Below are 56535 nucleotides of genomic sequence, written 5' to 3' on the forward strand. Positions count from 1 at the left end.
TCGCGTGATGCAGGAAGCGCCTGCCAAGTAATAACGAGGTAAGGATCGAACTTGGCTTAATGGTCAAGTTTTATCAAGCCATTGAACTCGATAGCTAGCTTGCTAGTTATCGGATTTGCAGTAATAAAAGCGTAATAAAAAAGCCGCGCACTGGTTAACAGTGAGCGGCTTTTTCATATAAGGGCCGAAGCCCTAGATCATCGTTGCAATCTAACGGCGGATTACAGGATGTTCAGCGGGTATTGCGCGATCAGACGCAGTTCGTCGATCGACGGCGAGCCGTAGTACACACCATCACCGGAACGGTAGGTGGCTTGACGCAAGCGCAGGCTCAAGTCTTTGGCCGGACCTTCCTGGATGACGTACTTGGCTTCCAGGTCGCGTTCCCATTCTTTACCGTTGTTGGTGGTGGCGGTATTGGCGCCGCTACCTGTGACATAACGAGCCATGAAGCTCAGGCCTGGAATGCCGAAGGTGGCCATGTTGATGTCGTAACGCGCCTGGTACGACTTCTCGCCTTCGGCGTTGAAGTCGGAACGGGCGATGGAGTTGGCCAGGAATACTGTGCCGCCGCCGTCTACGCCGTAGCCATAATCACCGTCACCGGTAACCTTTTGTGCGGCCAGGGTGAAGGTGTGCGCACCGATAGTGTAGGCACCCTGCAAGCTGAAGGCGCGGTTGTCGAGCTTGGTGCTGCCGTCCTTGTAGGCACGTTGCTTGCCTTCGCCATCGCTCTTGGTGTCGTAGATGTTGAAGTCGAGAGCAAAGGATTGATCCTCGCTCAACGCGTGGGTCCAGTTGATGTTGTTGTAGATCTTACGGAAGAAATCTTCTGTTTTTGCGTAGTAGAGGCTAGCGGTCAGCTCTGGGGTGAAGGAGTAGACGCCACCTGCAAAGTCGGTTTTCGTCAGGCCCAGGCTGTCATGGTAAGTCTGGCTTTGTGAAACGCTCGACGTGAAGTGACCGCCTTCTAGTTTCAGTCCCTTGATCTCGTTGCTGGTCAGCGAGATGCCTTGTGGTAGTTCAGGCAGCAGGCGGCTGTCATCGGAAGCGAATACAGGCGCAGTGGTGTACTGGTCGCCGACTTTCAAGACGGTATCGGAGATACGGAACTTGATGGCACCGCCGCCCTTGGAGTACTGGTCCTGGGAGCGACCATCCGAACCCTGAGGAAACAGGCCGGTCCCCGCACGGCCTTTGCCACTGTCGAGCTTGACGCCCAGCAGGCCGATCACGTCAAAACCAACACCAACGGTGCCCTGGGTGTAGCCCGACTCAAACAGGGCGTTGAAGCCCAGGCCGGTTTCTTCGGCGCGACTTTTACGTTTGCCGTTGACGGTCTCGTAGCCGTCCAGTGGCTCGTTGCGGAAGTCCCGGCTGAAGTACAGGGCGCGAGTGTTGACGCCGAAAGTGCTGTCTTCGATAAGTCCCTTGGACTCGTCCTGAGAGGACGCCATTGCGAACTGCGAGGTGCCTGCTGAAACAGCGAGGGCGATCATGCTCCACTTCATCACGCGCATCGTGATTTGCTCCTTTGGTTTTAGGAAGAGTACTGCCGTCCCACCTGTATTTTTGTCTGGGAGGCTCTTTCTTTTTTGTGACAGCGCAAACTTATAGCACGCTGGCAATAATTGGCGATACGTACACATCTATCCTTTCAGCTTCTTTACGAGGCTGTCGTAAATTGCTAGATCCGTGTCGCAAATCTACAGTCTGTTTGTCACCAGACTGACAACTTCAATACTGTTTTTAATACCCTAGACAAGGGTGGAAAGTACCCCTGTTCAAAGTTTTAAAACTTCCTTTTTTTGTATTGACTCACTGTTCTTTTTATCGTGAAACACTGCCTTCCTGGCAGGTGTCGTTGTCGACGTTATGGGAGTGAATGCAACAAGCGTGCACAAACTGCCAGGCGAATGTCATTTTTTCGTGAAAAATGTGGTGAGTCTGTGAAAACCGCATAACCACGGGGCTTTTTCGTAGTTTTTTTTGGAATTCATGGCTCGGGTTGTGCGGGATTTCGAACGAGTAAAAGTGTGTTCCTGTCAGAAATGTTACCGGTTCACCCTTCGGAGTGAGTAATTGGCGGATAGCCCTTGCCCGGTGTGGGGCATAAAAGACCCATTTTGGTGCGTTCGCGCCCGGCGGTGTGATTGCCTGTTGGTGTCGCGCCGATTGCCCCGTGAAGCAGCCGCCATTCGCAGGTATGCTGGGCGCCTGAAACTGACTAGCCGAACGGAGTGACTGCGGTGTTCGCCTTGGATCCACGTCTGCAAAACGACACTTTGCCTATCGGGGATTTCCCCCTGTGCCGGCTGCTGCTGTCCAACGACTCTAACTACCTCTGGCTTATCCTGGTGCCGCGCATTGCCGGCATCAGCGAAGTGTTCCAGCTTGATGCGGATGACCAGTCCCGGTTGTGGCGCGAAACCACCACGTTGGCGCAGTTGCTCAATGACGGGTTCGGCGCCGATAAAATGAACATTGGCGCCCTGGGCAACGTGGTCAGCCAGTTGCACGTGCACGTGATTGTGCGCAAGCGCGACGATGTGGCCTGGCCTGCTCCGGTCTGGGGCAAGCACCCGGCGTTGCCTTATACCGACGATCAGGTCGCGGTGATTCGTACCCGCCTGCGCGAACTGTTGCCGCCCGACTTCATTTTTACCCAGGACTGAACCATGGACTTGCAAGATCGTGTGACGGACCTTGAGAGCCGCCTGGCTTTCCAGGACGACACCATCGAGACATTAAATGACATTCTGGTCGCCCAGCAGCGGGCGGTAGAGCGCCTGCAATTGCAGATGACAGCCTTGCTCAAGCGTCAGGAAGAGATGGGTGGGCAGTTCGAATCCTCCGAGGAAGAAGCACCACCGCCTCATTATTGAGTGTGCTGTAAAGCGCCTGGCAATAAAAAACCGCGATGCAGTATCAACTGCATCGCGGTTTTTTTTGCACCTGATCGGGGGTCAGCGACGCGGCAGGGCCGCGATCACGTCTTCAGCTTGCAGGCCTTTGTCACGGTTCATGACGGAGAATTCCACGCGCTGGCCTTCTACCAGGACGCGATGGCCTTCGCCGCGAATGGCCCGGAAGTGGACGAAGATATCATCGCCCGAATCTCGGGAAATAAAGCCGAAGCCTTTGGAGGTATTGAACCACTTGACGGTCCCGGTATCCCGGTTGGTCATGTCGTAGTTTTGCGAGGTGGCCGGAGCAGACGAACGGTAGAAGCTGATAGCCAGGTGAAGAACAATAGCGACCAGGGCAATCACCAGGCTGAGCAGGATGGCCGGATGGCCGCCGACTTCAGGCATGGGGGCCAGGAGGGTGAGGGTTTGTACGACGACAGTCAGCACCAGCAATGCGCTGACCAGGTTTTGCAGTTGATGGCGTGTGCCTTTGTTCCAGTAAGGAATGACTGGCGCCAGCGTCAGGTTGAGAAGGCCGAACAGAGCCAGGTACAGCGCGTCGTGTTGTTGCAGGTACGGCAGGCTTTCTGGTTGCAGGCTCGGGATAAAGGACAGCAGCAAAGCTGCAGCGCCCGTTAGCAGGTGGACGATTTTCAACATTTTGATTAACTCACGTTAAGACGGATCACAAGGAAGAGCTGATTGGCACGGTTCGCTTCTGAACAATGGGAGGCGTTGGGCACGTGCGCGGGTATTCAGCCTATGCCGCTTGCCGCAGGAAATAGCGGTGGCGACACGCTGCCTATTTAACAGCAAAGCCTGTGCCTTCTCAAATCAAGCGTTTCAAGGCGTTGCGAAGATCATGGCATTTCTGCGCTAAACCCTTGTCCTAGACAGGTGCGGGTGTTTTTCGCCGCGCCAGGCCTTGTCGCGCGCGCTGCCAAGGGGCGATTTGCCGCAGGCCGCCTGTGGCGCCAGGGCTGCGCAAGGCGAGCACTCTTGCTAGAGTGGGTAAGCACCTGATCAATGAATTTTCATCAATTGAAGGGAATAAACATGGCAATCGATATCGGTATCAGCGAAGAAGATCGTAAATCCATTGTTGACGGACTTTCACGGCTGCTTTCAGATACCTATGTACTTTATCTGAAAACCCATAACTTTCATTGGAACGTCACGGGGCCGCAGTTTCGTACATTGCACTTGATGTTTGAAGAGCAATATAACGAACTGGCGCTGGCAGTTGACTCCATTGCCGAACGTATTCGAGCCCTGGGTTTTCCTGCCCCGGGTGCTTACTCTATCTATGCCCGTCTGTCTTCTATCAAGGAAGAGGAAGGCGTACCCAGTGCTGAAAACATGATCAAGCAACTTGTCGATGGGCAGGAAGCTGTTACCCGCACGGCACGCGGAATCTTCCCGTTGCTCGATAAAGTCAGTGATGAGCCGACGGCGGACTTGCTGACCCAGCGCATGCAAATTCACGAAAAAACTGCCTGGATGCTGCGCTCACTGCTCGAAGGCAAGTAAATGTCGTGAGCCAGTGACGCCAGGCAGGCGTCACTGGCTTCACCTGATTCCTTCCGGTTACATACGTTGGCTTGTCCTACGAACAGTGACTCTCTGTCTTCTGGCTGCACTTGCCTGCTTGCTGTTTTATAGGCCCAACGGCCAATAACAGCCGTTTGTTCAAGAGCCGTTTGGCAAGGGAGTGTCAAGTGTATGTCGCGTAGTATGGGTAAAGGTGCGCTGGAAACTTCCGGCTTCTACAAGATAAAGATCGATCCCTTCGTCAAAGGATTCGATATGGCGTTGGCGCGGCCATTGTCGCGTTCGGTCCGGTTGAATGGTTTTTCGACATGCCTGCGGCTTGAAGAAGTCTATTGGAACATTCTGGGTGAAATAGCCAGGATCAATACGTGTTCGGTCAGTGCACTGCTGTCTTACGTGGATCGCGAAGTGCATTTGCGTTATGGCGGGGTGAAGAATTTCAGCGGCCTGGTCAGGGTGGTGTGTGTGGTTCATGCGTTGAAAGGGCAGGCGGCAACGGCACATCAGGCCGGCCTTGTGTAGCCGGGGTGCCCTTGATTGGAGGGGCGCGGGTGTCTCTATAGAGTGCGCTGTACGTTGCCACGGCTGCACAGCCTCGATTTAACGGATATAATCTCGCCCTTTGCTGCGCATACCGGCTGGTACGGGGCGCAGCGCAGCAGTGACGTGATCGCCGAGACATCCCATGCCCATGTACGATTATCAATGCGCTTCCTGTGGTCATCAGTTGGAAGCCATTCAAAAGATCAGCGACGCGCCGTTGGTCGATTGCCCTGCTTGCCGGGCACCCGAGCTGAAAAAGATGTTGTCCATGCCGGGCTTTCGCCTGAGCGGTAGCGGCTGGTACGAGACCGACTTCAAGACCGGCTCGAAGAAGAACCTGGCCGGCGGCGACAAAGCAGACTGAGTTGAACTCTACGCGCGAGCTCCTGCATTATCCGTGGCCTGACTTACAAGGTGCGGTGATCGAGCAGGCACTCCACCGAATTTCGAATTACGAGAAGTGAAACCACTACCATGATGCGCAGCCACTATTGCGGCCAACTGAACGAGACCCTGGAAGGTCAGGAAATTACCCTTTGCGGATGGGTTCACCGTCGTCGCGACCATGGCGGGGTGATTTTCCTCGATATCCGTGATCGTGACGGTCTGGCCCAAGTGGTATTCGACCCGGATCGTGCCGAGAGCTTCGCCGCCGCCGATCGCGTGCGCAGCGAGTACGTGGTGAAAATCACCGGCAAGGTTCGCCTGCGTCCGGCCGGTGCCACCAACGCCAACATGGCGTCGGGCATGATCGAAGTCCTGGGCTACGAGCTGGAAGTGCTGAACGAGTCGGAAACCCCGCCGTTCCCACTCAACGAGTTCTCCGACGTTGGCGAAGAAACCCGCCTGCGTTATCGCTTCCTCGACCTGCGTCGCCCGGAAATGGCCGAGAAGCTGCGTCTGCGTTCGCGCATGACCACCAGCATCCGTCGTTTCCTCGACGAGAACGGCTTCCTCGACGTAGAAACGCCGATCCTGACCCGGGCCACCCCGGAAGGTGCGCGTGACTACCTGGTGCCAAGCCGTACCCACGCCGGTAGCTTCTTTGCCCTGCCGCAATCGCCGCAGCTGTTCAAGCAACTGCTGATGGTCGCCGGTTTTGACCGTTACTATCAGATCGCCAAGTGCTTCCGTGACGAAGACCTGCGCGCCGATCGCCAGCCGGAATTCACCCAGATCGACATCGAGACCAGCTTCCTCGATGAAAAAGAGATCATGGGCCTGACCGAAGAAATGATCCGCAACCTGTTCAAGGAAGTGCTGGGCCTGGAATTCGGCGAGTTCCCGCACATGACCTTCGAAGAGGCCATGCGCCGCTACGGTTCCGACAAGCCAGACCTGCGTAACCCGCTGGAACTGGTCGACGTTGCCGACCAGCTCACGGAAGTCGACTTCAAGGTGTTCAGCGGCCCGGCCAACGACCCGAAATGCCGCATCGCCGCACTGCGTGTGCCAGGCGGGGCGAGCATGCCGCGCAAGCAGATCGACGACTACACCAAGTTCGTCGGCATCTACGGCGCCAAGGGCCTGGCTTACATCAAGGTCAACGAGCGCGCGAATGGCGTTGATGGTCTGCAATCGCCGATCGTCAAGAACATCCCTGAGGACAAGCTCAATGTGATCCTCGATCGCGTGGGTGCAGTTGACGGCGATATCGTGTTCTTCGGTGCCGACAAGGCCAAGATCGTCAGTGAAGCCTTGGGTGCATTGCGCATCAAGCTCGGTCACGACTTGAAACTGCTGACGTGTGAGTGGGCACCGATGTGGGTCGTCGACTTCCCGATGTTCGAAGAGAACGACGACGGTAGCTTCAGCGCCTTGCACCACCCGTTCACCGCGCCCAAGTGCACACCGCAAGAGCTGGAAGCCAATCCGGCTGGCGCTCTGTCCCGCGCCTACGACATGGTGCTCAACGGCACTGAGCTGGGGGGCGGTTCGATCCGTATCCACCGCAAAGAAATGCAACAGTCGGTCTTCCGCCTGTTGGGTATCAACGAAGCGGAACAGGAAGAGAAGTTCGGCTTCCTGCTCGACGCCCTGAAATATGGCGCTCCACCCCACGGTGGCCTGGCCTTCGGCCTTGACCGCCTGGTGATGCTGATGACCGGCGCGCAGTCGATCCGTGAAGTGATTGCCTTCCCGAAAACCCAGAGTGCTGCGGACGTCATGACCCAGGCTCCAGGTGTGGTGGATGCCAAGGCACTGCGCGAGCTGCACATCCGTCTGCGCGAGGCGCCGAAGGCTGAGTAAGGCTGCGGCGTGAAAGCGCGATAAGGTTGTACGCAGTCAAAAAGGCGCATCTTCGGATGCGCCTTTGCGTTTAAAAGAGGGAAATCTCGCCTGGGGCGGGATTGAAAGGTTTCTAGAGAATTTCGGAGTTGTGTTATGGCTGGCCATTCCAAGTGGGCGAACATCAAGCACCGCAAAGAGCGTCAGGATGCCAAGAAAGGCAAGATCTTCACCAAGTGGATTCGCGAACTGACCGTCGCTGCCCGCCAGGGCGGCGGTGATCCAGGCTCCAACCCACGCCTGCGCCTGGCGCTGGACAAGGCCCTGGGCGCCAACATGAGCCGCGACATCATCGACCGCGCCGTGGCCCGTGGTGCCGGTGCGGCCGATACCGACGACATGGTCGAGCTGACCTACGAAGGCTACGGCCCGGGCGGCGTCGCGGTGATGGTCGAATGCATGACCGACAACCGCAACCGCACCGCGGCGGCTGTACGCCATGCGTTCAGCAAGTGCGGCGGCAACCTGGGCACGGATGGTTCGGTGGCCTATCTGTTCGAGCGCAAGGGGCAGATTACCTTTGCGCCGGGTACGGATGAAGACGCGCTGATGGAAGCCGCGATGGAGGCGGATGCCGACGACGTGGTGACCAACGAAGACGGTTCCATCGACGTATTCACCTCGTTCGCCGGCTTCTATGCGGTGCGTAACGCCTTGGAAGCCGCAGACTTCAAAGGCACCGATGCGGAAATCGTCATGCTGCCGACCACCAGCGCCGAGCTGGACCTGGATGGTGCGCAGAAAGTGCTGAAGATGCTGGATATGCTTGAAGACCTGGATGATGTGCAGAACGTCTACTCCAACGCCGACATCCCGGAATCCGTCGCCGAACAGCTAACTTAAGCGCGATGAAAATCTAATGTGGGAGCTGGCTTGCCTGCGATAGCGGTTTATCAGATACAGAATTTCTGACTGAAACACCGCTACCGCGGGCAAGCCCGCTCCCACATTGGATCTATATGTACCCATAAACCTGCAGGCGTTATGACTTTAATCCTAGGTATCGACCCCGGTTCGCGCATCACCGGCTTTGGCGTGGTGCAGCACACTCCGCGTGGCTGCATCTACGTTGCCTCGGGGTGTATCCGTACCGGTGCTGGCGAGTTGGCCGAGCGCTTGCAGATCGTCTATCGCGGTGTGCGTGAAGTGATCCAGACCTACGGGCCGGTGACCATGGGCATTGAAAAGGTCTTCATGGCCAAAAACGCCGACTCGGCCCTGAAGCTGGGCCAGGCCCGAGGCGCTGCAATTGTTGCCGGCGCGGAGGAGGGCATGGAAATAGCCGAATACACCGCAACCCAGGTCAAGCAGGCCGTGGTCGGCACCGGTGCGGCCAATAAGGAGCAGGTGCAGATGATGGTCATGCATATGCTCAAGCTCACCTCAAAGCCACAGATCGACGCCTCTGACGCCCTGGCTATCGCCATTTGCCATGCGCACACCCGTTCCAGCCTGTTGCCCCATGGCCTTGGCACGGCACGCAGTCGTGGCGGGCGCCTGCGTCTCTGATAGCATCAGCGCAATCGTTATTTCCGGTCAGGCCTCGATCTGACCTCAAGCTTTAAGGATCTGAACCGTGATTGGACGCTTGCGCGGCACCCTGGCTGAGAAACAGCCGCCGCACCTGATTCTGGATGTAAATGGGCTGGGGTATGAGCTGGAAGTGCCCATGACCACCCTGTACCGCCTACCGTCGGTCGGTGAGCCGATAACCCTGCACACCCATCTGGTGGTGCGCGAAGACGCGCAACTACTCTATGGTTTCATCGGCAAGCGCGATCGCGACTTCTTTCGCGAGCTGATCCGCCTTAATGGTGTCGGCCCGAAATTGGCCCTGGCATTGATGTCGAGCCTGGAAGTGGATGAGTTGGTACGTGCCGTTTCCGCCCAGGACACCTCCGCATTGACCAAGGTGCCGGGTGTGGGCAAGAAAACCGCCGAGCGCCTGCTGGTGGAACTCAAGGACCGCTTTAAAGCCTGGGAAGTGGTGCCGAGCATGTTTGCCCTGGTGCCAAACCAGCCGGATATGCCGGCGGCCCAGGTTGCCAGTGCTGAAAGCGACGCCGTCAATGCGCTGATCTCCCTGGGCTACAAGCCCCAGGAAGCCAGCAAGGCAGTGTCAGCCATCAAGGACAAGAACCTGAGTGCCGAAGACATGATCCGCCGAGCCCTGAAGGGAATGATTTAAGTGATTGAAGCTGATCGTCTGATTGCCGCCACTGGCCCTCGTGACCGTGAAGAAGTCCAGGACCGGGCCATCCGCCCCGTCAGCCTTGCCGACTATATTGGCCAGCCGACCGTGCGCGAGCAGATGGAGTTGTTCATCCAGGCCGCACGCGGGCGCAGCGAGTCCCTGGATCACACGCTGATCTTTGGTCCACCGGGCCTGGGTAAGACCACCCTGGCCATGATCATCGCCCAGGAAATGGGGGTGTCGATCAAGTCTACGTCTGGTCCTGTATTGGAGCGCCCGGGGGATTTGGCGGCACTGCTGACCAATCTTGAGCCTCATGATGTGCTGTTCATCGACGAAATCCACCGGTTATCGCCCATCGTCGAAGAAGTGTTGTACCCGGCCATGGAAGACTTCCAGCTGGATATCATGATTGGCGAAGGGCCGGCTGCGCGCTCGATCAAGCTCGACCTGCCGCCGTTTACCCTGGTGGGCGCTACTACGCGCGCTGGGATGCTGACTAACCCGTTGCGAGACCGTTTCGGCATTGTTCAACGTCTAGAGTTCTACAGCACTGTGGATCTGGCGACGATTGTCAGCCGTTCGGCCGGGATTCTCGGTTTGCCGCTGGACCCGGAAGGTGCCTATGAGATTGCCCGCCGGGCTCGTGGCACGCCACGTATTGCCAACCGCTTGCTGCGGCGGGTGCGTGACTTTGCGCAAGTACGCGCCAAGGGCCATATCACCAAGGCCGTGGCCGACCTGGCACTGAACCTGCTGGATGTCGATGAACATGGTTTCGACCATCAAGACCGGCGCCTGCTGCTGACCATGATCGAGAAGTTCGATGGTGGGCCGGTGGGCGTGGACAGCCTGGCTGCTGCCATCAGTGAAGAGCGTCATACCATCGAGGATGTGCTGGAGCCGTACCTGATTCAACAGGGTTACATCATGCGTACACCGAGGGGCCGTGTGGTCACGCGCCATGCGTATTTGCACTTCGGGTTAAACATTCCGTCACGATTGGGGGAGATGCCTGTGGTAGACGAATTCCTCGATGCAGTGGACGATTAAAAAGGCATGGCGAGTCGATTTATTCGACGTTTGTGCTGTCCTAGTGGCTGGCGTCGTCATTCTTTCGTTAGAAATGTTGCAGAGAATGAAAAACAGTTGCCTGGCCGGATTGGCAACCTGAGGAGTAAGCACTAGAGTATGCGCGCGCAAAACGGGGATCAGTCGTTCGCACATCGCTGTCGCGTTTATTACGAGGACACCGATGCGGGCGGCATCGTGTATTACGTCAACTACCTGAAATTCATGGAGCGGGCTCGAACCGAGCGGCTGCGGGAGCTGGGCTTTGCCCAATCCCAGCTTGCAGGGGAGGACCTGTTATTTGTCGTGCATTCCAGCGAGGCCCGTTACCACGCGCCGGCGCGACTGGACGATGAATTGCTGGTCAGCGCAGAAGTAATCGAATTGAACCGTGTCAGCCTGCGCTTTAAACAGCAGGTCAGGCGGGCAACGGATGCAACGCTGCTCTGTGAGGGGCAGTTCCTGGTGGCGTGTGTGCGCACCAATAGTTTGAAACCCCGGGCCATTCCCGAAGCTTTACGTGCGGCCTTTGCCGGCGTGAGCGGCGCCGGTAAACAATCAGAGCAGGAGATTTAGCGTGGAACCTACCGTCGTCGACCATTCCTCCATGTGGAGCCTGGTCAGCAATGCCAGTGTCGTGGTTCAACTGGTGATGCTGACCCTGGTAGCCGCATCGGTTACCTCATGGGTCATGATTTTTCAGCGCAGCAACCTGCTGCGCGCCGGTCGACGTGCCCTGGAGAGCTTCGAAGAGCGCTTCTGGTCGGGTATCGACCTGTCCAAACTATATCGCCAGGCAGGCAGCAACCCGGACCCGGATTCGGGCGTCGAGCAGATCTTCCGCGCCGGCTTCAAGGAGTTCTCCCGCCTGCGCCAGCAGTCCGGCGTTGACCCGGAAGCGGTCATGGAAGGTGTGGCCCGTGCGATGCGCGTAGCGATCTCCCGTGAGGAAGAAAAGCTCGAACAGAGCCTGCCGTTCCTCGCCACCGTCGGTTCGGTCAGCCCGTATATCGGCTTGTTCGGTACCGTCTGGGGCATCATGAACTCCTTCCGTGGCCTGGCAACGGCCCAGCAAGCGACCCTGGCCACCGTGGCCCCGGGTATCGCCGAAGCGCTGATCGCCACTGCCATCGGCCTGTTCGCTGCAATCCCCGCAGTAATTGCCTACAACCGTTTCGCTGCAACCAGCGAGACTTTGATCGGCCGTTACTACACCTTCGCCGATGAATTCCAGGCGATCCTGCACCGTAAAGTGCACACCAGCGAAGAATAAGCAGGTAATTCCCAATGGCTTTAATCGCTCGAGCTCGCAAAAAGCGCAAGCCGGTCGCCGAGATGAACGTAGTGCCTTACATCGACGTGATGTTGGTGCTGCTGGTGATCTTCATGGTGACCGCGCCGATGCTCAATCAGGGTGTGAAGGTTGATCTGCCCAAGGTTTCCAGCGAAGCCTTGCCGCAGGACAACAACACCCAGGTCCTGACCATTTCGATCAAGGCTGACAAGACCTACTACTGGAACCTTGGCAGCGAAGTCGACACCCAGAAGCAACAGGACAAGGCCATGACCTTGCCGCAGATGACTGACGCCGTGACCAAGATCATCCGCGCCGGCAACGAAGGCGGCAAGCACACCCAGGTGTTCATTCGTGGCGACAAGGTTGTCGATTACGGATCCGTCATGGGTGCCATGGGCGGGCTGCAGAAGGCCGGGGTCGGTAATGTTGGCTTGATTACCGAGGCGCCCTGATGCAGCAACAGCGAGAGCCGTCCGCCTCGGAAAGCTACTTCTGGCCTAGCGTCTGGGCAATTGCCCTGCACGTTCTGGTGTTTGGCATGCTGTTTGTCAGCTTTGCCATGACCCCTGAGCTGCCGCCAGCCAAGCCGATCGTGCAGGCGACCCTGTATCAGCTGAAATCGAAAAGTCAGGCCACCACCCAGACCAATCAGAAGATTGCGGGTGAGGCCCAGAAGTCGGCTGCGCGCCAGACTGAAGTCGAACAGATGGAACAGAAGAAGGTCGAGCAGGAAGCGGTGAAGGCTGCTGCGGAACAAAAGAAAGAAGAGGCGGCTCAAAAGGCCGAGGAATCGAAAAAGGCTGACGAAACCAAGAAGGCTGACGAGGCGAAAAAGGCTGATGAAGCCAAGAAAGCCGAGAAAGCTGCCGAAGCGAAAAAAGCCGAAGAGAAACAATTGGCTGATATAGCCAAGAAGAAGTCTGAAGAAGAAGCCAAGAAAGCAGCTGAAGAAGAGGCCAAGAAAAAGGCCGCTGAAGAAGCCAAGAAAAAGATAGTCGAAGACGCGAAGAAGAAAGCCGCCGAAGACGCCAAGAAAAAATCCGAAGCAGACGAGGCGAAGAAAAAAGTCGCCGACGACGCGAAGAAGAAAGCTGCCGCCGATGCCTCGAAGAAAAAGGCCCAGGAAGCAGCGCGCAAATCCGCCGAAGAGAAAAAGGCCCAGGCCCTGGCAGATTTGCTTTCCGACACGCCGCAACGTCAGCAGGCCCTGGCCGATGAACGTGGTGACGAAGTCGCGGGCAGTTTCGACGATCTGATTCGCGCGCGCGCAGCAGAAGGCTGGACTCGTCCACCTTCGGCACGCAAAGGCATGACAGTGGTACTGCAGATCGGCATGTTGCCGGACGGTACGGTGACTTCGGTCAGTGTGGCCAAGTCCAGTGGCGACGGTTCGTTCGACAGTTCAGCGGTTGCAGCGGTCAAGAACATTGGCCGGTTGACCGAGATGCAGGGAATGAAACCAAGCGACTTCGCTCCCTATCGTTCATTCAAGATGACATTCACACCTGAGGATCTAGCCTTGTGAGAAACCTTCTTCGAGGAATGCTTGTCGTTATTTGCTGCATGGCAGGGATAGCGGCGGCGGATGAAAAGAACATCCTGGTAACCAGCGGTAGCGATCGGGCCACCCCGATTGCAGTAGTACCGTTTGGCTGGCAGGGCGGCAGCGTGCTGCCGGACGATATGGCGGAAATCATCGGTAATGACCTGCGCAACTCGGGTTACTACGCGCCAATCCCGAAACAGAACATGATCAGCCAGCCGACCACCGGCAGCGAAGTGATCTACCGTGACTGGAAAGCCCTCGGCGCCCAGTACCTGATGGTAGGCAGCATCGTGCCAGCGGGCGGTCGCCTGCAGGTGCAATACGCCCTGTTCAACGTGGCCACCGAGCAGCAAGTGCTGACCGGCAGCGTGTCGGGCAGCGTCGACCAACTGCGAGACATGGCGCACTACATCGCCGACCAGTCGTTCGAAAAACTGGTGGGTATCAAAGGTGCGTTCTCTACCCGCATGCTGTACGTGACGGCTGAGCGTTTCTCGGTGAACAACACGCGCTACACCCTGCAACGTTCGGACTACGACGGTGCTCGTGCAGTGACCCTGTTGCAGTCGCGCGAGCCGATCCTGTCGCCGCGTTTTGCGCCCGATGGCAAGCGTATCGCCTACGTGTCGTTTGAGCAGAAGCGCCCGCGCATCTTCGTTCAGCACATCGATACCGGTCGCCGTGAGCAGATCACCAACTTCGAAGGCCTGAACGGTGCGCCTGCCTGGTCGCCGGATGGCAATCGCCTGGCATTTGTACTGTCCAAGGACGGTAACCCGGATATCTACGTGATGAACCTCGGTTCGCGCCAGATCACCCGTGTCACTTCCGGCCCTGGCATCAACACCGAACCGTTCTGGGGCAAGGATGGTTCGACCATCTACTTCACGTCAGACCGTGGCGGCAAACCGCAGATCTATAAGAGCAGTGTTGGCGGTGGTGGTGCAGAACGTGTGACCTTTATCGGCAACTACAACGCCAATCCGAAGCTTTCGGCCGATGAAAAGACCCTGGTAATGATCCATCGCCAGGATGGTTTCACTAATTTCAAGGTGGCGGCCCAGGATTTGCAGCGCGGAAGCGTAAAAATCCTCACAGATAGCACTCTTGATGAGTCGCCTACTGTTGCGCCCAACGGCACCATGGTAATCTACGCCACCCGCCAGCAGGGCCGGGGAGTCTTGATGCTCGTGTCCATTAATGGACGCGTAAGGCTCCCGCTTCCTACCGCACAAGGCGAAGTCAGAGAACCGTCCTGGTCCCCTTACCTGAACTGACGCGGCGCTACAAAAAGAAGTACTTAACACACTGGGGTTCATTAGGAGTTTCACGATGGAAATGCTGAAGTTTGGTAAGTTTGCTGCTCTGGCTCTGGCTCTGTCCGTAGCCGTTGGTTGCTCGTCTAAAGGCGGCGACAATGCCGGTGAAGGCGCAGCTGTTGATCCAAACGCTGGTTACGGCGCCAACACTGGTGCAGTTGACGGCTCCCTGAGCGAAGAAGCTGCTCTGCGCGCGATCACCACTTTCTACTTCGAATACGACAGTTCGGACCTGAAGCCAGAAGCCATGCGTGCTCTGGACGTTCACGCGAAAGACCTGAAAGGTAACGGCGCTCGCGTTGTACTGGAAGGCAACACCGACGAACGTGGTACTCGTGAGTACAACATGGCACTGGGCGAGCGTCGTGCGAAAGCCGTTCAGCGCTACCTGGTACTGCAAGGCGTTTCCCCAGCTCAGCTGGAACTGGTTTCCTACGGTGAAGAGCGTCCAGTTGCTACCGGCAACGACGAGCAATCCTGGGCTCAAAACCGTCGCGTCGAACTGCGTAAGTAATTCGTCATGCGAATGTGCCGTCGTGTTGTAACCGTATTGGCTCTCAGCCTCGCACCGCTTGTGGTGTGGGCTGCGGTTCCCGTGGAAGATAGCAACTCTGGCTATAACAATAGTGGGAGCAGCTATCCACCTGCAGGTTATGGCACGAACGGCGCCTATGCGGGAGGAGCGGCCACGGCCGCTCCTTCGGCACAGGGCGAACTGTTCAACCAACTGCAACGCATGCAGGATCAATTGGCGCAGCAACAAGGCACCATTGAAGTTCTGCAGAATGAGGTGCGTCAGCTCAAGCAAGAAGGCCTGGAGCGTTACCAGGATCTTGACCGACGTATAGGAGCCGGTGTTACACCTGCCGCTACTCCTGATAATTCTTCTGCCGGTGGCGCTGCAAGCGCCGCCGGTGGTGCAGCCGCGGCTCCGGCAGCGAGCAGCGAACCGGGTGATCCGGCGAAGGAAAAGCTGTATTACGATGCAGCCTTCGACCTGATCAAGGCCAAGGATTTCGACAAGGCCAGCAAGGCGTTCACCGCTTTCCTGGGTCGTTATCCAAACAGCCAGTACGCTGGGAATGCCCAGTACTGGCTGGGTGAGGTCAACCTGGCCAAGGGTGATGTGCAAGGTGCAGGCCAGGCATTTGCCAAGGTCAGCCAACTTTACCCCAAGCATGCCAAAGTGCCTGATTCGCTGTACAAGCTGGCTGATGTAGAGCGCCGCCTGGGTCATACCGACAAGGTCAAAGGCATTCTGCAGCAGGTAGTGGCCCAATATCCGGGTACATCTGCCGCCCAGTTGGCCCAGCGCGATTTGCAGCGTTTGTAAGCACTGCTGTCCCGCTTGGAAGAAACCCGCGCCTGTCGCGGGTTTTTTCGTTAGAATCCACGCCCTTTTATGAAATACGCTTCTTGGGGTTCACGCTTTGCCGGGATCCCATGAAGTGCCTGACGGAGGCGGACAGCCTGTTTAGCTGTTACGCCCGTGGCGACTATGCAAGACACATTACGCATCACCGAAGTTTTTTACTCGTTACAGGGTGAAACGCGCACTGCCGGCCTGCCCACAGTATTTGTGCGCCTCACCGGCTGCCCGTTGCGCTGCCAGTACTGTGACAGCGCCTACGCCTTCAGTGGCGGCACCATCCGCACCCTCGACGACATCCTGGAGCAGGTTGCAGGCTTTCGGCCGCGCTACGTCTGTGTGACGGGTGGCGAGCCCCTGGCCCAGCCCAATGCCATTCCTTTGCTCAAGCAGCTGTGTGATGCCGGTTACGAGGTGTCACTGGAAACCAGTGGTGCCCTGGACATTTCAGCGGTCGACCCTCGCGTCAGTCGAGTGGTTGACCTGAAGACCCCGGACTCCAAGGAAGCGCATCGCAACCGTTATGAAAACATCGACCTGCTGACCGCCAACGATCAGGTCAAGTTTGTCATTTGCTCGCGGGACGACTATGACTGGGCCAACTCCAAGCTGATCCAATACGGCCTGGACCGGCGCGCCGGCGAGGTGCTGTTTTCCCCCAGCCACCATGACTTGAACGCTCGCGACCTCGCTGATTGGGTGGTCGCCGACAACCTGCCGGTGCGCCTGCAATTGCAGCTGCATAAATACCTTTGGAACGACGAGCCAGGACGCTGAAATGACTGAACAAACCACTGATCAAAAACGTGCCGTAATCCTGCTGTCTGGCGGCCTCGACTCCGCCACCGTGGTCGCCATGGCCCGCGCCGAGGGTTACAGCTGCTACACCATGAGCTTCGATTACGGCCAGCGCTCCCATGCCGAGCTGGACGCCGCCGCCCGTGTTGCCCGCGACCTCGGTGTGGTGGAGCACAAGGTGATCGGCCTGAACCTCAATGGCATTGGCGGCTCGGCCTTGACCGACAGCACCATCGACGTGCCTGAGGCGCCGACTGAGGGCATCCCGGTCACTTATGTGCCGGCCCGTAACACCGTGTTCCTCTCGCTGGCCCTGGGCTGGGCAGAGGTGCTCGACGCCCGCGACATCTTTATCGGCGTCAACGCCGTGGACTACTCCGGCTACCCGGACTGTCGCCCAGAGTTCGTCGAGTCGTTCGAGCGCATGGCCAACCTGGCGACCAAGGCCGGCGTAGAAGGGCGTGGCTTCCGTATCCAGGCGCCCCTGCAAAACCTGAGCAAGGCCGATATCGTCAAGGCGGGTGTAAGGCTTGGTGTCGATTACTCGCTGACTGTGTCCTGCTACCAGGCAGACAATGACGGTCGTGCTTGTAGGAAATGTGACAGCTGCCGCCTGCGTGCAGAAGGCTTCCAAGCGGCCGGAATTACTGACCCAACGCGTTATTTCTGATTTATTTAAAATAAGGTGTTGAATAATCCTTAGAAATCAGTATTATACGCGCCACCACACAGCGGGTCGTTAGCTCAGTTGGTAGAGCAGTTGGCTTTTAACCAATTGGTCGTAGGTTCGAATCCCACACGACCCACCATTTTTGGCGGTTTAGAAAATCCGGAAGGCCCACGCAAGTGAGGATTTCCGGGTTTTTTTTTGCCTTGTGCCAAGACAAGCCAGGCGTTCATCGATTCAGGCCCCTGGCTCAGTTTCCTCGGCTGAGCCCTCTGCAAGCCTCTGAGTTCTATTGTTGCTCAGCCTTGGCGTGCCCATTCATCCACGGGCTGTAGTCCACAAACACATAGCCTGTCGGCAGGCCCTGAGGGTGGCTGTCAAACCCCGGCATTTGTCGCAGGTCCAGCAGTTTGCACTGCGTGACGAGACGTTGCTGCAGCGCGCTATCCACCTTGAAGCCTTGTAGTCGATACGGGCTTTGATTCAGGTTGACCATGCACTCACTGACTTTGCCTTGTGCATCGGCGATGAAGTGGAAGCTGGCTACGCCGATACTGTCGATGGCATGTCCGGCAAACAGTTGCTCACGGAAGAAGCGGATCTGCTTATAGAAATCGATGCGGGCCGTATGCTTTTGTTGCTCCTCCTCCGACATGCCGAGCAGAGGGGTGAATACCATGGGCGCGACAATCACCTGAGTGTCCTTGGCATCGGCGAAGACCTTGGGTGAGACCTCGGGAAACAGGGTGGTCCAACACAGGTCAGTCACCAGTTTGCCCAGCTTGGCCTGGCGCAGGTTGTTCAGGTCTTGGTTGGGTAGCAGGGTTCCGCGTTTGGTCGAGCAATCCACTACATGGTTCTGCGCGTCGACGGTCATGATCATATTCATCACGCCTGTCAGTTCTTGCTCATTGGCAGCTAGGGCATAGCTGCGCAGTATCATTTGGAAAGTGGTGACGAATTTTTCATCCTTTTGTTGCATTTGTGCTGCCGCCAAGGCCGCTGCCTGTTCGGGCGTGTGACTCTGGCAGCCGGACAGTGAAAGTAGGCTTGCACCGAACAATGCCAGAAGCCAGCGGGACGAAGAAGACGTGTTGAATTCCATTTCTTGGGGCTCGTACACAAATAGACTGGGGAAATGTAGACGGGAACCATTCTCACCCATCAAGCGCTAAAGTGCGATTCGAAATAACAAAAACCGTGGCGCTGGAGTGTTTGGTTGTAACGACTGACGGTTGATTCTGCCTATGTTTGATCTATAGATCTTCTTTGTCTATATTTGAGTCTATAGATTCATTATGAGGTGGCAACTATGAGCCTAGCCCTCCAAGCGCAACCCTTCACTCGGGAACAATGTGTCGCCGGACTACGGGCGGCCGTGGGCATCCTGGAAAAGTGGCAGGCCAGCAGCGACCAGGCCTGCCGCATCCTGCGTATCTCGCGCAGTACCTACACCCGCGCCCGGCAGCGTGATGCCGCATGGTCCGTCAGCCTGGACTTCGATCAGATGCAGCGCATCAGCTTCGTGCTCAATATCCACGCCACGCTGCGCATGGTGTTCGATAACCCCGAGAACGTGTATGGCTTCCCCGCAATGGCCAACGACAACAGCTTTTTCAACGGGCGCTCGCCCCTGGAGATCATGGCTCAGGGCGATATGATTTCGCTGTACGAAACCTTCCGCCGCATCGATGTGCTGCGTGGCGCGCAATGGTGACGCTGAACCAGCTGGGTGAGTTGCCGGGGGGCCAGTTGCAGGCCTATCGCCTGGTCAATTCAAAATTCCCGCCGATTGCATTGTTTGACGATGTGGCGGATGCCGACGAGTTTGAGGCGCTCTATCAGATCCAGGCCCTGACCAACCCGCGATTGGGCAATGAGGTCGGCCGGATTGAGCTGATACCCCGTAGGGAAATCCCGTTCGGGATTGTGGGATGTTCCTACGCAATTGCGCCGTTCACCCACGTCAATCCTGCCGGGTCGCGTTTCAGCGCTGGTGATTTTGGCGTCCTGTACCTGGCTGCGACGATAGAAACGGCACTGGCAGAGGTGCGTCATCACCAGAACCAGTATTGGTCCGGGGTCCATGGCCTGAACTATGAGCGTTTTGTCTTTCGCGGGCTGTCGTGCACCTTTGCCGGTGATTCGATGAAGGATGCGACGTCGGTGCCGATCAGCGACCCGATCTACGATCCCGACGACTACAACGACTCCCATCGTTTGGGCAGCGCACTGAAGAAGGCCGGCTGCCCGGGCCTTCGTTATCTGTCAGTGCGTGCAGAGGGCAACCACTGCTGGGCGTTGCTGACACCTAGGCCGGTGTCGTCGATTGTCCAGGCCTCTCATTACGAGATGGTCTGGAATGGGCAGATCACCAGTGTCAGCAAGATCAGCGAAGCCTGATGCACAGGGTCAGATCTGCCCGCGCACCAGGATCGACTCATCGATCTGCGCAATCGAGGTAACCCCGGTGAGGGTCATGGCCACGCGCATTTCCTTGGCAAAGATATCCAGCAGGTTTTCCACGCCACGCTGCCCATCAGCGGCCAGGGCGTAGGCGGGCGCGCGCCCCAGTAACACGCCACGGGCGCCGAGGGCGAGCATGCGTACCACGTCCAGCCCGGAACGAACCCCCGAGTCCACCAGCACCGTGAGATCACAGCCAACCGCCTGGGCGATCTCAGGCAGTGCCTTGGCGGTGGACAGCACGCCATCAAGCTGGCGGCCGCCGTGGTTGGACACGACGATGCCGTCAGCGCCGAAGCTCACGGCATCCTTGGCGTCCTGTGGGTCGAGGATGCCCTTGATGATCATTGGGCCCTTCCAGAACTCACGGATCCACTCCAGGTCTTTCCAACTGATGGAGGGGTCGAAGTTGGTGGCCAGCCAGCCGATGTAATCTTCAAGGTGGGTCGGTTTGCCCAGGTATTTGGAGATGTTGCCCAAGTCATGAGGGCGGCCCATCAGCCCCACATCAAACGCCCAGGCCGGCTTGGTCACGGCCTGCAACATGCGTCGCTGGGCGGCGTACGGGCCGGACATCCCGGAGTGGGCATCACGGTAGCGGGCGCCGGGGGTTGGCATGTCGACGGTGAAGACCAGGGTTTTCACTCCGGCGGCTTGCGCGCGCTCCAGGGCGTTTTTCATGAAGCCGCGGTCTTTCAACACATAGAGTTGAAACCAGATCGATTGCGCGGTCTGCGACGCAACTTCCTCGATCGGGCAAACGGAAACGGTCGACAGGCAAAAAGGCACACCTTTATTGGTCGCGGCGTTGGCCACCTGGACTTCCCCGCGTCGGGCAAACATGCCGGTCAGGCCCACCGGACTCATGACCACCGGCATCGCCAGCGGTTGGTCGAACAAGGTGGTTTCCAGGCTCAGGCTCTCGACGTTACGCAGCACACGCTGGCGCAGGCTGATGTCTGCCAGGTCCGAACTGTTGGCCTTGAGGGTGTGCTCGGCGTACGCGCCACCGTCAATGTAGTCGAACAGGAAGCGCGGCAGTTTGCGGCGTGCGGCTTCGCGGTAATCCGATGCGGACGAAATGATCATGAACAGTGAGGCCCCGGAATAAAGAAAACGGTGGGTGGAGGATAGCCAAAGGCTTTTCATGGTAAAAACAACTTTTACAACTTCATTCAAGTCGAAAATGGAATAGTCATGAACCTGCGAACGCTGCGAGCCTTTGTCGAAGTGGTGCGCCAAGGCAGTTTCTCACAAGCGGCCGAGATGGTTTCGCTCACGCAATCGAGTGTCAGCAAAGCGGTCAAGACGCTGGAGGAGGAGTTGGGCACGCCGTTGTTCAGCCGTATCGGCCATAAGAGCGAACTGACAGCCGCCGGTGAGATTGCCTACCGCCGCGCCCTGGTGTTGCTCGCCGAGCGCAACGACTTGGTGGCCGAGATCAATGACCTGTTGGGGCTCAAGCGTGGCGTGTTGCGCATCGGCTTGCCGCCGGTGGGCAGTGGTGAGTTATTTGCCGCGATGTTTGCGGTGTATCGCCAGCGTTACCCACAGATCGAGATCGAGCTGATCGAGCATGGCAGCAAGAAGCTGGGCGAGTGCCTGCAAGCGGGGGAGGTGGACGTGGCTGCCCTGCTGGTGCCGGTGGAGGGCGAGTTTGAGTATCAGGACGTGCGGGTCGAGCCGTTGATGGTTGTCCTGCCCAGCAGCCATCCATTGGCGGGACGCAAGAGTGTGGATTTTTCCGACTTGTCCGACTCACCCTTCATACTGTTCGAGGCCGGGTTTGCCCTGAACCGCATCATTCTTTGCGCCTGCGAGCGTCGGGGCGTCTCGCCGAAGGTTTCCGTGCGCAGCGCCCAGATCGACTTTATTGTCGACCTGGTCGGCGCGGGCCTGGGTGTCGCCTTCCTGCCGCGCATGCTGGCTTACAAGCACCTGCATCCCGGCATTGCGTTGATTGCGTTGGATGAGCCCCAGACTGACTGGCATATTGCCCTGACCTGGCGGCGTAATGCTCACTTGCCACCAGCCGCGCGGGCCTGGTTGGACCTGGCCAGGGAAATGGGTAATGTCCCTGCGCCATTTTAGGCTTTTGAATCCAATCGATATTCTGTAGCCTTGCGCAGCTTCACCCGTGCTTGATGAACACAATCACTTCGTCCGGCGGCGCCCGAAGGGCTCCAGAGCCGGTGGTATACTCGACTTTCGCGCAACTGCGCCTGCAGGTCTTGCGAACATGACGCAAATTTCCGAACGCCTTCTGGTCCAAGCCCACCTCGATGCCAAGCAACCCAAGGTGCTCAGTGCCGAGGAAGAGGCAAGCTTACGTTCTGCCATCGCTGCCGAGCTCAAGGCTCAAGATGCGGTGCTGGTGGCGCATTTCTACTGCGACCCGGTGATTCAGGCCCTGGCCGAAGAAACCGGTGGCTGTGTTTCCGACTCCCTGGAAATGGCCCGCTTCGGCGCCGCACACCCGGCCAAGACCGTGCTGGTCGCCGGTGTGCGCTTCATGGGCGAGACGGCGAAAATCCTCACCCCCGAAAAACGTATCCTGATGCCAACCCTGGAAGCCACGTGCTCCCTGGACCTGGGTTGCCCGGTGGAAGAGTTTTCGGCGTTCTGCGACCAGCATCCGGAGCGCACCGTGGTGGTCTACGCCAACACTTCGGCGGCGGTCAAAGCGCGCGCGGATTGGGTGGTGACTTCCAGTTGCGCCCTGGAAATCGTCGAAAGCCTGATGGATAACGGCGAAACCATCATCTGGGGCCCGGACAAGCACCTGGGTACCTATATCCAGCGTCAGACCGGGGCCGACATGCTGCTGTGGGACGGTGCCTGCATCGTCCACGAAGAGTTCAAGTCCAAGCAATTGGAAGACATGAAGGCGTTGTACCCGGATGCAGCGATCCTGGTGCACCCGGAATCACCGACCTCGGTGATCGAGTTGGCCGATGCCGTGGGCTCCACCAGCCAGTTGATTGCGGCGGCGCAGCGTTTGCCGAACAAGACGTTCATCGTCGCCACTGACCGCGGCATTTTCTACAAGATGCAGCAGCTGTGCCCGGACAAGGTCTTTGTCGAGGCGCCAACCGCCGGTAACGGCGCGGCATGCCGCAGTTGCGCGCACTGCCCGTGGATGGCGATGAATACCCTGGAGCGCACGCTGCAATGCCTGCGTGAAGGCAGCAACGAGATCTTCGTCGAGCCTTCGCTGATTCCCCATGCGGTACGCCCGCTCAAGCGCATGCTGGACTTTACCCAGGCGGCCCGTCTGAAGTTGGCCGGCAACGCCTGATCCATGCCTGCCACGATCAAACTGTAGGAGCTGGCTTGCCTGCGATAGCATCACCTCGGTCTGACTGATACACCGAGGCGCCTGCATCGCAGGCAAGCCAGCTCCCACATTTGATTTGCATCGTTTGGGCGCTATTTCTTTTTCTTCGGGATCCGCACCAATTGCGTGTCCGAATAGATGTCATGCCAGGCGCGTTTTTTCTTGTCCACCAGCGACCAGATAAACCCCAGCCCCGCACACAACCACGACGCAATCGACACCACAAAACGCAACAGCGCCTGCCACAGGCTGATACGTGAGCCATCCGTGTTCTGCACGCGCACGCCCCATACCTGCATGCCCAGGGTCTGCCCGGAATGGGTCCAGAACTTGGCGAAGAAGCCAAACAGCACAAAAAACAGAATCGTCGACAACAACGGATCACCGTCCAGGGCCCCGGACTCCGAGAGCGTGCGCATCTTCGCCTCCCCCACAAAGGCGATCCACACCAGCTTGTAGAGCAAGGCGGTGACGATCAACAGGGCGGTACACAACAGGAAGTCATAGAACATCGCTGCCAGACGACGGCCCAGGCCAACGGCGGGGAATTCGCCTTGGGGGCTCAGCAGGTGTTTCGACATGGCTCGGCTCTCTGGAGGAAAAAAGCCATTTTACGGTCAAACGCATACAAAAAAGCCCCTGATGTCAGCATCAGGGGCTTTTTGTCGCAGTAGGGATCAGCCTTCTGCTTGTACTTCGTCAGCCTGCATGCCTTTCTGGCCTTGCACTGCGAGGAAGGTCACTTTCTGGCCTTCTTTCAGGGTCTTGAAGCCGTTGCCCTGGATAGCGCGGAAGTGCACGAACAGATCCGGACCGCTTTCAGGGGTGATAAAACCAAAACCTTTCTCGTCGTTAAACCACTTGACGGTACCGCTCTGACGTTCAGCCATTTTCTTCTTTCCTTTGACGCTAAAAATTGATGACAGTCCCTTTCACACGAAAGAGTACTGGGCTGGGTTGCAGGAAAGTAAGAGACATCGAACGGGTTGTAGCTAACTTTGGCTACTGCCCAGGTCCAGGTTCAAAGCGACCCATGCAAACACAGTGGGCAAACTCTACGACAACTAAGGCAGAAAAAACAAGCCCTCTAAAAGCCCTGTATTTACTGGTCATGATGACAATTCGGTCACTATTGCCGAAGTGTCTTATTCGATAGTGTGAGTCACTTGTTATAGGTTAATCGACATAACATTGACTATCGTCAGTGCACTGTTTTATGGCGGTTGTGTTACACATTAGTGCAAGTGAACACAACCGCGTTACTTATAGGAACAATCAATCAGCCACGATAGTAACGTTGTGGCACGAATGGCATTTTACTTACACGAAGTGGCACCTTTTTCCCACGCACCAACGCAGAGACTTCGCTATCCAGCGCGGTAAAGGCCATGTCGAGGTAGCCCATGGCGAGCGGGCCGCCAAGGCTTGGGCCAAAGCCACCGCTGCAGACGGTGCCGATCACGGTGTCGTGCTCATCGACAATCTCTGCACCTTCGCGTACCGGCGTGCGTTCCTGTGGCAGCAGACCAACGCGCTTGCGGCTGACACCGGTCTGCTGCTGGGTGAAGATCCGATCGGCGCCCGGGAAACCGCCGGCACGCGCGCCATCAGCGCGGCGGACCTTGGAAATGGCCCACAACAGACTGGCCTCAATCGGTGTGGTCTCGGTGTTCATATCGTGGCCATAGAGGCACAGGCCGGCTTCCAGGCGCAGGGAGTCGCGGGCGCCCAGGCCAATGGCTTCGACTTCGGTTTCGGCCAGCAGGCTGCGGGCCAGGCTTTCGGCACTGGCCGCGGGCACCGAGATTTCGAAACCGTCTTCGCCGGTATAGCCGGAACGGCTGACATAGCATTCCACCCCCAGCAGGCGCAGGGGCGCGAACTGCATAAAGGTCATCTTGATGACTTCCGGGGCCAGGCGCGCCAAGACCTTCACCGCTGCCGGGCCTTGCAGGGCCAGCAGGGCACGTTCCTCAAACAGCGGTTCGATCTGGCATAGCTCGCCGATATGCTGGCGCAGGTGGGCCAGGTCCTGATCCTTGCAGGCGGCGTTGACCACCAGGAACAGTTCGTCGTTACCCAGGTTGGCAACCATCAAGTCATCGAGGATGCCGCCCTGTTCGTTGGTGAACATGGCGTAGCGCTGCATGCCCACGGGCAGGTCGATGATATCCACCGGCACCAGGGTTTCCAGGGCCTTGGCGGCATTGGCCCCGGTCAGGCGGATCTGGCCCATGTGCGACACATCGAACAACCCGGCCTGGTCACGGGTGTGCAGGTGTTCCTTCATCACGCCCAGCGGGTATTGCACCGGCATGTCATAGCCGGCGAACGGCACCATGCGCGCACCCAGTTCGAGGTGCAGGGCATGCAGCGGGGTTTTCAACAGGGTTTCGGTGGACATATTCAGCTCCTGAAAAACGTGCTGGCGCGTTATAAGCGTCAGCACTCGATAATGTTGACGGCCAAACCGCCACGGGCGGTTTCCTTGTATTTGCTTTTCATGTCGGCGCCGGTCTGGCGCATGGTGCGGATCACCTTGTCGAGGGACACGAAGTGCTGCCCATCACCGCGCAAGGCCATGCGCACCGCATTGATTGCCTTCACCGAGCCCATGGCGTTGCGCTCGATGCAGGGCACCTGCACCAAGCCGCCAATCGGGTCGCAGGTCAGGCCGAGGTTATGTTCCATACCGATCTCGGCGGCGTTCTCCACCTGGGAAACCGTACCGCCCAGCACTTCGCACAAGGCTCCGGCGGCCATGGAGCAGGCCACGCCGACTTCACCCTGGCAACCGACCTCAGCCCCGGAGATCGAGGCATTTTCTTTGTAGAGGATGCCGATGGCCGCGGCGGTGAGTAGGAAACGCACCACGCCGTCTTCATTGGCCCCGGGGATAAAACGCATGTAGTAGTGCAGCACTGCCGGGACGATCCCGGCTGCACCATTGGTAGGTGCCGTGACTACGCGCCCGCCGTTGGCGTTTTCTTCATTGACCGCCAGGGCATACAGGTTGACCCAGTCCAGCACCGATAGAGGATCGCGTAGGGCGGATTCCGGGTTCTTGCACAGTTGGCGATGCAGCGCAGCAGCGCGGCGCTTGACCTTCAAGCCCCCCGGCAAAATCCCTTCGTTGCGACAGCCTGCACCTACGCAATCTTGCATCACCTGCCAGATCTTCAGCAGGCCGCTGCGGGTCTCGGCTTCCGGGCGCCAGGCGCTTTCGTTGGTCAGCATCACCTGGCTGATGGACAGGCCGTAGGTAGCGCAATGCCCGAGCAAGTCCTTGGCACTTTTGAACGGGAAAGTCAGGGGCGTGGCGTCTTCGACAATCCGGTCAGCCCCGGCGGCATCTTCATCCACCACAAAGCCGCCGCCCACCGAGTAGTACTCGCGGCTGCGAATCTGCAGGCCGGCGGCGTCAAAGGCGCGGAAGATCATACCGTTGGGGTGAAAGGCCAGGGGTTTGCGAATCATCGCCAGATGTTCTTTCTCGTTGAACGCAATGCTGTGTTCTCCGAGCAGGTTCAAACGTGCATCCGCGCGAATCTGTTGCAGGCGCGTGGGCACGGTTTCGGTGTCGACGGTGTCCGGGTGTTCGCCCTCCAGGCCCAGCAACACAGCCTTGTCGCTGCCGTGGCCTTTGCCGGTGGCGCCGAGTGAGCCATAGAGCTCCACCTTGACGCAGGTGGTGGTGTGCAGCAGGTCGTCACGCTTGAGGCCCTCGGCGAATCGGGCTGCGGCACGCATCGGGCCAACGGTGTGAGAGCTTGAGGGACCGATGCCAATCTTGAACAGGTCGAACACGCTTAAAGACATGGTTGTTCTCCGGTTTCTTATTATGTGTCAGGTGTACTCGGTGAAACTGTGGGAGCGGGCTTGCTCGTGAAAGCGGTCTGTCAGTTGATACATTAGGTGACTGAACCACCGCATTCGCGAGCAAGCCCGCTCCCACATTTTTTGATCGAGTACCTCCTCAGGTTATGCGTAGCTCTCGATCGACGGGCACGCGCACACCAGGTTGCGATCGCCAAACACGTTGTCGACCCGGCCAACCGGCGGCCAGTACTTGCCTTCGATCAACGACGCTACTGGGTGCACCGCCTGTTCGCGGCTGTACGGGTGGCTCCATTCGCCGACGATTTCAGCTGCCGTGTGCGGTGCGTTCTTCAGTGGGTTGTCGTCCTTGTCCAACGTGCCGTTTTCCACTGCGCGTATTTCTTCACGGATCGCGATCATGGCGTCGCAGAAACGGTCCAGTTCCTCCTTGGATTCGCTTTCGGTCGGCTCGATCATCAAGGTGCCGGCGACCGGGAACGACATGGTCGGCGCATGGAACCCAAAGTCGATCAGGCGCTTGGCCACGTCATCCACGCTAATGCCGCTGCTGTCCTTGAGCGGGCGCAGGTCGAGGATGCATTCGTGTGCCACCAGGCCGTTGCTGCCGGTGTACAGCACGGGGTAGTGCTCTTCCAGGCGACGGGAAATGTAGTTGGCATTGAGGATCGCCAACTGCGACGCGCGCTTGAGGCCCGCGCCGCCCATCATGCTGATGTACATCCAGGTGATCGGCAAAATGCTCGCGCTGCCGAATGGCGCCGCGCACACCGCGCCTTCCTTGCGCTCCATGGCCGCATGGCCGGGCAGGAACGGCGTGAGGTGCGACTTGACGCCAATCGGGCCAACACCCGGGCCACCACCACCGTGGGGGATGCAGAAGGTCTTGTGCAGGTTCAGGTGGGACACGTCGCCGCCGAACTTGCCCGGTGCGCACAGGCCGACCATGGCGTTCATGTTGGCGCCGTCGATGTACACCTGGCCGCCGTTGTCGTGGATGATCCCGCAGATTTCGCGGATGCCTTCCTCGAACACGCCGTGGGTCGATGGGTAAGTGATCATCAGCGCGGCGAGGTGTTCGCGGTGCTCGATGGCCTTGGCCCGCAGGTCTTCGATGTCCACGTTGCCACGGGCATCGCACGCGGTGACGACCACGCGCATGCCGGCCATGTTGGCGGTGGCCGGGTTGGTACCGTGGGCCGACGATGGGATCAGGCAGATGTCGCGACGTTCTTCGCCACGGCTCTGGTGATAGGCACGTATCGCCAGGAGGCCTGCGTACTCACCCTGGGAACCGGCGTTCGGTTGCAGGGAGATCGCGTCGTAGCCGGTGGCCGCGCAGAGCATGGCTTCCAGCTCGCTGGTCAGTTGCAGGTAGCCGGCGCTTTGTTCCGCCGGGGCGAACGGGTGCAGGGCGCCGAACTCGGCCCAGGTCACCGGGATCATTTCGCTGGCGGCGTTGAGCTTCATGGTGCACGAGCCCAGCGGGATCATGGTGCGATCCAGTGCCAGGTCCTTGTCGGCCAGCTTGCGCAGGTAGCGCATCAGCTCGGTTTCCGAGTGATAACGGTTGAACACCGGGTGGCTGAGGATTGGCGACTGGCGCAGCAGTGCGGCGGGCAGGGTGCTGTCGACGCTGGCGGCTAGGGCGGCGAAGTCCGGCAGGGCTTTACCGCTGGCAAACACGCTCCACAGGGTTTCAATGTCGGCTTGGGTAGTGGTTTCGTCCACCGACAGGCCCAGGCGATCGGTATCCACAACACGCAGGTTAATGCGCACGGCGCGGGCCTTGTCGTGCAGGGCTACGGTGTTGGCGCCGGTGTTGAGGGTGAGGGTGTCGAAGAAGTTTTCCTGCTCGACCTTAAGACCCAAGGTAGTCAGGCCGTTGGCCAGGATCGCGGTCAACTGGTGCACGCGCTGGGCGATCTGGGTCAAGCCTTTAGGGCCGTGGTACACGGCGTACATGCTGGCGATGTTGGCCAGCAGCACTTGGGCGGTGCAGATGTTGCTGGTGGCCTTCTCGCGGCGGATATGCTGCTCGCGGGTCTGCATGGCCAGGCGCAGGGCCGGCTTGCCGAAACGGTCCACCGATACACCGACCAGACGGCCCGGCATATCGCGCTTGAACGCATCCTTGGTGGAGAAGTACGCCGCATGCGGGCCACCAAAGCCCAGCGGTACGCCGAAGCGTTGGGCACTGCCAATGGCCACGTCGGCACCGAACTCACCCGGTGGGGTCAGCAGGGTCAGGGCCAGCAGGTCGGCGGCCACGGCCACCAGGGCATTGGCGGCATGGAAGCGCTCGGTCAGTTCGCGGTAGTCAAAGACATCACCGTTGCTGGCCGGGTATTGCAGCAGGGCGCCAAAGAACGGGCTGACGTCGGTCAGTTTGCGTTCATCGCCCACCACCACATCGATACCCAGTGGCTCGGCACGGGTGCGCAGCACGTCGAGGGTTTGCGGGTGGCTGTGGATCGAGGCGAAGAAAGCATTGCTGCTCTTGTTCTTGCTCAGGCGCTTGCAGAAGGTCATGGCTTCGGCGGCGGCGGTGGCTTCGTCGAGCAAGGATGCGTTGGCGATTGGCAGGCCGGTGAGGTCGCTGATCAGGGTCTGGAAATTGAGCAGCGCTTCCAGGCGGCCCTGGGAGATTTCTGGCTGGTACGGGGTGTAGGCGGTGTACCAGGCCGGGTTTTCCAGGAGGTTGCGCAGGATCGGCGATGGCGTGTGGCAGTTGTAGTAGCCCTGGCCGATATAGGTCTTGAACAGTTGATTCTTGCCGGCGATGGCCTTGATCTTGGCCAGGGCATCCGCTTCGCTCAAGCCGTCGCTCAGGCCCAGTACCGCAGTGCCCTTGATGCTTTCCGGGATCACGCTGGCGCTCAAGGCTTCGAGGGAATCGAAGCCCAGGGTCGCGAGCATCTGCTGCTCATCGTCCTGGCGCGGGCCGATGTGACGGGCGATAAATTCGTTGGCGGTGCTCAAATTAACAGTCATGGCGCGCTCCTCAAGCTTCAGCGTTGGCTTTGATCAGGCGGTCGTACGCATCCTGATCCAACAGCTTAGCCACTGCGTCAGCGTCAGCCGGTTTAAAGCGGAAGAACCAGCCTGCGCCCATCGGGTCTTCGTTGACCAGCTCCGGGCTGTCTTCCAGCGCGGGGTTCACTTCCAGGACGTCACCGTCCAACGGCATGTACACGCCACTGGCAGCTTTTACCGACTCCACGGTGGACGCTTCAGCGCCCTTGTCGTAGGCCTGCAGCTCAGGCAGTTGTACGAAAACCACATCACCCAGCGCGTTTTGCGCGAATGCGGTGATACCCACGGTGACGCTACCGTCGGCTTCGGCGCGCAGCCATTCGTGATCTTCAGTAAAACGCAATTCGCTCATGGAAACTCCTCAGGGCCAGAATCGTCTGGTGGACGGGATTGAATGCTCGTGTCTGCCGAGCTGGATGGGTAAAGCCATAGCAAGAATGCGGCCAATAATTTTTATCGTTTAAAATCAATTGGTTGGCGTTTATGGTCGGAGGGTTGCCGTTATCCGTTGTAGCGAAATCGATACGCTTTGGTGGCGTAAAAAAAGCCTATGTGGATCAAAGCCTTGCATGGTGAAGGCTCACTGCGCCCGTATTGAAATCATTCCACTGTAGCGATTTCAGTACGAGTGGCCATGGCTAGAGATGCCCTGGCAGGTGATCTATCTACCGCACAAGGCACCAGAAGGCGGCTCACCCTGTCGGTTTCTATCGATCAGGACGCTTTACATGAGTAATCCAACAGGAACACTTCGGGAGATTTCGCAGGCACAAGCCTCCCGCAATTACCTTTCCAAAGTGTTTGCGCAACGTCTGACGTTGACTCAGGTGGCGCAGTCCATGATCCAGGAGTGGATAACCGACACGTTTGCAGGTTCTAGTCTGCAGGCCGACAACAGTTGGATTGGGGTCATACAGCGAACGAAAACCGGCAGTGTGGCTTACGGACAGCTTACGACCTTAAGTGACGCATTGATCGCGCGGTGCATGAGCGCCACCTTGCTGAACTACACATCAGGTCATCATCAACTGCTGCGCCAACTGCCCGCAGAGGGTTTCCAACCGGTGGGCGCAGCTATTTCTGTCGAAGATGTAGAACGCATGCTTAACGCCCTTGCCCCGCAGCTGCTGGAGGGTTTTTGCGTGCGGCTGGTGGCGTACTGGAATGCCCGGATCGAGGGACAAGCCTCGCACAGTCGCTGGGAGGCCGTGAGCAAGCAATTGCGTGCCTGCCTGCTCACGGCTCGACAAAATCCGCCGCTCAGTTTGCAGGAGCGCAAGATGTTGCTTGGCGAGGGGAGCGATGTGCAGGTGCTCTGGGCTTACCAGGAGGATCGGCAGGCACTGGGCGCACCGAACCCACTGCGGATTTATCAGGTATATGCCGCACAGGCAGGGCTGCCGGGTGAATGGCTCCCGCTGCTGGTCTTGCAGCGCCAGCTCAATGAGGGCCTGGTAAGCCTGGTCTACCTGCCGGTGATGGCGCTGCTCAAACTCGACACGCTGGACCAGTTGGGCAGCCTGTTGCCTCGTTACATGAGCACATACACCCCAGGCCTACCGCTCAGTTGGGTGCTCAAGGAACCCCATACCGACGTATTCGATGCCCTGGCCCAGAGTTTATTGGAACGACAACTCAGAAGCGTGAGGCGGATCGACTGGTCTGTGTTGGCCACTGTTGGCAGCTATGAAAGGCTATTGATCAAACTGACCTCGCCCCTGGCCTGGTTTAACCCCGATTACGTCCAGCAACCCCATGAAGAGCAATTGCCGATCTGGTTGCAGACTGCCGGCGGCGCTGATCGCCAAGCCTATGGTCAATGGCTTGCGCGCCTGGCGCACCTGCAGCAATGCACCGCGGGGGCTTCGTTTCTGGACGGGCTTGAACCGATTGATGTGTACGCCCGCAAGGCGCTGCAACGCCAGATGCGCCTGGATCACCCGCAGGAGGTGATCATCAATCCGGACGATTACCTGCTGACATTCGAGCGCACTCAAGGTGGCACCGTCGGCTGGACGCAGCGCGCCACCAGGACCTTGACCGAGTGGGCGCTGGAAAACCCCTTCGCCTCTGCCTATGCCCGCGTGCAAATCAGCAACCAGGCGCAGCCGGGGTATGTACCTGATTGGTGGATCAAGCCGGCTTATCTCAAGCAATTGATTGAAACCGTCGATGTCGGCAAGCATTACCCGGCGCTTCTCAACCGTCTGTTGCTGTCGGACCCGGTAGAGTCTGCGCGGCGGCGGCGGCTGTTTGTCGATCAGATGGCGATCCAACTGCCTCTGCATGCGCTGGAGAACAGCCTTCGTCAACGCAATGGTTTCACCCAGTCTGGGGTGTCAGTCGTGCAAGCGATACTGCAGGACGAGGGGCGGCTTGATACTCAGGTGATTGTCGCCCGGCCGCTGGCGTTTTTGACCCATGCCGGTGGCGTTGCCCATAAAGCCCGCAATCTGTTTGTCATCGGCCCACGTGATAACAGTGACCTGCCGCATATTCTTTATCGGCCGGATCAGCACGAGGCGATGCTTCAGCAGTTTGCCAGTCGCCAGGCCTTGCTCGATGAGGTGGCCCGTATGGGCAGCGATTTACAGGCCGTCGTGCTTGAGCGCATGAGCGAAAACGACCAGGCAGTGTTTGCCCGGGGTGGTTTTTTGCACCCCCATGTCCAGCGTTTCCTGCAAGGGGATGAGTACAGCACACTGCCTGTTTCCGGTGCGGCGCTGCTCAGTGATGAGCAGGTGCCGGGGGTGTTTCTTGAGGCAGTATTCGATGAAAGCGCGACCAGCCTGTGGCAGCTTGCCAAGAAGCAGGCGGTCTCCAACGAGGCACTGCGCTGGAGCTTGTTCAAGAATGATCTCTGGCAAGTATTCAACGTCCTGCTGCCGATGCTCAGGGGGCCGGTAGCGGTGGCAGGCTGGCTGTCTCAGATGTTTGACAGTTTTCGCACGCTGCTGGCGTTGCCGCCCGGGGCCAGCCAGGAGGACTCTGCCAGTGCGCTGATCGAGCTGATCGGCAGTTCGGCTGGCCTGCTATTGAGCCATGTCGTTCCCCTGGATGAGCGTTTGCGTTTGCGCGAGACCTGGCCGATCACAGGGGGCAGGGGTGGGCGTGTGGCGTTCACAGGCGGGCCTCATATTCATCAACCCGTGGCAGCATTTGCCTGGCAGCGTTCAATGGCAGATATCACGGCCATGGACTTCTCTTGGGCCACTTCACGGCTCAGGCCCAATTCGACCCAGCGAGCACAGCTCGAAACCTTCCAATGGGCGCCGGGGCCAGGGGAAACATGGCCGGCAAACCCTACGGTGATCTCGACAGACAGCCCCATACGCGGTCGAGTGGTGGTGCATGGCAACCATCAGGACTACACGCTGATAGACAGCAAGCTGTATGGCGTCAAGCCCGTTGGCGGTCGCTGGCGGATCGTCGACTTGAGTCACAACGAACGTTCAGGCCCATGGCTCAGGCAGGACTCGAAAGGTGTCTGGAAAGTTGACCTGGGCCTGCAATTGCTCGGTGGGCAGCCCAAAAAAGTCACGGCGGCAGAACGGCGTATACGCATCCAGAATGAAAACCTGCGACTGGAGCGTGACTACAGTGGCGCAACGGCTCGGCTGGATGAAGTTTTGGAACGGGTGCGGGCGACCCAGAAACGCTACAGAGAGGTGCATGCTTCGGACTCTGATGCGTTCACGGATCAACAACGGCATGACAGCAGCACCGACTATTTGAGGGTGCTGGAAGAGGAATACCGGCTGCAACTCGACAGGATTAATGCGTTGACTGCAAAAAACACCCACAAACCGGTGAGTGGCTTCGAGCGAGAGAAGATGAAGCAGTTGGAGGCCATCGTTGAGAACTTGCGCGACCAGATGACCGTGGTGATCAACACCCGTGCGGGGGTGATTCTTTCCGATGAGCGTTTGAGCGAGTTGGAGGCACAAATGGATGGCGGCGACGAAGCGATTGCCCAGGCAGCTCATCGTATTGTTGTTCAATCCGCGCTGACGATCGCAGAGTACAACGCTCAACTGATCGACTTGAGCACTCTGGAGCAGAATGCCCATGAGCGATTGATGGGCGTGCCCGGGTATGAGCCGCATGCCCTGTTAATGGCCGCGCCAGAGACGGGCACGCCTCTGGACTGGAAGTCCATGCAGTTAAAGGCGTTGTATGGCGCGATGTTGCGTCGGTTGCCATCCTCTGGAGAGTATGAGGATTTCGATCAGCTCCATGAATTGTTCGGTGAGGCGATCCAATCGATCCAGTCGCAGAAAACCCTGCGCGAGCCCGACTTGTTGAGTATGGAGCAGCGAATCACTGGGTATGAAGCGATTGCCAGGGAGTATCGAAGGTCCCAGGCAGGGATTCGGGAATACGGCGATATGGCCGTGGAGTTGGTTGACAAGCGTGTTATCGAACAATTGGGGCATCTGCTCAAAGAGTTGGGCCGGGAAGCAGAACAGTCCTTGTCGATGCTGCTTCGCGAACAGGAGGCGCGCCCTGCGGCCCAACCTGTGTCGGTACCCAGCGCCGACAAGCGTTTGTTCCTCGATCGCAAAAAGCGCTACCAACTCGGGCAAGTAAGGGCCCGCACGCCTGAATCGGAGGATGAGATCGTTGATATCCTCAGTCCAATCGATAAGAGCGTACAGGCGAGCTTTCGTCGCAGCCCAAGCTCAGATGACTTTGAGCCGGTTACCGAAGCGGCTGCGTCTGTGTCGCGACCGGTACGCTCGCTGGAAAAGCTCAAGGGCGATGCACGCAGGCTGCTTGACAGAGAGCCGCTGGTGGTTGAGCAGGCCCGCAATGAGACCCACATCTCCAGCATGCCCGACAGCGTCGAGGCCCGCCTGGCACGCCAGGCCGAGGCCATGAAAGGCGTTGCACAGAAAATCCGCAAGGCGCTGGCCCGCGAGCCGGAAAAAGACAAGGGCACGTCAGCAGTTGTTTCCATTCCTTTGCTCGATGAGCTGGCTCAGGCCTCCAGCCGCCTTGTGGAGCAGGGGCGGCTGATACGTATCGAGATGGTCAAGCACCTGCCCCCTGACGAAGAAGGCATTGCCTATCTCAAGCAGCAGAATGAAGTTGAAATTGTGCTGGTAAAAGACCGTGTGCAGCTCAAGCGGCTGGATGATTTTCTACAGGAGTATGTGATCAAGGACAGGCAGGGCAAGGTTTTGGCGTATGCGCATTTTCATTATCGGGCACGGACGACACCCAATGCAGGCTACAGCGCTGGCCATCTGAAGCGGCCCGAACAGCGTTTTATGAGTTATCGCAGCCTTGGTGAAAAGACTGACGCCGATGTGATCGCGATCTACTATTCGCGGATCAGCCCGGCCATGGCCCAGCGCCTGTTTTTCAGCACCAGGGGCGTAATGGTACAGCGCGGGCGGCGGGTATTCTGGTAAGCATCATGCTCAATTTTTACCGGGAATCCCGTACTTGCGTAGCCGATGGGCGATGGCGGTATGGGAGGTCTGCAAGCGGCTGGCCAGTTGTCGCGTCGATGGGTAGCTGGCATACAGTTTTTCCAGCAACGAACGCTCAAAATCCTCCACCGCCTGCTCCAGGCTATCGACTTCTCCGTCGCTCTGGCGGGCGACCGAGGTGCCGGCGATATCCAGGTCGCCAATGTCCACCAGGTTGCTTTCGCAAATGGCGGCGGCGCGGAAGATCACGTTCTGCAACTGGCGCACGTTACCCGGCCAGCGGTTGCCCAGCAGCGCCGGGTAGGTGCCCGGTGCCAGGCGGCAGACCGGGCGCTGGATCTGCGCGCAGGCCTGCTGCATGAAGTAGCGGGCCAGCAGCAGGATGTCCTGGTCGCGCTCGCGCAGGGGCGGGACTTCGACATTCAGCACGTTGAGGCGGTAGAACAGGTCTTCACGGAAGGTGCCTTCGCTGACCATTTTCTCCAGGTCGCGGTGGGTAGCACTGAGGATGCGTACGTTGACCTTGATCTCACGGTCGCCTCCGACCCGGCGAAAGCTGCCGTCGTTGAGAAAGCGCAGCAGCTTGGCCTGCAGGTACGGCGACATCTCGCCAATCTCATCGAGGAACACGGTGCCCTGGTTGGCCAGCTCCATCAATCCCGGCTTGCCGCCGCGCTGGGCGCCGGTAAAGGCGCCGGGGGCGTAGCCGAACAACTCGCTCTCGGCGAGGTTTTCCGGCAGGGCCGCACAGTTCAGCGCCAGGAAGGGCGAGCTGTGGCGCGCACTGATGGCATGGCACGCGCGGGCCACCAGTTCCTTGCCGGTGCCGGTCTCGCCCTGGATCAACAGCGGGGCATCGAGGGCCGCCACCCGTAGTGCACGGGTCTTGAGGGTGCGGATCGCCGGGGACTCGCCCAGCAATGCATCGAAACCTTCGGCATGGTCATGGTGCAGCGCCGACAACCGTTCGCCGATGCGGTTGGGTTGATACAAGGTCAACAGCGCGCCAGCATCGGTAATCGGCGTGGCGTCCAGCAGCAGGGTCTGGCCGTTGACGCTGATCTCCCGCAGGGGCAGGCGAAAGCCGTGTTCGAGCAGGGAGTCCAGCAGCGTTGGGCTGTCAAATAGTTCGGCGATGCTTTCCCCTGCGGGTTCGCGACCATAGAGGGTAATCAGTGCCGGGTTGGCCAGCAACACCTTGCCGGCGCTGTCCAGGGCCAGCACCGGATCGGTCATGGCCGCCAGCAGGGCGTCGAGTTGCAGGTGGCGGCGTTGGCCTGGAAGGATGTCGACCACCGTCACCGCTTGCACGCCGTGGACGCTGAACAACGCGTCGCGCAATTCTTCCAGTACTTCGGCGCTGAGGGTCGGGGCGTCTATATAGACGTTGGGCGGCACCATCTCCACCGCATCCAGGTTGAGATTGCGCCCACCGAGCAAGGCCAGGACTTCCTGGGTAATGCCGACGCGGTCGATGAAGCTGACGTGGATACGCATGGGGCTGCTGACAGTTCTGGGGAGCGAGAGGCGGCCAGTATGCCTTGGAGCAGGGCCGAGGTGAAATCTGACAGATGACACTGATCAAAATGTGGGAGCGGGCTTGCTCGCGAATGTGGTGTATCAGCTACATATTCAGTGACTGACACTCTGCATTCGCGAGCAAGTCGAATCGTCGCACCGCCGCTCCCACATTGGGTGTGTGGCGTTGCTGGGGCCGGGGTTATTCCAGGTGTTCGGGTTTGACCGGGTCACCCGATTTCATGCCCAACTGCTGCCTGACATCCGCGAACATCAGATCGTAATGCTTGTGTTGCGAGCCGATGCTGCTGTGTGTCTTGGGGATTCCGTACTTTTCGGCAATCTTGGTCACGTTGCTGGCAAAGTTGTAAGCCTGATCCTTGGGCAGGAAGAACGTTTCCTTCATGTCTTTACCCTGAATGTTGCCATGCAGCGTGAACTGCATGCCTTTCCCTTCGCGTGCATCCGTGACGACCTCGTAGTCGAGGCACAGGTCGTAGCTGACATCGTCTTTGTTCAGCGCATGGCGTTCGATATGCAAGTGACCGGGTTCAAAAATGGCCATAGGCGTCTCTCCTTTACAAGGCATTGGAGAAGGGCGGCAGCAAGCGCCGCCCGGTGTGTCGTTATAAGTAGGTGATACCAGGCTTTGCCGTGCTGATACGAGTGCCGGCGGTGCCCTGGACAATCGCTTCGATGTCCGAGAGTGAACCGATCACTGCGGTTTTGCCAGTCTGGCGGGCGAACTCACAGGCGGCCTGGACCTTGGGACCCATGGAGCCGGCGGCGAAGCCGAGTTTTTCCATTTCGTCCGGGTGCGCCTGGCCGATGGCTTTTTGCGTTGGCTTGCCAAAGTCAATAAACGCTGCATTCACGTCAGTGGCGATCACCAGCAAGTCGGCTTCCAGTTGCGAGGCCAGCAGCGACGAGCACAGGTCTTTATCGATCACCGCCTCAATGCCCTTGAGCTTGCCATCTTCGCCATACATGGTCGGGATCCCGCCGCCACCGGCGCAAATCACGATGCTGCTTTTTTCCAGCAGCCACTTGATCGGGCGAATCTCAAAGATGCGTTTGGGACTCGGGCTGGCCACCACCCGGCGGTATTTGTCGCCGTCGGGAGCAATCGCCCAGCCTTTTTCGGCCGCCAGTTTTTCCGCTTCGGCCTTGGAGTAGACCGGGCCGATCGGCTTGGTCGGGTTCTGGAAAGCCGGGTCCTTGGCGTCCACTTCCACCTGGGTCAGCAGCGTGGCGAACGGCACCTCAAAGTCCAGCAGGTTGCCCAGTTCCTGTTCGATGATATAGCCGATCATGCCTTCGGTTTCGGCGCCCAGCACGTCCAGCGGATACGGTGAAACCTGGGTGTAGGCGGCGGCTTGCAGCGACAGCAGGCCGACTTGCGGGCCATTGCCGTGAGCGATCACCAACTCGTTGCCCGGATGGATCTTGGCAATCTGTTCGGTGGCGATCCGGATATTGGCGCGTTGGTTGTCCGCAGTCATGGGTTCACCACGGCGGAGCAGGGCGTTACCGCCCAGTGCAACGACGATACGCATAATGCAATCCTTCTAGAATTCTGCCTTGTGAACACTGGACCAAGTGTGGGAGCCGGCTTTATGTAGGAGCCGGGCTTGCCCGCGATGCAGTCACCTCGGTCTGCCAGACATATTGAGGTGATGCCATCGCAGGCAAGCCAGCTCCCACATAAAGCTCGCTCCCACTGAGTCAGTGGGAGCTGCGTTGGATTACAAATCAGCCAACGTCGACACCAGGATCGCCTTGATGGTGTGCATGCGGTTTTCCGCTTGCTCGAAGGCGATGCAGGCCGGGGACTCGAACACGTCGTCGGTCACTTCGATGCCGTTGGCCAGGTGCGGATACTGCTCGGCAATCTGCTTGCCGATCTTGGTATCGCTGTTATGGAACGCCGGCAGGCAGTGCATGAACTTGGTGCGTGGGTTGCCGGTGGCTTTCATCAGCTGGCTGTTGACCTGGTATGGCAGCAGTTGCTCGATGCGCTCGGCCCAGGCTTCTACTGGCTCGCCCATGGACACCCAAACGTCGGTGTGGATGAAGTCCACGCCCTTGACCGCCGCTTTCGGGTCTTCGGTGAGGGTGATGCGTGCGCCGCTTTCTTCTGCGTATTTTTTGCAGCGACCCACCAGGTCATCGTGTGGCCACAGGGCTTTTGGCGCGCAGATGCGCACGTCCATGCCCAGCTTGGCACCGACCAGCAGCAGCGAGTTGCCCATGTTGTTGCGCGCGTCGCCCAGGTAGGCGTAGCTGATGTCGTGGATCGGCTTGTCGGCGTGTTCACGCATGGTCAGCACGTCGGCGATCATCTGGGTTGGGTGGTATTCGTCGGTCAGGCCGTTGAACACGGGCACGCCGGCGAACTTTGCCAGTTCTTCGACGATTTCCTGCTTGAAGCCACGGTACTCGATGGCGTCGTACATGCGCCCGAGTACGCGGGCGGTGTCCTTCATGCTTTCTTTGTGGCCGATCTGCGACGAGTTCGGGTCGATGTAGGTGACGTTGGCGCCCTGGTCATAGGCCGCCACTTCGAAGGCACATCGGGTGCGGGTCGAGGTTTTCTCGAAGATCAGCGCGATGTTGTTGCCTTTGAGGTGCTGCTGCTCGGTGCCGGTGTACTTGGCGCGCTTGAGGTCGCGGGACAGGTCCAGCAGGTAGCGCAGTTCGCGCGGGGTGTGGTGTTCCAGACTCAGCAGGTTACGGTTGTGGATGTTGAACGCCATGATGATTCTCCTTGGATTCGGTAATCGGCCCGGTCGGCACTCGGTAAGCGCCGCCGGGTAGATGGTCGTTTAGTAGTCGATAGGGTCGCGGATGATCGGGCAGGTCATGCAGTGGCCACCGCCACGGCCGCGGCCGAGCTCACCGGCGCTGATGGTGATCACTTCCACGCCGGCCTTGCGCAGCAGGGTGTTGGTGTAGGTGTTGCGGTCGTAGCCGATCACCACGCCAGGCTCCACGGCCACCACGTTGTTGCCGTCGTCCCACTGCTCGCGTTCGGCGGCGAAGCTGTTGCCGCCGGTTTCCACTACACGCAGGGCCTTGAGGCCAAGGGCGGCGGCCACGGTGTCGAGGAAGTTGGTTTTCTCGCGTTGGATATCGATGCCGTGGGGCTTGCTTTCGTCAGGGCGCAAAGTGAAGGCAACGATCTGGTTGACCACTTCAGGGAAGATGGTTACCAGGTCGCGGTCGCAGAAACTGAACACGGTGTCCAGGTGCATCGCCGCGCGGGATTTCGGCAGGCCGGCAACGATCACCCGTTCCACCGCTTTGTTCTTGAACAGGTTGCGCGCCAGTTGGCCGATGGCCTGGTGGGACGTGCGTTCGCCCATGCCGATCAAGACCACACCGTTGCCAATCGGCATCACGTCGCCGCCTTCCAGCGTGGAGGCCCCGTGTTCCAGGTCAGGGTCGCCGTACCAGATCTGGAAATCGGCGTTGGTGAACTCAGGGTGGAATTTATAGATGGCGGTGGTCAGCAGGGTTTCCTGACGTCGCGCCGGCCAGTACATCGGGTTGAGCGTCACGCCGCCGTAGATCCAGCACGTGGTGTCACGGGTGAACTGGGTGTTGGGCAGCGGCGGCAGGATGAAGCTTGAGTGGCCGAGGAAGTCGCGGAACATCTCGATGGTCTTGCCACCGAAGCTGCTTGGCAGGTCATCGGCCGATACGCCACCGATCAGGAACTCGGCGATCTTGCGTGGCTCCAGGCTGCGCAGCCACGAGCCGACTTCATCGACCAGGCCCAGACCAACGGTGTTGGCGGTGATCTTGCGCTCCAGGATCCAGTCCAGCGCTTCGGGGATGGCGACAATGTCAGTCAGCAGGTTGTGCATTTCCAGCACATCGATGTCCCGCTCACGCATCTTGGTGACGAAGTCGAAATGGTCCCGCTTGGCCTGGGCAACCCAGAGCACGTCATCGAACAACAGCTCGTCGCAGTTATTGGGGGTCAGCCGCTGGTGGGCCAAACCTGGGGAACACACCATGACTTTGCGCAGTTTGCCGGCTTCGGAATGTACGCCGTACTTAACTTTTTCCGTGGTCATTACAGATCCTCCAGTGAACATAAACAGTGAGGGTGTTACAGGGTCAGGAAGCCGTCGTAGAGCCCATAGGCCGCCACCAGGGCGCCAATGACCACTGCGGCGAAAATCAGCTTCTCGACGTTGGTGAAAATCGGTTTGCCCAGTTCACGCTTGGCCTTGGCGAACAGGATCGCGCCAGGGGCGTAGAGCAGGGCGGACAACAGCAGGTACTTGGTGCCACCGGCATACAGCAGCCAGACCGCGTAGATCAGGGCGATGGCGCCGATGAACAGGTCTTTCTTGCGCTCGGCCAGGGCCGCCTCGTAGGTCTCGCCGCGTACCGCCAGCAACAGCGCGTAGGCCGCCGACCACAGGTACGGCACCAGGATCATCGAGGTGGCGAGGTAGATCAGCGACAGGTAGGTACTGGCGGAAAACAGCGTGATCACCAGGAAGATCTGCACCATCGCATTGGTCAGCCACAGGGCGTTGACCGGCACATGGTTGGCGTTTTCCTTACGCAGGAACTCCGGCATGGTGTGGTCTTTGGCGGCGGCGAACATGATCTCGGCGCACAGCAGCACCCATGACAGCAGCGCCCCCAGCAGCGAGATGATCAAGCCGACGCTGATCAGTACCGCGCCCCAGTGGCCGACCACATGTTCCAGCACTGCGGCCATCGATGGGTTCTGCAGCTTGGCCAGTTCCGGTTGAGTCATGATGCCCAGGGACAGCACGTTCACCAGCATCAGGAACAGCAGCACGGTGATAAAGCCGATGACAGTGGCCTTGCCCACGTCCGAACGTTTTTCGGCACGGGACGAGAAGATGCTCGCGCCTTCGATGCCGATGAACACCCAGACGGTGACCAGCATCATATTGCGCACCTGGTTCATCACGCTGCCCAGGTCGGGGTTTTTCACGCCCCAGATATCAGCGGTGAAAATGTCCAGCTTGAACGCGAACAGTGCGATCAACACAAACAGCACCAGCGGCACGACCTTGGCGACCGTGGTCACCAGGTTGATGAACGCTGCTTCCTTGATCCCGCGCAGGACCAGGAAATGCACGGCCCACAACAGCACCGACGCGCCAATCACCGCCGCCGGGGTGTTGCCTTCGCCGAAGATGGGGAAGAAGTAACCGAGGGTGCTGAACAGCAGCACGAAGTAACCGACGTTGCCCAGCCAGGCGCTGATCCAGTAGCCCCAGGCCGACGAGAAACCCATGTAGTCGCCAAAACCGGCCTTGGCGTAGGCGTATACACCGCCGTCCAGGTCAGGTTTGCGGTTGGCCAGGGTCTGGAATACAAAGGCCAGGGTCAACATCCCCACGGCAGTAATAACCCAACCAATCAATACCGCACCGACATCGGCGCTGGCGGCCATGTTTTGCGGCAACGAGAAGATCCCGCCGCCAATCATTGAGCCCACAACAAGAGCAACAAGGGCGCCTAATCGAAGTTTTCCGGGAGATTCAGACATTGCGTGACTCCAATGCAGGAGAAGAGAGACCACAGAATAAAACTGTGCGCTATTCAAACAGCTGACTCAGATCACTTCATTGGCACATTCCATTGCGAATTAATGACTTATGGTTGAGTTGTTACAGGCGTATAATTGTTCGGATAAGTGCGTTCCAGAGCCTCTATCCGTTACGGTTAATCATTTTTATGTAGGGCATGAAGGGTTGACGCTAGCCCGTATTCCCAGATGTGCAAACTTTTTCAATAGGCTTTGCCAAATACGCCATGTGATGGGAAGACAAGTCATATTTAAATTCTAAATAGGCCTAAACTCTATTAACTGACATGCCATTAAGTTATGAGGCGATCCGCTTTATTCGCTATAGCTAATAAACGCTGAATACGTTAGATAAATTATCCGAGTGCACAGTTGTTGGCTCAATGACGGTTTGATTTGCAGGGGTTTCTATGTCGCAACCGGCACAAAAGCTTCGACTCGGCGCCCTGATTGCGCTGGTGGTGGGCTCGATGATTGGCGGCGGGATCTTCTCGTTGCCGCAAAACATTGCCGCACGGGCAGAGGTGGGGGCGATCCTGATCGGTTGGGGCATCACCGCCATCGGCATGCTGACCCTGGCCTTTGTGTTCCAGACCCTGGCCAACCGTAAACCCAACCTGGATTCAGGGGTGTACGCCTATGCCAAGGCCGGGTTTGGCGACTACATGGGGTTTTCTTCGGCATGGGGTTACTGGATCAGTGCCTGGATGGGCAACGTCGGCTATTTCGTGTTGCTGTTCAGCACCCTCGGCTATTTTTTTCCGGTGTTTGGCCAGGGCAATACGCCGGTGGCCATTGGCTGCGCCTCGTTGCTGCTGTGGGCTGTGCATTTTCTGGTGCTGCGCGGCATCAAGGAGGCGGCGTTTATCAATCAGGTCACCACCGTGGCGAAGATCGTGCCGCTGCTGATGTTTATCGTCATCGCCGCCGTGGCGTTCAAGGCGGATATTTTCACCCGCGATATCTGGGGCCTGGGCAACCCGGAGTTCGGTGGGGTGATGGACCAGGTGCGCAACATGATGCTGGTCACCGTGTTTGTGTTTATCGGTATCGAAGGCGCCAGTGTGTACTCGGCCCGGGCGGAGAAACGTTCGGACGTGGGGCGCGCCACGGTGATCGGTTTTATCGGGGTGCTGGCGCTGCTGGTGCTGGTCAACGTGTTGTCCCTGGGGATCATGAGCCAGCCGGAGTTGGCCAACTTGCAGAACCCGTCCCTGGCGGGCGTGCTGGAGCATATTGTCGGCCCCTGGGGCGCGATGTTGATCAGCATCGGCCTGGCCGTGTCGTTGCTCGGTGCGTTGCTGTCATGGGCCTTGTTGTGTGCCGAAATTCTCTACGCCACCGCCCACGACAAGACCATGCCGGCCTTCCTGAAAAAGGAAAATGCCAACCGTGTGCCGGTCAATGCCCTGTGGTTGACCAATGTGATGATCCAGATTTTCCTGGTGATCACCCTGTTTTCCGCCAGTACCTACACCACGCTGATCTACCTGGCGTCGTCGATGATCCTGGTTCCGTATTTGTGGTCGGCGGCCTATGCCGTGCTGCTGTGCGGGCGTGGTGAAACCTATGAAAATGCCCACCGCGCGCGCCTCAAGGACCTGCTGATTGGGGTGATTGCACTGGGTTATGCGGTGTGGCTGCTGTATGCCGGTGGCCTGAAATACCTGCTGCTGTCGGCGCTGTTGTATGCGCCGGGGGTGATCCTGTTTGCCCAGGCCAAGCACGAGCAGGGCCAGCCCCTGTTTACCTTGTTGGAAAAAGGCATTTTCAGCTGTGTGATCGCCGGGGCGAGCCTGGCGGCGTATGGGTTGTACAGTGGCGTGCTGAGCTTGTGAAAATGCTCGCTGCTTGTTGCGACTGGGCGGGCCTCATCGCGAGCAAGCCCGCTCCCACATTTGACCGAGTTGTTTGAACTGCACGCGGTCAATTGTAGGAGCGGGCTTGCCCGCGATGACAATCGCAAGGTCACCACTGGGCCCGATGCGCGCCCAGTTCCCCTGCCGGCAAATCCCACTGCAGCGGTGTCCCCGTAATTGTCAGCGGCGCCAGCAGCCGATGAGCCGGGCCCCAGGCCGTCTGTTCCACCACCAGGCCTTGATCGCTCGGATCTTCTTCACGCAACGCGGGTTGTTCCACACGGTTTCCCGACTCGATCAACAGCTTCGCCGTGCGCGCCAGCGACAGACGTGACGAACCGCCACGCCCACTGCGCAGGCGTTCGGCCAACGCCTGTATGGCACTGGCGGCCATCAGGTAGCCGGTTGCATGATCCAGCGCCTGCACTGGCAGCGGCACGGGTTTGTTCGCCTGTTTCCACTGCATGCCGGCGTGGGCAATCCCGCTGCTCATCTGCACCAGGCTGTCGAAGCCTCGGCGATTGCGCCATGGGCCGCTCCAGCCGTAGGCGTTCAGGCTGACGTCGATCAGGCCGGGGGCAATCTGCTGCAGTGCGGCGGTGTTGTAACCCAACTGCTCCAGGGCATCGGCCCGGTAGCCGTGGAACAGAATGTCGGCATCCTTGAGCAAGTGCTCGAATAATTGCCGGTCGTTGGAGGTCTTAAGGTCAAGGCGCGCGCAGCGCTTGCCCAGGGTCATTTCCGGCACGACCCCGGGTTCGTTCCAGGTGGGGGCGTCGATACGCAATACGTTGGCGCCAAGACCGGCGAGAAAGCGACTGGCCACGGGGCCGGCCAGCACGCGGGTCAGGTCCAGCACCTTGATCCCCGCCAACGGGCGCGCCACGCTGCCGCGCCAGGGGATGTTGCTGGCTGCCTCGAAGTGCTGGCGTGCAACCAGGGGCTCCTGGTTGACCGCCAACCCCTGGGGGTGGGCCTGCCAGTCCGGCCATGCGCGCATCTGCGCGGCGCAACCACCTTCATCGACAATCGCGTGTTCCAGCTTGGCCGCGTTCCAGGGGGCTACCTTGAGCGCCATCGCCGCTCGATCCGCGACGTGGCCCAGCACGCGTTCGGCGGCCGCGCGATGATGGGGGGCGTTGGTGTGCAGGCGAATCCAGCCGTCGGCGCAGGCGTAGTCGCCGGCAATCGGGTCCCATAGCGGCGGTACGCTCCAACCGAGCGGACGCAGTGAGCTGGAGAACCAGAATGAGGCCAGGCGCCGGTCCACGCTGACAGTGGGCAGGCGTCCGGTCTGTTGCTCCAGCAGCCGGGCGACGGCCTGGCCCGCCGCACCGATACTGGCACAGGCCAGTTCAGTGACAGCGAAGGTTGAAGGCAGGGCGCCGGCCTCGGTGATGGTCAGCGCGGTGGGTGGCAGATCGAGTGCAACCTCGATGGATGTGAGCAGATCAGTCATCAACGGCCCTCCTTACAAGAAGGGCCATCATAGAAGATCTTCAGGGGAGTGCTGCAACCCCAGGCGTCAGTGGCAATTCCAGAGTGGCGATGAATCCGCCGTCGGGGTGGTTGGCCAGGGTCAGGCTACCGCCGTGACGTTCGGCGGCCCGCCGCGCAATCGCCAGGCCCAGGCCATGGCCGGGGGTCGTTTGCCCGGGGGCGCGGTAAAACGGCTCGCCCAATTGCTTCAAGTGTTCGGCATCGGCGCCGGGGCCATGGTCGCGCACACTGATCACAATCTGTTCGGCTATGCTGCGGGCCTGTATTTCAATCGGCTGGGTAGGCGGGTTGAAGCGCTGGGCATTGCGCAACAGGTTGTCCAGCGCACGTTCGAGCATGTGCGGCCAGCCTTTGAGTGTCAGCACGGGGTCGGCATGCAACTGCACGAGTTGTTCCGGTGCGCTGAGCTGGGCATCTTTTTGCAGGGTATTGAGCAGCGGGTTGAGGTCAACGTCTTCAGGGCTGGCGTTGTCGGCATCGACGCGGGCCAGCACCAGAATCTCGCTGATCAAGGCCTCCAGGCGATCGCATTCGAGGGTCAGGCGCGGCCAGAGTTTTTCCCGCGCCTCAGGGGTGGCCCGTTCGGCCAGGGCCAGGGCGATCCGCAGGCGCGCCAGGGGCGAGCGCAGTTCGTGGGATACATCGCGCAGCAATTGGCGCTGGCTGCCGATCAGGCTTTGCAGACGCGCGCCCATGCGGTTGAAGTCGGTGGCCAGCACCCCAAATTCATCGCGCCGGTTGGCCAGGCGCGCCAGGCTGTTTTGCTGGTACGTGGTCTGGCCCAGATCGTGGACCGCGCCGCGCAGGCGGCTGAGGGGGCGGGTGATCGACAGGGTCACCAGCAGGCTGAACAGGGTCAGTACCACCAGCGCGATCGCCAGCGCACTAAAGGGCCAGAGCAGGCTGCTGCGGTGCCAGGCGTCCAGTTCCGGCAAGGCGATGCGGTAGATCAGCAGGTAGGTGTCGCCGGTTCGTTCACTGGTGTACTCGGCCGTCAGGCGCCGCCAGGGCAGGCGGCTGTCATGGCTGTCATGTTGGCGGGCTTCGAAGGCAGCGGAGCGGCGCGGGAAGGTGCCGCGCACCACCGGGTCACCGCTTTCGTTGAGCACCTGTACATCGACGTGGTACTGGCGCCTGCGTTGTTGCAGCAAGTCCTGGGCGGCGTCCTCGCCTTGGGTTTCATAGACCCGGGTCCATTCTTCGGCCAGGTTATTGAGGCCTGGGTGACGGCTGAGAATCCAGGCGTCCTGGTTGAGCATATGCCCAAGCAGGATCGACAGCCCGGCAACCAGGGCGATGGCCAGCCAGAAACTGGCAAGGATGCGCCAGAAGAGTGAACGCACAGGAAACCCTCAAACAGGAAAAGCCCAGTGGCGCGGGCCACTGGGCTGGGAGGTAGCTAACGCATTATTGCGCTTTTTGCGGTTGTTGCGCTTTCCAGGCCTGGAACTGCTGCCATTCGGCCTTGCGCTCGGCGCGTTTCTTCGCCATTTCGTCGAACTTCTTCTGCTGGTCGGGCTTGAGCAGGGCGCGGATGTCGGCCTGGGTTTTCTGTTTGGCGGCGGCCATCTCGTCGTTCATGGCTTTCTGCTCGGCGGCCGGCAGTTTATCCAGGTATTTCTTGACCAGTTGCTGGCGACCTTCGCGTTGCTCGCCCATCAATTTGCCGATCTGCTGGCGCTGTTCGCGGGTCAGGTCCAGTTGGCTGAAAGGGCCGCCTTTGCCGCGCATGCCGTGTTCACCGCCGTGGCCCGGGCCGCCCATCATATGGCCTTCTGGACCGCCCATCGGGCCTTGGCCTTCTGGCATGGCCATGGCGACGGTAGGCAGGGCGGCAGCGAACATCAAAGCGATAAGGGTCTTGCGCATGGTGTTTCTCCTTGTCTCGGTTCCGGTGAGTCCGGATGTGAGTAGATTACAAAGATCAAGGTCAGCCGCCGTCAGCGCAGGGTAAAGTTTAAGTAAGGAAGGGGCAGCTACAAGTTACGAGCTACAAGCGGCAAGCTAAGAGCTTTTCACTTGTCGCTGCTCTTAAAGACTGTAGTAGTAGCCACGGCTGCGCAGTGCGACGATCCGCGGGCGGCCGTCGGCATGCGGGCCGATTTTCTTGCGCAGGTTGCTGACGTGCATGTCCAGGCTGCGGTCATACAGGGTCAGCTTGCGGCCCAGGGCAATCTGCGCCAGTTCCTGCTTGTCCAGCGGCTCGCCTGGCTGGCGCAGCAAGGCTTCCAACAGACGGCTTTCGGACAGGGTGAGGGTCAGTTCCTGATGGTCGATGGTGACGACACCCCGTACCGGGCTGAAGCACAGGTCGCCCAGTTCCAGTTGGCTCGACACCGCAGTCGGGTGACTGCGGCGCAGGACTGCGCGCAAGCGGGCGGTCAGTTCGCGTGGATCGCATGGCTTGGCCAGGTAATCATCGGCGCCCAGTTCCAGGCCGAGGATCCGGTCCAGGGGCTCGCCCCGGGCCGAGAGCATCAGCACCGGCAATTCCGGGTGGTCGGCGCGCAGTTGCTTGAGCAACTCCAGGCCGCTGCCATCGGGCAGCATCACGTCCAGCACCACGGCCGCCGGAGCGGCCTCGGCCAGGGCCTGGCGTGCGCTCACGCCGTCATGGCAAGCGCGTACCTGGAACCCTTCCTGGCTCAACCAACTGGTCAGCAGCTCACAGAGCTCCTGGTCATCATCTATCAGTAACAGCTCGCTCATGACTCACTCAATTTAGCCATTGTCGACGGCGCCGATGCCCGCCACTGGCGAAGATACCGCACAGCAGGGCAACCAGCGCAACTCCTGCGCCAATCACGAACCACTGCTGCTGATCGGTAAGCCAGCGTGGCAGGGCACCGCCTTGCGCTTCCTTGAGTTGCTGGGCCAGGCGTTGATTGTCCTGGCGCAGCCGGCTCAACTGCGCACTCTCGCGGGTGGCATCGGCAGTTTGCAATTGTTTGTTCAGTTCTTCGCGCAGGCGTTCGCTTTCTTTCAAGCGTTGCTGCAACTCGGTGACCTGGCTGCCGGCACTCAAGGACAGGGGCGTTGAACTGCCGGTGTTCGAGGTTTCTTCAGCATGGGCCGTAGCCCCGATCGTTAACACTGCCAACAGACACAACTGACTTAAGCGCATCGGAACTCCTGATTCCACACGAATATTCAGAACGTTGTCGGCAGGTTACCGAGAATAATGAGCGATTAGGAGTACGCCGAACCCAATAGGTTCAGCGCTACATCGATCAAGGCAGGACTTGTTTGAACGGCTTGATCACGACATCGGCATACACACCGGCCGCCACATACGGGTCGGCCTTGGCCCAGGCCTGGGCGTCGGCCAGGGAGGCGAACTCGGCGACGATCAGGCTGCCCGTGAAACCAGCGTCGCCCGGATCATTGCTGTCGACCGCCGGGTGCGGACCGGCGAGCACGATGCGCCCTTCGGCTTGCAGCGCCTTGAGGCGTTCCACGTGTGCCGGGCGCGCGGCCAGGCGTTTTTCCAGGGAGTTGGCGACGTCGGTGGCAATGATGGCGTAGAGCATGTCAGTCCTCGGTTTTTGGCGTGGTAGGGTCGGTGTCATGCAGGTGGCGCGACAGGTAGATGCCCTGGGCAACCAGGAACACCACGGTCATGCCCAGGCTGCCAAACACCTTGAAGTCGACCCAGTAGCTCTGGAAGGTAAAGGCCACGAACAGGTTGGCCGCGCCGCAGAACAGGAAAAACAGGATCCAGGCGATGTTCAGGCGGGTCCAGATCGGCTCCGGCAAGCTCAAGGCGTGGCCCATGATCCGCTTGATCAGCAGGCGGTCGCCAATGAAATGGCTGCCGATAAAGGCCAGGGCGAACAGCCAGTTGACCACCGGGGCTTTCCATTTAAGGAAGGTTTCGCTGTGGAAGGCCAGGGTCAGGCCGCCGAAGACCAGGCAGGCGATGAGGGTCAGCCATTGGCTTTTTTCCAGCTTGCGCTGGGAGATGAAGATCGCGCCGTAGACCACCAGGGAGCTGATGATCAGTACCGCCGTGGCGCTGTAGATGCCGCCGAACGACAGCTCATGGCCGCCGATATCGATGACCCGTGGATCAGTTTTGAAAACGATGAAGAACAGCAACAGCGGGATGAGGTCGATGAATTGTTTCACAGTAAGAGCCAGAAGCTGGATGTGGCGGCATAATAACAAACATCCTTGGTAGCGAAAGCGCCAGCTGACTTGAGGTTACACACTTCCGTGAATGTTGATTTGCACTGCCACAGCACGGCCTCCGACGGCGCCCTGGCGCCCGCGGTACTGGTTGCGCGTGCGTTTGAAAAAGGCGTGCGAGTCTTGTCGTTGACCGACCACGACACCCTTGAAGGCCTGGATGAGGCCCGTAGTGCCGCCACAGCGCTGGGGATGCAACTGGTCAATGGCGTCGAATTGTCCTGCACCTGGGGTGGTGCGACCATTCATGTGTTGGGCTATGGGTTCGACGTCACGGCCCCGCCGCTGGTGGAGGCCATCGCCCGGTTGCACGATGGCCGCTGGCTGCGGTCCGAAGAAATAAGCCGCAAACTGGCGCTCAAGGGCATGCCCAACGCCCTTGAAGGCGCCCGTGCGATCCAGCAGGAACTGGGCGACAGCGGCAACGCCCCGGCCCGCCCGCATTTTGCCGACTGGATGGTGCGCGAAGGTTTCGTCAAGGATCGTGCCGAAGCGTTTCGCAAATGGCTGGGCGCCGGCAAGCTGGGGGACGTCAAGCTGCACTGGCCGACTCTCGAAGACACCGTGGCCACCCTGCGCGCTTCAGGAGCCTGGGTCAGCCTGGCACATCCCTGGCACTACGATTTCACCCGCAGTAAACGCCGCAAGCTGATAGGCGACTATATTCAAGCGGGTGGCCACGCCATCGAAGTGGTCAATGGGCATCAACCCGCCGAACAGGTTGGCAGCCTGGCGATTCTTGCCCGTGAGTTTGGTCTGCTGGTCAGTGCCGGCAGTGATTTCCATGGCCCAGGCGGCTGGTCGGAGATTGGCGAATACCGCCCGGTCCCGGAAGACTTGCCGCTCCTGTGGGGGCGATTCAAGCATGACCCCATTACCGCCACCGTCTGAACAGGTAGAAAACGTGAGTCAATTTTTCCAGATTCACCCGGAAAACCCGCAAGCGCGGCTGATCAAACAGGCTGTGGAGATCATTCGCGCCGGTGGTGTGGTGATCTACCCAACGGATTCCTCCTACGCGATCGGTTGTCAGATCGGCGACAAAAATGCCGTGGAGCGCGTAAGACGCCTGCGCGAGCTCGACAAGAACCACAACTTCGCGCTGATTTGCAGCGATCTGTCGCAACTGGGGCTGTTCGCCAAGGTCGACACGGGCACTTTCCGCCTGCTCAAGGCCCATACGCCGGGGCCCTACACCTTTATCCTCAATGCCACCCGCGAGGTGCCGCGCCTGCTGCTGCACCCCAAGAAGCGCACCATCGGCCTGCGTGTGCCGGAACACCCGATTGCCCTGGCACTGCTGGCGGAACTGGGTGAGCCATTGATGAGTGTTTCGCTGATTATGCCCGGTGAATCCGAGCCGCTGTACGACCCCTACGAAATGCGCCAACTCCTGGAAAAACACGTCGACCTGATCATCGACGGCGGCTATGGCGGCAACAAGGCGTCTACCGTGATCAACCTGGCCGACGGCGAGCCTGAGGTGGTGCGCGTCGGTTGTGGCGACCCCACACCGTTTATGGTCGAGGCCTGAATGTCGTCTGTGGAAACCGTCGACAGCCAGGCCGGCGCCCAGCAAGAACTGCCATTTGCCATGGTCTATGGCCAGGCGGTCATGGAAATGCCCCTGGATTTGTACATCCCGCCGGATGCCCTGGAAGTGTTCCTTGAAGCCTTCGAAGGCCCGCTGGACTTGCTGCTGTACCTGATCCGCAAACAAAACATCAATATCCTCGATATCCCGGTGGCGGAAATCACTCGCCAGTACATGGGGTATGTCGAGTTGATGCAGTCGGTGCGTCTGGAACTGGCTGCCGAGTATCTGGTGATGGCCGCGATGTTGGCGGAGATCAAGTCGCGCATGCTGCTGCCGCGTTCGGAGACGATCGAAGCAGAAGAAGACGACCCGCGCGCCGAACTGATCCGCCGCCTGCAGGAATACGAGCGCTTCAAGGCCGCCGCCGAAGGCATTGACGGCTTGAGCCGTGTCGGTCGTGACGTGGTGGTGCCCAAGCTCGATGCCCCGGAAGCCCGGGCGCGCAAGTTGTTACCGGATGTGAGTCTGGAAGAGCTGCTGATGTCCATGGCCGAGGTGCTGCGCCGTGGCGATATGTTTGAAAGCCACCAGGTCAGCCGCGAAGCCTTGTCCACACGCGAGCGCATGAGTGATGTGCTGGAACGCCTCAAGGGCGGCGGTTTTGTGCCGTTTGTCGAGCTGTTCACCGCCGAAGAAGGGCGCCTGGGGGTGGTGGTGACCTTTATGGCGATCCTTGAACTGGTCAAGGAGTCCTTGGTCGAGTTGGTACAGAATGAGCCTTTTGCGGCTATCCACGTGCGGGCGCGAGCCGAATAACGAGCTGAATCGATGAATCTGACTGAACCCCGCGAACTGGCGCCTTTGTTGGAAGCCTTCCTCTTGGCCTCGGGCAAGCCGCAATCGTTGGAACGCCTGTTCGAACTGTTTGAAGAGGCTGAGCGCCCGGAACCGCCGGTGTTCAAGAAGGCCCTGGAAATCCTGCGCAAATCCTGCGAAGGCCGTGCCTTTGAATTGCGCGAGGTCGCCTCGGGCTACCGCCTACAAATCCGCGAAAAGTTTTCGCCGTGGGTCGGGCGCCTGTGGGAAGAGCGCCCGCAACGTTACTCCCGGGCGATGCTGGAGACCATGGCGCTGATTGCCTACCGCCAACCCATCACCCGTGGCGAGATCGAAGACGTGCGCGGCGTGGCGGTCAACAGCCATATCGTCAAGACGCTGTTGGAGCGCGAGTGGATCCGCATCGTCGGCTACCGCGACGTGCCCGGCAAACCGGCGATGTTTGCCACCACCAAGGTGTTTCTCGATCATTTCAACCTGAAGAACCTCGACGACCTGCCGCCGCTGGCCGAACTGCGCGAGATCGAGGCTGAGCCGGTGCTCGACTTCGACGACGCGCCGGTGCCGGCTGGCTTGCAGGAACTGGCTGATGCCAGCGCCGAGCCGCAAGAGCCGAAGGACGAGACCAGTTTCCATACGCTGCTGTTGGAGCTGGATGATATGGAGCAGGGGATCAAGACCGACTTTGATGACTTGCTACGCGATGGGGCAGCAGAGCCTGAGACGCCGGTGAACGTTGAAACGGCGCCGGAGGTCGAACCTGAGCCTGAGGAAGACATCCTCGGCGTTGCGGCCGCCCGCGAAAAACTGCTGGCAGCCGTCGCCGCCCTGGAACAGCCCGAGTTGAGCGATGAAGAGGCCGAAGCCCGGGCACTGGCCGAAGCCATCGAAAACGAACGTCGCGAATTCGAAGACTGACCTGTCCCACCCTTGTAGGAGCTGGCTTGCCTGCGATACAGGCAACTCGGTACTTCAGGCAGACCATGCTGATGCTATCGCAGGCAAGCCAGCTCCCACAGAAAAGCCCTGTGCAGTGAGGTAGTGATGAACTCCACCAAAGACCCCTGCATCAACATCTGTAAATTCAGCGACGATATCTGCGTCGGCTGCGGGCGCAGCAAGCGCGAGATCCGGGCCTGGAAGAAGCTCGACAAAGTCGACAAGCGCGCGGTATTGGCCGAATCCCAGCTACGGCTGATTGCCCTCGGCGCCACCGGTCGGCGGAAAAGCAAATGACTGGGCACATATCGGCTAGTCTCTGATGCGCAATGCGCGCCATGAGCGTATGATTCGCGACCCTTTGGCGATGCGTTCGCCCAAGACCCAGATTTGAATACTCTTCAGGCCACGCCTGAATCGACACACCGGGAGGTGCTTAAGATGAAAGACCAAGACCAGAACGACAGCCAGGAAATCGGCCCAGCAGGCGAGAAACTGCAAAAAGTCCTCGCCCGTATCGGCGTCGGCTCGCGCCGCGACGTGGAAGCCTGGATCACCCAGAAGCGCATCAAGGTCAACGGCGTCGAGGCCACCCTTGGTCAGCGCGTCGACCTGCATGACGCGATCACCATTGATGGCAAGGTCATCAAGCGTGAAGAGGCCGCCGAATCAGTGCGCCGCGTGATCATGTACAACAAGCCCGACGGCGAGATCTGCACCCGTGACGACCCGGAAGGCCGTCCAACCGTGTTCGACAAGATGCCCAAGCCTAAAGAAGGCCGTTGGATCAATATCGGCCGCCTGGACATCAACACCACCGGCTTGCTGATGTTTACCACCGACGGTGAACTGGCCAACCGCCTGATGCACCCGTCCTACGAGATGGACCGTGAATACGCCGTGCGTGTACGTGGTGAAGTCGATGACGAGATGATCGAGCGCCTCAAGGCCGGCGTCGTGCTGGAAGACGGCCCGGCCAAGTTCACCGACATCAAGCAGGCGCCTGGTGGCGAAGGTTTCAACCACTGGTACCACTGCGTGGTGATGGAAGGGCGTAACCGTGAAGTACGTCGCCTGTGGGAATCCCAGGGTCTGGTGGTCAGCCGTCTGAAGCGCGTGCGTTTCGGCCCGGTGTTCCTCAACTCTGACCTGCCGATGGGTCGCTGGCGCGAAATGAGCCAGTACGAAGTCGACATCCTCAGTGCCGAAGTGGGCCTGACGCCTGTGGCCATGCCGCAGATGAATGCCAAGAGCAAGGACAAGCTGGAGCGTATGCAGCGTAAATCGTCGCGCCCAGTGGCACGCACCGAACGCGTTGCCCGGACCTTGCGCCCGGCCCTGGATGCACCGGCTACTGGCGGTCGCATTTCCCGTCAGCCGCAGATCGAGGGCGATCGTCGTCCATCGGCTCCGGCTCGCCAGGATGGCGAGCGTGCGCCGCGTACTCCGCGTCCAGCCGGCCGTGGCGAAGCGCCAACGGGCGGTCGCAGCAACCGTGGCGATGCAGGCCGTGGGGCGCCGCAGACCGATCGTCCAGCCGAAGGCGCCAAGCGCCCAGCCAAGCCAGCGCCGAAAAAGCGTCCAGGGCTCAAACTGGTGGCTGACGAGCCGTCGGGCAAGCGCCGTGGTGCGCCGGCAGGTTCCGGGCAGCGTCCGGGCTTTGGTCGCAAGAAGCCTTAAGGGCTGCGGCAAGCTGTAAGAAAAAGCGCCAACCTTCGGGTTGGCGTTTTTTTTGCGCCGGATTTTGTGTAGGCGCGAGCTTGCTCGCGAAAAAATCAGAGCTGTCGTGGTTATCCAGAATGAACGCAGTGCCTGGGCGTTTCTCGCGAGCAAGCTTGCTCCTACAGATGATGGCAAGCCCGGTCGTCATGAATGTCTTCCGCGCTGTAACAATTATTTTACGGAGGGCCTGAGCCTATGCCTGTCTTGGTCTCGTGGGTTTTTATCTGTAAAGAAAACTTTCCGATCGGTCAACAATCTCCCCGGCAAGGCTCCCTAACCAATCGAGCGGTGTACAATGCGCCGCGTTTTACTGTGACCCCCCTTGCGTACCCACGCAAAAGGCCAACCTCAAGGCTGACCCGCCTTGTTAACTCCGCCTGGCCATAAGCCGGACGGGTTCGATTTCGTCACAGATAAAAACAAACAGGTGACGCATGACCGTAAGAAAGACGCTGAACTCCTGGTGCCTGCGCTGGGGTTTGATCGGCGCTGCTTGAGCAGGTTTCAAAGCAGCATCGTGCAATCAACATCATCAAACCTTGCGTGAGACCCTTTTCATGAGTGCAACCAACTCGCCTTCAGGTGAACTGAAGCGCGGCCTGAAAAATCGTCATATTCAATTGATCGCCCTCGGTGGCGCGATCGGTACCGGCCTGTTCCTGGGCTCGGCGGGGGTGCTGAAGTCAGCCGGCCCGTCGATGATCCTGGGCTATGCCATCTGCGGCTTTATCGCCTTCATGATCATGCGCCAACTGGGCGAAATGATCGTCGAAGAGCCGGTGGCCGGATCCTTCAGCCATTTTGCCCACAAGTACTGGGGCGGTTTCGCCGGTTTCCTGTCGGGCTGGAACTGCTGGATCCTCTATATCCTGGTGGGCATGTCGGAGCTGACGGCTGTCGGCAAATACGTGCATTACTGGTGGCCGGAGATTCCGACCTGGGTCTCGGCGGCGGCATTTTTCGTGCTGATCAATGTGATCAACCTGGCCAACGTCAAAGTGTTTGGCGAGGCTGAGTTCTGGTTTGCGATTATCAAGGTGGTGGCGATTGTCGGCATGATCGCCCTGGGCAGCTATCTGCTGGTCAGCGGCAGCGGCGGGCCACAGGCTTCGGTGAGCAACCTGTGGGAACACGGCGGGTTCTTCCCCCATGGCGTCGGTGGGCTGGTGATGGCCATGGCGATC

56 protein-coding genes and 1 tRNA gene (2 of these 57 running past the window's edge) are annotated in these 56535 nt (G+C 59.3%); 34 read left to right on the forward strand and 23 right to left on the reverse strand.

Features of this window, described 5'->3' with window-relative positions; genetic code table 11:
* Positions 1 to 31 carry the final stretch of a mechanosensitive ion channel family protein gene (locus tag FJD34_RS05875; protein ID WP_032862483.1) on the forward strand. It extends 812 nt beyond the left edge of the window, so the window shows 31 of its 843 coding nt (coding positions 813–843); the start codon falls outside the window, past its left edge; it ends in the stop codon at positions 29 to 31.
* A 190-nt stretch (positions 32 to 221) separates the two neighbouring features.
* Here the strand turns inward: FJD34_RS05875 and FJD34_RS05880 are convergent, their stop codons facing one another.
* Positions 222 to 1520: an OprD family porin gene (locus FJD34_RS05880; RefSeq protein WP_090291835.1), complete on the reverse strand. Its 1299-nt coding sequence runs from the start codon at positions 1518 to 1520 to the stop codon at positions 222 to 224.
* 729 nt (positions 1521 to 2249) lie between these two features.
* Between FJD34_RS05880 and FJD34_RS05885 the strand changes: the two genes are divergently transcribed.
* A complete protein-coding gene (locus tag FJD34_RS05885; protein WP_032862485.1) occupies positions 2250 to 2675 on the forward strand; it encodes an HIT domain-containing protein in 426 nt (141 codons plus the stop codon).
* A 3-nt stretch (positions 2676 to 2678) separates the two neighbouring features.
* Positions 2679 to 2885 carry a SlyX family protein gene (locus tag FJD34_RS05890; RefSeq protein ID WP_010169958.1) on the forward strand — a complete coding sequence of 69 codons (207 nt, stop codon included), beginning with the start codon at positions 2679 to 2681 and terminating at the stop codon, positions 2883 to 2885.
* An 81-nt stretch (positions 2886 to 2966) separates the two neighbouring features.
* Here the strand turns inward: FJD34_RS05890 and FJD34_RS28665 are convergent, their stop codons facing one another.
* Positions 2967 to 3569: a cold-shock protein gene (locus FJD34_RS28665; RefSeq protein ID WP_032862487.1), complete on the reverse strand. Its 603-nt coding sequence runs from the start codon at positions 3567 to 3569 to the stop codon at positions 2967 to 2969.
* 396 nt (positions 3570 to 3965) lie between these two features.
* Between FJD34_RS28665 and FJD34_RS05900 the strand changes: the two genes are divergently transcribed.
* The 18 genes from FJD34_RS05900 to FJD34_RS05985 all read left to right on the forward strand — a co-directional run bounded on the left by FJD34_RS05900 (position 3966) and on the right by FJD34_RS05985 (position 17695).
* Entirely contained in the window at positions 3966 to 4439 is a 474-nt protein-coding gene (locus tag FJD34_RS05900; protein WP_029300319.1) for a Dps family protein, read from the forward strand.
* A 192-nt stretch (positions 4440 to 4631) separates the two neighbouring features.
* Positions 4632 to 4982 carry a ribbon-helix-helix domain-containing protein gene (locus FJD34_RS05905; RefSeq protein ID WP_032862489.1) on the forward strand — a complete coding sequence of 117 codons (351 nt, stop codon included), beginning with the start codon at positions 4632 to 4634 and terminating at the stop codon, positions 4980 to 4982.
* Between the two features lie 163 nt (positions 4983 to 5145).
* Positions 5146 to 5367 carry an FmdB family zinc ribbon protein gene (locus FJD34_RS05910; protein WP_032862490.1) on the forward strand — a complete coding sequence of 74 codons (222 nt, stop codon included), beginning with the start codon at positions 5146 to 5148 and terminating at the stop codon, positions 5365 to 5367.
* 110 nt (positions 5368 to 5477) lie between these two features.
* Positions 5478 to 7253, forward strand: a complete 1776-nt coding sequence (gene aspS, locus FJD34_RS05915; RefSeq protein ID WP_032862492.1) for an aspartate--tRNA ligase — start codon at positions 5478 to 5480, stop codon at positions 7251 to 7253.
* 135 nt (positions 7254 to 7388) lie between these two features.
* Positions 7389 to 8135, forward strand: a complete 747-nt coding sequence (locus FJD34_RS05920; protein ID WP_032862493.1) for a YebC/PmpR family DNA-binding transcriptional regulator — start codon at positions 7389 to 7391, stop codon at positions 8133 to 8135.
* A 141-nt stretch (positions 8136 to 8276) separates the two neighbouring features.
* Complete coding sequence (gene ruvC, locus FJD34_RS05925; RefSeq protein ID WP_032862494.1) at positions 8277 to 8801, forward strand: crossover junction endodeoxyribonuclease RuvC; 525 nt, start codon at positions 8277 to 8279, stop codon at positions 8799 to 8801.
* A 67-nt stretch (positions 8802 to 8868) separates the two neighbouring features.
* Positions 8869 to 9480, forward strand: a complete 612-nt coding sequence (gene ruvA, locus FJD34_RS05930; RefSeq protein ID WP_003193868.1) for a Holliday junction branch migration protein RuvA — start codon at positions 8869 to 8871, stop codon at positions 9478 to 9480.
* Entirely contained in the window at positions 9481 to 10539 is a 1059-nt protein-coding gene (ruvB, locus tag FJD34_RS05935) for a Holliday junction branch migration DNA helicase RuvB (RefSeq protein ID WP_032862495.1), read from the forward strand. It begins immediately after the preceding gene.
* 138 nt (positions 10540 to 10677) lie between these two features.
* The gene (gene ybgC, locus FJD34_RS05940) at positions 10678 to 11133 is read left to right on the forward strand and encodes a tol-pal system-associated acyl-CoA thioesterase (protein WP_029300306.1); all 456 of its coding nucleotides are present in this window, start codon (positions 10678 to 10680) and stop codon (positions 11131 to 11133) included.
* Between the two features lies 1 nt (position 11134).
* Positions 11135 to 11830, forward strand: coding sequence for a protein TolQ (tolQ, locus tag FJD34_RS05945; RefSeq protein ID WP_029300305.1), 696 nt, complete (start codon positions 11135 to 11137; stop codon positions 11828 to 11830).
* A gap of 23 nt (positions 11831 to 11853) precedes the next feature.
* On the forward strand, positions 11854 to 12306 hold the full coding sequence (gene tolR / locus FJD34_RS05950) for a protein TolR (protein ID WP_161635741.1): 453 nt from the start codon (positions 11854 to 11856) through the stop codon (positions 12304 to 12306).
* The gene (gene tolA / locus FJD34_RS05955; RefSeq protein WP_032862500.1) at positions 12306 to 13379 is read left to right on the forward strand and encodes a cell envelope integrity protein TolA; all 1074 of its coding nucleotides are present in this window, start codon (positions 12306 to 12308) and stop codon (positions 13377 to 13379) included. Before tolR ends, tolA begins: the two co-directional genes overlap by 1 nt.
* A 17-nt stretch (positions 13380 to 13396) precedes the next feature.
* Positions 13397 to 14677: a Tol-Pal system beta propeller repeat protein TolB gene (gene tolB, locus FJD34_RS05960; protein WP_174553290.1), complete on the forward strand. Its 1281-nt coding sequence runs from the start codon at positions 13397 to 13399 to the stop codon at positions 14675 to 14677.
* 55 nt (positions 14678 to 14732) lie between these two features.
* Positions 14733 to 15233, forward strand: coding sequence for a peptidoglycan-associated lipoprotein Pal (gene pal, locus FJD34_RS05965; protein WP_029300299.1), 501 nt, complete (start codon positions 14733 to 14735; stop codon positions 15231 to 15233).
* A gap of 6 nt (positions 15234 to 15239) precedes the next feature.
* Positions 15240 to 16052: a tol-pal system protein YbgF gene (gene ybgF / locus FJD34_RS05970; protein ID WP_090291832.1), complete on the forward strand. Its 813-nt coding sequence runs from the start codon at positions 15240 to 15242 to the stop codon at positions 16050 to 16052.
* A gap of 165 nt (positions 16053 to 16217) precedes the next feature.
* On the forward strand, positions 16218 to 16865 hold the full coding sequence (gene queE / locus FJD34_RS05975; RefSeq protein WP_032862505.1) for a 7-carboxy-7-deazaguanine synthase QueE: 648 nt from the start codon (positions 16218 to 16220) through the stop codon (positions 16863 to 16865).
* 1 nt (position 16866) lies between these two features.
* On the forward strand, positions 16867 to 17556 hold the full coding sequence (gene queC / locus FJD34_RS05980; RefSeq protein WP_032862506.1) for a 7-cyano-7-deazaguanine synthase QueC: 690 nt from the start codon (positions 16867 to 16869) through the stop codon (positions 17554 to 17556).
* A gap of 63 nt (positions 17557 to 17619) precedes the next feature.
* A tRNA-Lys gene (locus tag FJD34_RS05985) sits at positions 17620 to 17695 on the forward strand.
* Between the two features lie 147 nt (positions 17696 to 17842).
* Here FJD34_RS05985 and FJD34_RS05990 read toward each other — a convergent pair.
* On the reverse strand, positions 17843 to 18442 hold the full coding sequence (locus FJD34_RS05990; protein WP_146552184.1) for a hypothetical protein: 600 nt from the start codon (positions 18440 to 18442) through the stop codon (positions 17843 to 17845).
* A gap of 423 nt (positions 18443 to 18865) precedes the next feature.
* Here FJD34_RS05990 and FJD34_RS05995 point away from each other — a divergent pair, with 423 nt between their 5' ends.
* Positions 18866 to 19270, forward strand: a complete 405-nt coding sequence (locus FJD34_RS05995) for an antitoxin Xre-like helix-turn-helix domain-containing protein (protein ID WP_032862508.1) — start codon at positions 18866 to 18868, stop codon at positions 19268 to 19270.
* Positions 19264 to 19956: an RES family NAD+ phosphorylase gene (locus tag FJD34_RS06000; RefSeq protein WP_032862509.1), complete on the forward strand. Its 693-nt coding sequence runs from the start codon at positions 19264 to 19266 to the stop codon at positions 19954 to 19956. The genes FJD34_RS05995 and FJD34_RS06000 overlap by 7 nt, the downstream gene beginning before the upstream one ends.
* A gap of 9 nt (positions 19957 to 19965) precedes the next feature.
* On the opposite strand, the gene lldD is transcribed toward FJD34_RS06000, so the two are convergent.
* Positions 19966 to 21108 carry an FMN-dependent L-lactate dehydrogenase LldD gene (gene lldD, locus FJD34_RS06005; protein WP_090293195.1) on the reverse strand — a complete coding sequence of 381 codons (1143 nt, stop codon included), beginning with the start codon at positions 21106 to 21108 and terminating at the stop codon, positions 19966 to 19968.
* Positions 21109 to 21216: 108 nt separating this feature from the next.
* Here lldD and FJD34_RS06010 point away from each other — a divergent pair, with 108 nt between their 5' ends.
* Both FJD34_RS06010 and nadA read left to right on the forward strand, forming a co-directional pair.
* Positions 21217 to 22110 carry a LysR family transcriptional regulator gene (locus tag FJD34_RS06010; RefSeq protein ID WP_032862510.1) on the forward strand — a complete coding sequence of 298 codons (894 nt, stop codon included), beginning with the start codon at positions 21217 to 21219 and terminating at the stop codon, positions 22108 to 22110.
* 148 nt (positions 22111 to 22258) lie between these two features.
* Positions 22259 to 23317 carry a quinolinate synthase NadA gene (nadA, locus tag FJD34_RS06015; RefSeq protein WP_065944006.1) on the forward strand — a complete coding sequence of 353 codons (1059 nt, stop codon included), beginning with the start codon at positions 22259 to 22261 and terminating at the stop codon, positions 23315 to 23317.
* Positions 23318 to 23448: 131 nt separating this feature from the next.
* Here nadA and FJD34_RS06020 read toward each other — a convergent pair whose 3' ends face one another.
* From FJD34_RS06020 to gcvH, 6 genes are all read right to left on the reverse strand, one after another.
* Positions 23449 to 23937 carry an RDD family protein gene (locus FJD34_RS06020; protein ID WP_032862512.1) on the reverse strand — a complete coding sequence of 163 codons (489 nt, stop codon included), beginning with the start codon at positions 23935 to 23937 and terminating at the stop codon, positions 23449 to 23451.
* A 96-nt stretch (positions 23938 to 24033) separates the two neighbouring features.
* Positions 24034 to 24246 (reverse strand): cold-shock protein, encoded by a 213-nt coding sequence (locus tag FJD34_RS06025; RefSeq protein WP_032862513.1) that lies wholly within the window; start codon positions 24244 to 24246, stop codon positions 24034 to 24036.
* Positions 24247 to 24635: 389 nt separating this feature from the next.
* Positions 24636 to 25760, reverse strand: coding sequence for a glycine cleavage system aminomethyltransferase GcvT (gene gcvT / locus FJD34_RS06030; RefSeq protein WP_032862514.1), 1125 nt, complete (start codon positions 25758 to 25760; stop codon positions 24636 to 24638).
* 38 nt (positions 25761 to 25798) lie between these two features.
* Complete coding sequence (locus tag FJD34_RS06035; protein ID WP_032862515.1) at positions 25799 to 27175, reverse strand: L-serine ammonia-lyase; 1377 nt, start codon at positions 27173 to 27175, stop codon at positions 25799 to 25801.
* A 162-nt stretch (positions 27176 to 27337) separates the two neighbouring features.
* Positions 27338 to 30187, reverse strand: coding sequence for an aminomethyl-transferring glycine dehydrogenase (gcvP, locus tag FJD34_RS06040; protein WP_090291830.1), 2850 nt, complete (start codon positions 30185 to 30187; stop codon positions 27338 to 27340).
* Positions 30188 to 30197: 10 nt separating this feature from the next.
* Complete coding sequence (gcvH, locus tag FJD34_RS06045) at positions 30198 to 30581, reverse strand: glycine cleavage system protein GcvH (protein WP_065944007.1); 384 nt, start codon at positions 30579 to 30581, stop codon at positions 30198 to 30200.
* 634 nt (positions 30582 to 31215) lie between these two features.
* Between gcvH and FJD34_RS06050 the strand changes: the two genes are divergently transcribed.
* On the forward strand, positions 31216 to 35646 hold the full coding sequence (locus FJD34_RS06050; RefSeq protein WP_090291828.1) for a dermonecrotic toxin domain-containing protein: 4431 nt from the start codon (positions 31216 to 31218) through the stop codon (positions 35644 to 35646).
* Positions 35647 to 35655: 9 nt separating this feature from the next.
* Here the strand turns inward: FJD34_RS06050 and FJD34_RS06055 are convergent, their stop codons facing one another.
* The 6 genes from FJD34_RS06055 to arcD (FJD34_RS06080) all read right to left on the reverse strand — a co-directional run bounded on the left by FJD34_RS06055 (position 35656) and on the right by arcD (FJD34_RS06080) (position 42730).
* On the reverse strand, positions 35656 to 37164 hold the full coding sequence (locus FJD34_RS06055) for a sigma-54-dependent transcriptional regulator (RefSeq protein WP_032862519.1): 1509 nt from the start codon (positions 37162 to 37164) through the stop codon (positions 35656 to 35658).
* A gap of 223 nt (positions 37165 to 37387) precedes the next feature.
* On the reverse strand, positions 37388 to 37750 hold the full coding sequence (locus FJD34_RS06060; RefSeq protein ID WP_032862520.1) for a DUF5064 family protein: 363 nt from the start codon (positions 37748 to 37750) through the stop codon (positions 37388 to 37390).
* A 61-nt stretch (positions 37751 to 37811) separates the two neighbouring features.
* Entirely contained in the window at positions 37812 to 38741 is a 930-nt protein-coding gene (gene arcC, locus FJD34_RS06065; protein WP_090291825.1) for a carbamate kinase, read from the reverse strand.
* A gap of 189 nt (positions 38742 to 38930) precedes the next feature.
* Entirely contained in the window at positions 38931 to 39941 is a 1011-nt protein-coding gene (locus FJD34_RS06070) for an ornithine carbamoyltransferase (RefSeq protein ID WP_032862522.1), read from the reverse strand.
* A 69-nt stretch (positions 39942 to 40010) separates the two neighbouring features.
* Complete coding sequence (gene arcA / locus FJD34_RS06075) at positions 40011 to 41267, reverse strand: arginine deiminase (RefSeq protein WP_032862523.1); 1257 nt, start codon at positions 41265 to 41267, stop codon at positions 40011 to 40013.
* Between the two features lie 35 nt (positions 41268 to 41302).
* Complete coding sequence (arcD, locus tag FJD34_RS06080) at positions 41303 to 42730, reverse strand: arginine-ornithine antiporter (RefSeq protein ID WP_029296320.1); 1428 nt, start codon at positions 42728 to 42730, stop codon at positions 41303 to 41305.
* A gap of 449 nt (positions 42731 to 43179) precedes the next feature.
* On the opposite strand from arcD (FJD34_RS06080), the gene arcD (FJD34_RS06085) reads away from it, so the two are divergent.
* Positions 43180 to 44607 carry an arginine-ornithine antiporter gene (gene arcD, locus FJD34_RS06085; protein WP_090291823.1) on the forward strand — a complete coding sequence of 476 codons (1428 nt, stop codon included), beginning with the start codon at positions 43180 to 43182 and terminating at the stop codon, positions 44605 to 44607.
* 130 nt (positions 44608 to 44737) lie between these two features.
* On the opposite strand, the gene FJD34_RS06090 is transcribed toward arcD (FJD34_RS06085), so the two are convergent.
* From FJD34_RS06090 to FJD34_RS06120, 7 genes are all read right to left on the reverse strand, one after another.
* The gene (locus FJD34_RS06090) at positions 44738 to 46087 is read right to left on the reverse strand and encodes a CoA transferase (protein ID WP_090291820.1); all 1350 of its coding nucleotides are present in this window, start codon (positions 46085 to 46087) and stop codon (positions 44738 to 44740) included.
* Positions 46088 to 46127: 40 nt separating this feature from the next.
* A complete protein-coding gene (locus tag FJD34_RS06095; protein WP_090291818.1) occupies positions 46128 to 47471 on the reverse strand; it encodes a sensor histidine kinase in 1344 nt (447 codons plus the stop codon).
* Positions 47472 to 47535: 64 nt separating this feature from the next.
* Entirely contained in the window at positions 47536 to 47997 is a 462-nt protein-coding gene (locus FJD34_RS06100) for an LTXXQ domain protein (protein ID WP_032862527.1), read from the reverse strand.
* A 162-nt stretch (positions 47998 to 48159) separates the two neighbouring features.
* Positions 48160 to 48837, reverse strand: coding sequence for a response regulator transcription factor (locus FJD34_RS06105; RefSeq protein ID WP_032862528.1), 678 nt, complete (start codon positions 48835 to 48837; stop codon positions 48160 to 48162).
* 7 nt (positions 48838 to 48844) lie between these two features.
* On the reverse strand, positions 48845 to 49252 hold the full coding sequence (locus tag FJD34_RS06110; protein ID WP_032862529.1) for a translation initiation factor 2: 408 nt from the start codon (positions 49250 to 49252) through the stop codon (positions 48845 to 48847).
* A gap of 106 nt (positions 49253 to 49358) precedes the next feature.
* Complete coding sequence (locus FJD34_RS06115; RefSeq protein ID WP_065944014.1) at positions 49359 to 49658, reverse strand: YciI family protein; 300 nt, start codon at positions 49656 to 49658, stop codon at positions 49359 to 49361.
* Position 49659: 1 nt separating this feature from the next.
* Positions 49660 to 50256 (reverse strand): septation protein A, encoded by a 597-nt coding sequence (locus FJD34_RS06120; protein WP_090291816.1) that lies wholly within the window; start codon positions 50254 to 50256, stop codon positions 49660 to 49662.
* Between the two features lie 87 nt (positions 50257 to 50343).
* Here FJD34_RS06120 and FJD34_RS06125 point away from each other — a divergent pair, with 87 nt between their 5' ends.
* From FJD34_RS06125 to FJD34_RS06160, 7 genes are all read left to right on the forward strand, one after another.
* On the forward strand, positions 50344 to 51207 hold the full coding sequence (locus FJD34_RS06125) for a PHP domain-containing protein (protein WP_032862532.1): 864 nt from the start codon (positions 50344 to 50346) through the stop codon (positions 51205 to 51207).
* 13 nt (positions 51208 to 51220) lie between these two features.
* On the forward strand, positions 51221 to 51850 hold the full coding sequence (locus FJD34_RS06130) for an L-threonylcarbamoyladenylate synthase (RefSeq protein WP_032862533.1): 630 nt from the start codon (positions 51221 to 51223) through the stop codon (positions 51848 to 51850).
* 120 nt (positions 51851 to 51970) lie between these two features.
* Entirely contained in the window at positions 51971 to 52669 is a 699-nt protein-coding gene (locus FJD34_RS06135) for a segregation and condensation protein A (protein ID WP_169851199.1), read from the forward strand.
* A 12-nt stretch (positions 52670 to 52681) separates the two neighbouring features.
* Positions 52682 to 53608 (forward strand): SMC-Scp complex subunit ScpB, encoded by a 927-nt coding sequence (gene scpB, locus FJD34_RS06140; RefSeq protein ID WP_032862535.1) that lies wholly within the window; start codon positions 52682 to 52684, stop codon positions 53606 to 53608.
* A gap of 126 nt (positions 53609 to 53734) precedes the next feature.
* Positions 53735 to 53926: a DUF1289 domain-containing protein gene (locus FJD34_RS06145; RefSeq protein ID WP_090291813.1), complete on the forward strand. Its 192-nt coding sequence runs from the start codon at positions 53735 to 53737 to the stop codon at positions 53924 to 53926.
* A 144-nt stretch (positions 53927 to 54070) separates the two neighbouring features.
* Positions 54071 to 55309, forward strand: coding sequence for a 23S rRNA pseudouridine(2605) synthase RluB (gene rluB / locus FJD34_RS06150; RefSeq protein ID WP_029296351.1), 1239 nt, complete (start codon positions 54071 to 54073; stop codon positions 55307 to 55309).
* Between the two features lie 599 nt (positions 55310 to 55908).
* Positions 55909 to 56535: the beginning of an amino acid permease gene (locus FJD34_RS06160; protein ID WP_032862537.1), read on the forward strand. It continues 795 nt past the right edge of the window; the window shows 627 of its 1422 coding nt (coding positions 1–627); its start codon is at positions 55909 to 55911; the stop codon falls past the right edge of the window.

This window comes from Pseudomonas brenneri, from assembly GCF_007858285.1.
Taxonomy (GTDB): Bacteria; Pseudomonadota; Gammaproteobacteria; order Pseudomonadales; family Pseudomonadaceae; genus Aquipseudomonas; species Aquipseudomonas brenneri.

Coding starts and splice junctions, on each gene's coding strand:
- FJD34_RS05880 (WP_090291835.1), bottom strand. CDS start 1,520: ATGCGCGTGATGAAGTGGAGCATGATCGCCCTCGCTGTTTCAGCAGGC.
- FJD34_RS05890 (WP_010169958.1), top strand. CDS start 2,679: ATGGACTTGCAAGATCGTGTGACGGACCTTGAGAGCCGCCTGGCTTTC.
- FJD34_RS28665 (WP_032862487.1), bottom strand. CDS start 3,569: ATGTTGAAAATCGTCCACCTGCTAACGGGCGCTGCAGCTTTGCTGCTG.
- FJD34_RS05900 (WP_029300319.1), top strand. CDS start 3,966: ATGGCAATCGATATCGGTATCAGCGAAGAAGATCGTAAATCCATTGTT.
- FJD34_RS05905 (WP_032862489.1), top strand. CDS start 4,632: ATGTCGCGTAGTATGGGTAAAGGTGCGCTGGAAACTTCCGGCTTCTAC.
- FJD34_RS05910 (WP_032862490.1), top strand. CDS start 5,146: ATGCCCATGTACGATTATCAATGCGCTTCCTGTGGTCATCAGTTGGAA.
- aspS (WP_032862492.1), top strand. CDS start 5,478: ATGATGCGCAGCCACTATTGCGGCCAACTGAACGAGACCCTGGAAGGT.
- FJD34_RS05920 (WP_032862493.1), top strand. CDS start 7,389: ATGGCTGGCCATTCCAAGTGGGCGAACATCAAGCACCGCAAAGAGCGT.
- ruvC (WP_032862494.1), top strand. CDS start 8,277: ATGACTTTAATCCTAGGTATCGACCCCGGTTCGCGCATCACCGGCTTT.
- ybgC (WP_029300306.1), top strand. CDS start 10,678: ATGCGCGCGCAAAACGGGGATCAGTCGTTCGCACATCGCTGTCGCGTT.
- tolA (WP_032862500.1), top strand. CDS start 12,306: ATGCAGCAACAGCGAGAGCCGTCCGCCTCGGAAAGCTACTTCTGGCCT.
- tolB (WP_174553290.1), top strand. CDS start 13,397: ATGCTTGTCGTTATTTGCTGCATGGCAGGGATAGCGGCGGCGGATGAA.
- pal (WP_029300299.1), top strand. CDS start 14,733: ATGGAAATGCTGAAGTTTGGTAAGTTTGCTGCTCTGGCTCTGGCTCTG.
- ybgF (WP_090291832.1), top strand. CDS start 15,240: ATGCGAATGTGCCGTCGTGTTGTAACCGTATTGGCTCTCAGCCTCGCA.
- queE (WP_032862505.1), top strand. CDS start 16,218: ATGCAAGACACATTACGCATCACCGAAGTTTTTTACTCGTTACAGGGT.
- queC (WP_032862506.1), top strand. CDS start 16,867: ATGACTGAACAAACCACTGATCAAAAACGTGCCGTAATCCTGCTGTCT.
- FJD34_RS05990 (WP_146552184.1), bottom strand. CDS start 18,442: ATGAATATGATCATGACCGTCGACGCGCAGAACCATGTAGTGGATTGC.
- FJD34_RS05995 (WP_032862508.1), top strand. CDS start 18,866: ATGAGCCTAGCCCTCCAAGCGCAACCCTTCACTCGGGAACAATGTGTC.
- FJD34_RS06000 (WP_032862509.1), top strand. CDS start 19,264: ATGGTGACGCTGAACCAGCTGGGTGAGTTGCCGGGGGGCCAGTTGCAG.
- lldD (WP_090293195.1), bottom strand. CDS start 21,108: ATGATCATTTCGTCCGCATCGGATTACCGCGAAGCCGCACGCCGCAAA.
- FJD34_RS06010 (WP_032862510.1), top strand. CDS start 21,217: ATGAACCTGCGAACGCTGCGAGCCTTTGTCGAAGTGGTGCGCCAAGGC.
- nadA (WP_065944006.1), top strand. CDS start 22,259: ATGACGCAAATTTCCGAACGCCTTCTGGTCCAAGCCCACCTCGATGCC.
- FJD34_RS06020 (WP_032862512.1), bottom strand. CDS start 23,937: ATGTCGAAACACCTGCTGAGCCCCCAAGGCGAATTCCCCGCCGTTGGC.
- FJD34_RS06025 (WP_032862513.1), bottom strand. CDS start 24,246: ATGGCTGAACGTCAGAGCGGTACCGTCAAGTGGTTTAACGACGAGAAA.
- gcvT (WP_032862514.1), bottom strand. CDS start 25,760: ATGTCCACCGAAACCCTGTTGAAAACCCCGCTGCATGCCCTGCACCTC.
- FJD34_RS06035 (WP_032862515.1), bottom strand. CDS start 27,175: ATGTCTTTAAGCGTGTTCGACCTGTTCAAGATTGGCATCGGTCCCTCA.
- gcvP (WP_090291830.1), bottom strand. CDS start 30,187: ATGACTGTTAATTTGAGCACCGCCAACGAATTTATCGCCCGTCACATC.
- gcvH (WP_065944007.1), bottom strand. CDS start 30,581: ATGAGCGAATTGCGTTTTACTGAAGATCACGAATGGCTGCGCGCCGAA.
- FJD34_RS06050 (WP_090291828.1), top strand. CDS start 31,216: ATGAGCGCCACCTTGCTGAACTACACATCAGGTCATCATCAACTGCTG.
- FJD34_RS06055 (WP_032862519.1), bottom strand. CDS start 37,164: ATGCGTATCCACGTCAGCTTCATCGACCGCGTCGGCATTACCCAGGAA.
- FJD34_RS06060 (WP_032862520.1), bottom strand. CDS start 37,750: ATGGCCATTTTTGAACCCGGTCACTTGCATATCGAACGCCATGCGCTG.
- arcC (WP_090291825.1), bottom strand. CDS start 38,741: ATGCGTATCGTCGTTGCACTGGGCGGTAACGCCCTGCTCCGCCGTGGT.
- FJD34_RS06070 (WP_032862522.1), bottom strand. CDS start 39,941: ATGGCGTTCAACATCCACAACCGTAACCTGCTGAGTCTGGAACACCAC.
- arcA (WP_032862523.1), bottom strand. CDS start 41,267: ATGACCACGGAAAAAGTTAAGTACGGCGTACATTCCGAAGCCGGCAAA.
- arcD (WP_029296320.1), bottom strand. CDS start 42,730: ATGTCTGAATCTCCCGGAAAACTTCGATTAGGCGCCCTTGTTGCTCTT.
- arcD (WP_090291823.1), top strand. CDS start 43,180: ATGTCGCAACCGGCACAAAAGCTTCGACTCGGCGCCCTGATTGCGCTG.
- FJD34_RS06090 (WP_090291820.1), bottom strand. CDS start 46,087: ATGACTGATCTGCTCACATCCATCGAGGTTGCACTCGATCTGCCACCC.
- FJD34_RS06100 (WP_032862527.1), bottom strand. CDS start 47,997: ATGCGCAAGACCCTTATCGCTTTGATGTTCGCTGCCGCCCTGCCTACC.
- FJD34_RS06105 (WP_032862528.1), bottom strand. CDS start 48,837: ATGAGCGAGCTGTTACTGATAGATGATGACCAGGAGCTCTGTGAGCTG.
- FJD34_RS06110 (WP_032862529.1), bottom strand. CDS start 49,252: ATGCGCTTAAGTCAGTTGTGTCTGTTGGCAGTGTTAACGATCGGGGCT.
- FJD34_RS06115 (WP_065944014.1), bottom strand. CDS start 49,658: ATGCTCTACGCCATCATTGCCACCGACGTCGCCAACTCCCTGGAAAAA.
- scpB (WP_032862535.1), top strand. CDS start 52,682: ATGAATCTGACTGAACCCCGCGAACTGGCGCCTTTGTTGGAAGCCTTC.
- FJD34_RS06145 (WP_090291813.1), top strand. CDS start 53,735: ATGAACTCCACCAAAGACCCCTGCATCAACATCTGTAAATTCAGCGAC.
- rluB (WP_029296351.1), top strand. CDS start 54,071: ATGAAAGACCAAGACCAGAACGACAGCCAGGAAATCGGCCCAGCAGGC.